General features: G+C 45.4%; 43 protein-coding genes and 1 tRNA gene (2 of these 44 cut by a window edge). 19 read left to right on the top strand and 25 right to left on the bottom strand.

Features of this window, described 5'->3' with window-relative positions; translation table 11 throughout:
- The 5 genes from G3M70_17630 to G3M70_17610 all read left to right on the top strand — a co-directional run.
- A protein-coding gene (locus tag G3M70_17630) for a ferredoxin--nitrite reductase (GenBank protein ID QPJ63599.1) crosses the window boundary here: on the top strand, positions 1-1351 show its 3' portion. It extends 224 nt beyond the left edge of the window; only the last 1351 of its 1575 coding nucleotides appear in the window; its start codon lies off the left edge, out of view; the stop codon is at positions 1349-1351.
- Positions 1352-1384: 33 nt separating this feature from the next.
- Positions 1385-2236 (top strand): formate/nitrite transporter family protein, encoded by an 852-nt coding sequence (locus G3M70_17625; GenBank protein ID QPJ63598.1) that lies wholly within the window; start codon positions 1385-1387, stop codon positions 2234-2236.
- 88 nt (positions 2237-2324) lie between these two features.
- Entirely contained in the window at positions 2325-3545 is a 1221-nt protein-coding gene (locus tag G3M70_17620; GenBank protein ID QPJ63597.1) for a class I SAM-dependent methyltransferase, read from the top strand.
- Positions 3546-3552: 7 nt separating this feature from the next.
- Positions 3553-4713, top strand: a complete 1161-nt coding sequence (locus G3M70_17615) for a glycosyltransferase family 4 protein (protein ID QPJ63596.1) — start codon at positions 3553-3555, stop codon at positions 4711-4713.
- Between the two features lie 69 nt (positions 4714-4782).
- A complete protein-coding gene (locus G3M70_17610) occupies positions 4783-5148 on the top strand; it encodes a CBS domain-containing protein (protein ID QPJ63595.1) in 366 nt (121 codons plus the stop codon).
- A gap of 284 nt (positions 5149-5432) precedes the next feature.
- Here the strand turns inward: G3M70_17610 and G3M70_17605 are convergent, their stop codons facing one another.
- Entirely contained in the window at positions 5433-6155 is a 723-nt protein-coding gene (locus G3M70_17605; protein ID QPJ63594.1) for a 3'(2'),5'-bisphosphate nucleotidase CysQ, read from the bottom strand.
- A 180-nt stretch (positions 6156-6335) separates the two neighbouring features.
- Here G3M70_17605 and G3M70_17600 point away from each other — a divergent pair, with 180 nt between their 5' ends.
- Complete coding sequence (locus tag G3M70_17600; protein QPJ63593.1) at positions 6336-6515, top strand: hypothetical protein; 180 nt, start codon at positions 6336-6338, stop codon at positions 6513-6515.
- A 117-nt stretch (positions 6516-6632) separates the two neighbouring features.
- Here the strand turns inward: G3M70_17600 and G3M70_17595 are convergent, their stop codons facing one another.
- The 10 genes from G3M70_17595 to G3M70_17550 form a co-directional block, all read right to left on the bottom strand.
- Entirely contained in the window at positions 6633-8864 is a 2232-nt protein-coding gene (locus tag G3M70_17595) for an NADP-dependent isocitrate dehydrogenase (protein QPJ63592.1), read from the bottom strand.
- 581 nt (positions 8865-9445) lie between these two features.
- The gene (locus G3M70_17590) at positions 9446-10750 is read right to left on the bottom strand and encodes a DUF1501 domain-containing protein (GenBank protein QPJ63591.1); all 1305 of its coding nucleotides are present in this window, start codon (positions 10748-10750) and stop codon (positions 9446-9448) included.
- Positions 10751-10887: 137 nt separating this feature from the next.
- A complete protein-coding gene (locus tag G3M70_17585; GenBank protein ID QPJ63590.1) occupies positions 10888-13458 on the bottom strand; it encodes a DUF1800 family protein in 2571 nt (856 codons plus the stop codon).
- Between the two features lie 1069 nt (positions 13459-14527).
- Positions 14528-14604, bottom strand: a tRNA-Arg gene (locus G3M70_17580).
- Between the two features lie 103 nt (positions 14605-14707).
- Positions 14708-15040, bottom strand: a complete 333-nt coding sequence (locus tag G3M70_17575) for a hypothetical protein (GenBank protein QPJ63589.1) — start codon at positions 15038-15040, stop codon at positions 14708-14710.
- 36 nt (positions 15041-15076) lie between these two features.
- The gene (alaS, locus tag G3M70_17570) at positions 15077-17710 is read right to left on the bottom strand and encodes an alanine--tRNA ligase (GenBank protein QPJ63588.1); all 2634 of its coding nucleotides are present in this window, start codon (positions 17708-17710) and stop codon (positions 15077-15079) included.
- Positions 17711-17805: 95 nt separating this feature from the next.
- On the bottom strand, positions 17806-18816 hold the full coding sequence (locus G3M70_17565; protein ID QPJ63587.1) for a KpsF/GutQ family sugar-phosphate isomerase: 1011 nt from the start codon (positions 18814-18816) through the stop codon (positions 17806-17808).
- A gap of 147 nt (positions 18817-18963) precedes the next feature.
- A complete protein-coding gene (locus G3M70_17560) occupies positions 18964-20019 on the bottom strand; it encodes an HDOD domain-containing protein (GenBank protein QPJ63586.1) in 1056 nt (351 codons plus the stop codon).
- Positions 20020-20512: 493 nt separating this feature from the next.
- On the bottom strand, positions 20513-21160 hold the full coding sequence (locus G3M70_17555; GenBank protein ID QPJ63585.1) for a response regulator transcription factor: 648 nt from the start codon (positions 21158-21160) through the stop codon (positions 20513-20515).
- Positions 21161-21220: 60 nt separating this feature from the next.
- Positions 21221-22111, bottom strand: a complete 891-nt coding sequence (locus tag G3M70_17550) for a sensor histidine kinase (GenBank protein QPJ63584.1) — start codon at positions 22109-22111, stop codon at positions 21221-21223.
- 646 nt (positions 22112-22757) lie between these two features.
- Between G3M70_17550 and polA the strand changes: the two genes are divergently transcribed.
- The 4 genes from polA (at position 22758) to G3M70_17530 (ending at position 28025) form a co-directional block, all read left to right on the top strand.
- Entirely contained in the window at positions 22758-25445 is a 2688-nt protein-coding gene (polA, locus tag G3M70_17545) for a DNA polymerase I (GenBank protein QPJ63583.1), read from the top strand.
- Between the two features lie 78 nt (positions 25446-25523).
- Positions 25524-25799, top strand: coding sequence for a hypothetical protein (locus G3M70_17540; GenBank protein QPJ63582.1), 276 nt, complete (start codon positions 25524-25526; stop codon positions 25797-25799).
- Between the two features lie 110 nt (positions 25800-25909).
- Entirely contained in the window at positions 25910-26671 is a 762-nt protein-coding gene (locus G3M70_17535) for a type II and III secretion system protein (protein QPJ63581.1), read from the top strand.
- A 388-nt stretch (positions 26672-27059) separates the two neighbouring features.
- Entirely contained in the window at positions 27060-28025 is a 966-nt protein-coding gene (locus tag G3M70_17530; GenBank protein QPJ63580.1) for a metallophosphoesterase, read from the top strand.
- A 22-nt stretch (positions 28026-28047) separates the two neighbouring features.
- Here G3M70_17530 and G3M70_17525 read toward each other — a convergent pair whose 3' ends face one another.
- The gene (locus G3M70_17525; GenBank protein ID QPJ63579.1) at positions 28048-28887 is read right to left on the bottom strand and encodes an HDOD domain-containing protein; all 840 of its coding nucleotides are present in this window, start codon (positions 28885-28887) and stop codon (positions 28048-28050) included.
- 262 nt (positions 28888-29149) lie between these two features.
- On the opposite strand from G3M70_17525, the gene G3M70_17520 reads away from it, so the two are divergent.
- On the top strand, positions 29150-34837 hold the full coding sequence (locus G3M70_17520) for an alpha-2-macroglobulin family protein (GenBank protein QPJ63578.1): 5688 nt from the start codon (positions 29150-29152) through the stop codon (positions 34835-34837).
- A gap of 40 nt (positions 34838-34877) precedes the next feature.
- Entirely contained in the window at positions 34878-37172 is a 2295-nt protein-coding gene (gene pbpC / locus G3M70_17515) for a penicillin-binding protein 1C (protein ID QPJ63577.1), read from the top strand.
- A gap of 52 nt (positions 37173-37224) precedes the next feature.
- Here the strand turns inward: pbpC and G3M70_17510 are convergent, their stop codons facing one another.
- The 5 genes from G3M70_17510 to G3M70_17490 all read right to left on the bottom strand — a co-directional run bounded on the left by G3M70_17510 (position 37225) and on the right by G3M70_17490 (position 43897).
- Positions 37225-38103, bottom strand: coding sequence for a proline dehydrogenase (locus tag G3M70_17510; GenBank protein QPJ63576.1), 879 nt, complete (start codon positions 38101-38103; stop codon positions 37225-37227).
- Between the two features lie 274 nt (positions 38104-38377).
- A complete protein-coding gene (locus G3M70_17505; GenBank protein ID QPJ63575.1) occupies positions 38378-39103 on the bottom strand; it encodes a tetratricopeptide repeat protein in 726 nt (241 codons plus the stop codon).
- A gap of 272 nt (positions 39104-39375) precedes the next feature.
- Complete coding sequence (locus G3M70_17500) at positions 39376-41388, bottom strand: dipeptide ABC transporter ATP-binding protein (GenBank protein QPJ63574.1); 2013 nt, start codon at positions 41386-41388, stop codon at positions 39376-39378.
- Between the two features lie 14 nt (positions 41389-41402).
- Entirely contained in the window at positions 41403-42752 is a 1350-nt protein-coding gene (locus G3M70_17495; GenBank protein QPJ63573.1) for an ABC transporter permease subunit, read from the bottom strand.
- A gap of 2 nt (positions 42753-42754) precedes the next feature.
- Positions 42755-43897 (bottom strand): ABC transporter permease subunit, encoded by a 1143-nt coding sequence (locus G3M70_17490; GenBank protein QPJ63572.1) that lies wholly within the window; start codon positions 43895-43897, stop codon positions 42755-42757.
- A 312-nt stretch (positions 43898-44209) separates the two neighbouring features.
- Between G3M70_17490 and G3M70_17485 the strand changes: the two genes are divergently transcribed.
- Together G3M70_17485 and G3M70_17480 are read left to right on the top strand one after the other, a co-directional pair.
- Positions 44210-44713, top strand: a complete 504-nt coding sequence (locus tag G3M70_17485; GenBank protein ID QPJ63571.1) for an Hsp20/alpha crystallin family protein — start codon at positions 44210-44212, stop codon at positions 44711-44713.
- 271 nt (positions 44714-44984) lie between these two features.
- Entirely contained in the window at positions 44985-45293 is a 309-nt protein-coding gene (locus G3M70_17480) for a hypothetical protein (GenBank protein QPJ63570.1), read from the top strand.
- Positions 45294-45422: 129 nt separating this feature from the next.
- Here G3M70_17480 and G3M70_17475 read toward each other — a convergent pair whose 3' ends face one another.
- The gene (locus G3M70_17475) at positions 45423-45797 is read right to left on the bottom strand and encodes a response regulator (protein QPJ63569.1); all 375 of its coding nucleotides are present in this window, start codon (positions 45795-45797) and stop codon (positions 45423-45425) included.
- Between the two features lie 296 nt (positions 45798-46093).
- Positions 46094-47959 carry an ABC transporter substrate-binding protein gene (locus tag G3M70_17470; protein ID QPJ63568.1) on the bottom strand — a complete coding sequence of 622 codons (1866 nt, stop codon included), beginning with the start codon at positions 47957-47959 and terminating at the stop codon, positions 46094-46096.
- Between the two features lie 282 nt (positions 47960-48241).
- Here G3M70_17470 and ispG point away from each other — a divergent pair, with 282 nt between their 5' ends.
- The 3 genes from ispG to G3M70_17455 are packed head-to-tail and all read left to right on the top strand — an operon-like array spanning position 48242 to position 51287.
- The gene (gene ispG / locus G3M70_17465; GenBank protein ID QPJ63567.1) at positions 48242-49408 is read left to right on the top strand and encodes a (E)-4-hydroxy-3-methylbut-2-enyl-diphosphate synthase; all 1167 of its coding nucleotides are present in this window, start codon (positions 48242-48244) and stop codon (positions 49406-49408) included.
- 23 nt (positions 49409-49431) lie between these two features.
- Positions 49432-50805, top strand: a complete 1374-nt coding sequence (tig, locus tag G3M70_17460; GenBank protein ID QPJ63566.1) for a trigger factor — start codon at positions 49432-49434, stop codon at positions 50803-50805.
- A gap of 56 nt (positions 50806-50861) precedes the next feature.
- A complete protein-coding gene (locus G3M70_17455; GenBank protein QPJ63864.1) occupies positions 50862-51287 on the top strand; it encodes a Rieske (2Fe-2S) protein in 426 nt (141 codons plus the stop codon).
- A gap of 37 nt (positions 51288-51324) precedes the next feature.
- Here the strand turns inward: G3M70_17455 and G3M70_17450 are convergent, their stop codons facing one another.
- A complete protein-coding gene (locus G3M70_17450; protein ID QPJ63565.1) occupies positions 51325-51762 on the bottom strand; it encodes a hypothetical protein in 438 nt (145 codons plus the stop codon).
- Positions 51763-51850: 88 nt separating this feature from the next.
- Between G3M70_17450 and G3M70_17445 the strand changes: the two genes are divergently transcribed.
- Positions 51851-52597: a class I SAM-dependent methyltransferase gene (locus G3M70_17445; GenBank protein QPJ63564.1), complete on the top strand. Its 747-nt coding sequence runs from the start codon at positions 51851-51853 to the stop codon at positions 52595-52597.
- Between the two features lie 190 nt (positions 52598-52787).
- Complete coding sequence (locus G3M70_17440) at positions 52788-53189, top strand: response regulator (GenBank protein QPJ63563.1); 402 nt, start codon at positions 52788-52790, stop codon at positions 53187-53189.
- Positions 53190-53191: 2 nt separating this feature from the next.
- Here G3M70_17440 and G3M70_17435 read toward each other — a convergent pair whose 3' ends face one another.
- The 5 genes from G3M70_17435 to rpoN form a co-directional block, all read right to left on the bottom strand.
- The gene (locus tag G3M70_17435; protein ID QPJ63562.1) at positions 53192-54352 is read right to left on the bottom strand and encodes a methionine adenosyltransferase; all 1161 of its coding nucleotides are present in this window, start codon (positions 54350-54352) and stop codon (positions 53192-53194) included.
- Positions 54353-54529: 177 nt separating this feature from the next.
- Complete coding sequence (gene ptsP, locus G3M70_17430; protein QPJ63561.1) at positions 54530-56305, bottom strand: phosphoenolpyruvate--protein phosphotransferase; 1776 nt, start codon at positions 56303-56305, stop codon at positions 54530-54532.
- A gap of 26 nt (positions 56306-56331) precedes the next feature.
- Positions 56332-56796 carry a PTS sugar transporter subunit IIA gene (locus G3M70_17425; protein QPJ63560.1) on the bottom strand — a complete coding sequence of 155 codons (465 nt, stop codon included), beginning with the start codon at positions 56794-56796 and terminating at the stop codon, positions 56332-56334.
- 37 nt (positions 56797-56833) lie between these two features.
- The gene (raiA, locus tag G3M70_17420) at positions 56834-57163 is read right to left on the bottom strand and encodes a ribosome-associated translation inhibitor RaiA (GenBank protein ID QPJ63559.1); all 330 of its coding nucleotides are present in this window, start codon (positions 57161-57163) and stop codon (positions 56834-56836) included.
- Between the two features lie 159 nt (positions 57164-57322).
- On the bottom strand, positions 57323-57671 hold the 3' end of the coding sequence (rpoN, locus tag G3M70_17415; GenBank protein ID QPJ63558.1) for an RNA polymerase factor sigma-54. Its footprint extends 1154 nt past the window's final position; only the last 349 of its 1503 coding nucleotides appear in the window; the start codon falls outside the window, past its right edge; the stop codon is at positions 57323-57325.

Here is a 57671-nt window from a genome sequence, read left to right as displayed (position 1 = left end):
CATTGCGGAAAACTACGGAAATGGTGTGATCGATATCACCACACGTCAACAAATCCAGCTTAGAAGTTTGAAGATTGAAGATGTGCTGGCCGTATTTGAAATTATGGAGTCTGTCGGATTGAGTTCGCTTCAGACGGGTATGGATAATGTACGCAACATTATGGGTTGTTCCGTTGCTGGCCTTCAATCAACTGAGATTTTGGACGGAATGCCTCAGGTAATGGCGATGACCCAGCATATTCTGGAGAACAAAGAATTCACCAACTTGCCCAGGAAATTCAATATGTCAATCTCGGGATGTCCGCACAATTGTGTAGAGGCTGAAACCCAGGATCTGGCTTTAATTCCGGCCAGGAAAATTATCGAGGGTGAAACACTCACGGGTTTTAACGTTCTGGGTGGAGGAAAACTGGGGTCCGGTGGGTATCGCATTGCCACACCACTGGATATTTTTGTTAAGCCAGATGAAGTTGTTGAGGTGTGTGATGCCATTATTCGCATTTATCGCGATTTCGGTGATCGAGAGACACGAACCGCAAATCGATTTGCTTTTCTTCTGGAGGAATGGGGCGAAGGCCGGTTCCGAAAGGAACTAGTGCAAGTGCTGGAGCGAGATTTGATGACAGCGGGCACAGATGCACGTGAACAAAAAAAAAATGACCATATTGGAATTTTCAGACAGAAGCAGCCGGGAATGAATTTTGTGGGTTTGAAGGTTGTGACCGGGAGGATATCTGCCTCCAGTTTCAGACAGGCTGCGGTTTTAGCGGAGCGCTATGGGACTGGGGACATAAGGCTTTCTCCAAGCCAGAATCTCATCCTGCCACATGTTCCTGATAAAAAGCTGGGAGACTTGCTTGAAGAACCTCTTTTAAAAGAGCTTTTGTATGCTCCCTTCGGGATGACCCGCCATTTGGTGAGTTGCGTTGGATCCGATTATTGTTCCATGGCCACTATAGAAACGAAATCAAGAGCGGTTAAGGTTTCGCGTGAACTCGAAAAGCGAATGGAGGAAATCACCCCGTTATCCATTCACTGGTCCGGTTGTCCTGCAGGTTGCGGTAATCATCTTGTTGCGGACATTGGTCTTCTTGGAAAACGCACGCGGGTAAAAGGAGAAATAGTCGATGCAGTGGATGTGTTCGTCGGGGGGCGTACAGGTCCAAACGCTCAACTGGCCACTCGTATCATGGAGAATATTCCATGCGAAGATTTGCCCGATGTCTTACAGCACCTGGTTCCTTTTCATACCCGGGAAAAAATGCATCCAGTTCGAAAAAGAAGGAAAGCTCGTGGAATACGAATGCCGGAATCAGAAGGTCAAAATAGAGAACCGGTTTCCACTACTTGAAAAATAAACAGGGAAACTGTTGGAGGAAATCAAATGTTTCAGGCGGAAATTAATAATTTGAATGAGATTGCCCAAAATAAAATCAAGTATCTGGACAGATCTCCTTTGGGCTACTTTGTTTTGTCCTGTCTTGCAGGGATTTATGTCGGGTTTGGCATTCTCTTGATATTTTCCGTTGGAGGGCCGATCCATGTTGCTGGTGGTGGCGCTTATTTGAAGCTGATCATGGGGGCCAGTTTTGGCATCGCATTGAGTCTTGTCATATTTGCAGGGTCTGAACTGTTTACAGGAAATAATATGACGATGGTCATTGGTGGGCTCAATAGAGTGGTTCGATGGAGCGCGGTACTCAAGTTGTTTCTCATCTGCTACCTGGGGAATCTGGCGGGCTCCATATTCATTGCCGGCTTGATGGTGCAATCTGGAAGCCTTACTCATGGAGCCGTCGACCTCCTATTGAAAGTTGGAGAAAGTAAAATGACCGTTGGAGGTTGGGAGTTGTTTGTTCGGGGAGTTTTATGTAATTGGCTGGTCTGCCTTGCTGTCTGGACTTCTTCCCGAATGCAGGGAGACGCGGCCAAACTTATCATGATCTTCTGGTGCCTGTTTGCTTTCATCGCTTCCGGATTCGAACATTGTGTAGCCAATATGACAGTTCTTGGACTTACCCTTATGTTGCCACATGGGGAAATGATTACATTTTCGGGTTTTGGTCACAACCTGATCTGGGTAAGCTTTGGAAACATGGTGGGAGGAGCTGTATTTGTCGGCATGGTATATTGGTTTGCCAGTCGCCCTGTCGACAAGGAAAAAGCGACCCCTCTAACTCCCTTGGAAATAGTTGAAGCTCCATCATCCCAGGGAAATCAATTGATAAAGGTTTGATTGGGCTGCCCGGGAAGCTGGTTCTTGAGTTTTTGTGTTTTAAAGTCGTTAAGAAAAATAATATTTATTGGGCTGTATAATTCAATCTATGACTGTCTCAACCGGCTTTGGTTGGAGTCCTTACAAAAGACTCCTGAATAAAATTCCTCCCTTAGCGTTGCAATCCAAAACCCTCTGCCCGTTTTGCAGGGCTGGCGGTGGTTTGGAGCTTGTTTGCACGCACGATCTTCAATGCTTTGAAGATCGGGATGGGCAGAATCGTTTTACCCATCGAGTCGCATTTTGTGATAGCTGCGGAATGGTATACACCGACCCTTGGTTTACTCGGGAAGGTGCGCGTTGGCTGATGGAACGGGCCGGTGCAAGCTATGGATATTGTGATCCGGAAGAACGGGTCGACTGGGTTCTAAGTATGGCCCCTGAAGTCAGGTCAGTTTTAGACCTGGGTTGTGGTGATGGCTCCTTCCTGGGAGGTTTTCCTGAAGGCTTCACCCTTTCAGGTTTTGAGACGGACGAGAAAATGGTGCTTTCTGGCCGGTTGAAATTTCCCCATATCCGATTTGTCCAGCAAGACCTCGAAAACCCTTCCATCTTTCCTCAAGCTGATCTGATCACTATATTCCATTTTCTTGAACACCTGTCATCTCCACTGGAGTTTTTACGGTTGTTGAGGAAAGAAACAAGATCAACTTCACGTTTACTTGTTGAAGTTCCCGTTCTGGACAGGGCGGTTGAGACACATGGGCCTGATATATGTGGATTTTTTTCAGTTCCCCATAGATCACATTTCAGCCGAAATACACTTGTGCGAATGCTCTCGGAAGCTGGGTGGAAAGTTGACCAAAAACTGGATTTACAGGGGAACGGTTTTCGAGTTCTGGCTTCACCAACTGAACAGAGGGAATGTGTATCCGATAGGATGGATCTCAAAAATGAAGAAGAAATGGCTTTGGAATATGTTGAATGCAGGGAAAATTCTATAAGAAAAGTCCAGGCGGTTGTTGACCTCTTACCGGAAAATGGAAACTTTCTTATCTGGGGAGGAGGGCATCACACAGAATTCCTGGGGCGTTTGACTTCATTGTTTTCCGGAAAGCGGCTGTTTCTGATTGTGGATAATGATCCTGTGAAATCTGGAAGCTTCATTCACGGTATCCCTATTGTGGAGCCTTCTGCACTGAACCCGGAGCAATGGCAGTCCGGTGACTTAAAAGTTATCATTTCATCATATTCGTGGCAGGAATCCATTTTCAAGGATCTGGTTAAGTTGGGCGTCAATCCATCTCAAATCATCCAGTTGTATTCTTAGAAAATTCATGCGTATCCTTTTAACTGCAAATGGTTCTCCCTGGACTCGAAACAAAGGGGGGGGGACATTGGCGGTTCATCATCTCGCGACAGCTTTTTCAAGGCGTGGGCATGAGGTCACCGTGTTATATGGTCGTAGGCCTAAGGACCCACATCCACCCGGGCTTTCTTATTCTGTAGAGTGGGCAAAGTTCTATCAAGTCGCTACCATAAATCTGAATATTTTTTCTTTCGGAAAAAAAATTAAACGTTTAATTGAAACCGGTAGTTTTGATCTGGTTCATGGAAACGCTGAAGAAGCTCTGTTTGCACCCACCCATTGTAGAAAAGCTAAGATCCCATTCTTTTATACATCTCATGCTAATTTTCTGCCCTCGGAGGGATTGCTCCAAAGTATTGGCCGTCCCTTACGGTTACTGAAATCAGTCAATACCCACCTTGAAAGAGCAACGGCCCAGAGCGCTGATCTGGTTTTTACCTTTAGTGAATTTTCAAAAAATCTGGTGGTAGAAGCTCTTGATGCACTGAGTCCTGGAAAAGTAAAAGTTGTTTCTCCAGGTGTGTCCTCTGAATGGTATGAGGTGAAGAGAGAGAAGGGTCAGAAAAAACAATTAATACTGTGGGGGCGCATGGCAGATCAAAAAGGGATTCCGGAGCTCCTCCAAGCTTTCAAAATAGTCCGTGAATATTTTAGCGATATTAAATTACTTTTGGTGGGCGAAGGTGCACTTCGAGAGGAATACATGAGCAAGGCTTTACGCCTGGGAATAAGTGAGGCCGTCTCATTTGAGGGTTGGAAAGATGAGGCGACCATCAGAAAAATGGCCTCCGAAAGTCTTGCGGGAGTATTCCCCTCAAGGATTGAAAGTTTTGGACTGGCTATTGCGGAAGCGATGGCAACCGGTTTGCCTGTAATCGCCACAAGAGTGGGGGCACTCCCTGAATTCATCATCAATGGAAAAACGGGAAATCTGGTTGCGCCAGGTAATATTGAGGAGCTTGCAGCAAAGTTGATTGAATGTATTTCTGACCCTGACAGGATGGAGATGTTTGGAGCGGCGGCAAAAATAGACATTCGAAAGAAATTTTGTTGGGACAATACCGCGGAGATCATCGAAAATGAATACGATCGGATAATTAAAAAACGCCTGGAACCTGGGCGGCGGTAAGTTACTGATTGCATTTTCCATCTTTACCTTTATATTTATTATAAGATTTCATTTTCTATTTGGAGGCCCATGCAAATTTTACGTGATTATATGAGCAGCCCGGTGATAAGCGTTTCCCCGGAAGCAACTATTTTTGATGCGGCCGCGATTATGGCGGAAAAAAAGGTTGGTTGCCTGCTGGTCGAGGATGGGGATGATTATTCCGGGATGATCACCCGCTCTGACATAATCAATAGAGTGCTGGCTAAATCAAAAGACCCTGGAATGGTAAAGGTTGACGAAGTTTGTACTCGTCCTATGTTGACAATGGATTACCTGTTAACAGTTCAGGAAACGAAAGACAAACTTCTTCGAAAAAAAATAAAACGACTGGCCGTAACTGAAAGAGGCAAGATTGTTGGAGTATTTTCTATTAAAGACCTTATAAAAACCTGAGAACAGCAATATACAAAAAAGGCCACCCATTTAAGGATGGCCTTTTTTTATTAGACTCATTCCATATTTTTTCCCATAAACAGAAACATCCCTATTACGGCGATTCCTGCTGCAATACCCATAAAAATCATTCCCGATTCCGAGATGTCTAACCATTCCATGGAAACACCTCCTGGTTGAAATGTTAGGTCATTAAAACCTTCGTAAGACCTCTTAATACTAAACTGGGGCTCTGTCACGGTCTTGTCAATAGCGTACGCTTTAAGTGGCGTAAATACAAAGAATTAGAGCTTCAATTGCGATAAGGAAACACCTGATGCCGTTGCAAGTGAAAAGGCATTCTGCATGTCAGGCTTGTTGTATGCGGGTTCCTTGCCCGATTCCATTTCCACAATGCTGCCCCCGGTTTCTTTCAGGATTACCTGCCCCGCTGCAATATCCCATTCTTTCGATTTATTGGATACAACGCATAGATTCACCTTTCCCTGGGAAAGGCGTGCCAGTCGAATGGCGGAACTCATTTTAATGCTTTGGCTAATATTGTTGTTTTTAGCAAAAGCCTCAATCATGGAATTGTCATGGTGCCAGCTTCTTGCCAATACCCAGCCTTCTTGTTTTTCCAGAGGGAGTGGTAAGTCTTCTGAATTGTTGGTACGCATCCAGGCACCTTTGCCTTTGCGGGCAAAAAACAATTCTCCTTTTGCAGGAACAAGGACTACTCCCAGAACGGGTTCCCCTCCGGAAACCAGAGCAATATTCACGGTAAATTCGTCATTCTTTGCAATGAAATCCCGGGTACCGTCTACCGGGTCGACCAGAAAGAATTGACTCCAGGTTTGGCGCTCTTCGTATGGAGGAACAGGTGCTTCTTCGGAAATTACAGGATAACCAAACTCGTGCTTCAGGGCCTTTGTGATATAGTCGTGCGCGATCAGATCGGCGCGGGTGACCGGAGTTCCGTCCTCCTTGATTTGGATCTGATAGTCGTTTGAATCATAAACTTGCATGATTCTTTCGCCAGTTTCTTTGGAAATGTTAATTACGGTATCAAGCATTCAATAGAAGGGAGGGTGGCAGGTGGATTCAAAAATAATTTATATGAGCTATTCTACCTTAACATGGTGTTTTGATAAATTATCGTCGCGTATATTTGTTGAAAAAATTAAAAGAACGGTTTTGGATTGTCGATGAAATACGTCAAAATGTATCTTCTTATTGTGGCTGGGTTTATTGCATTGATTGGGGTAAGGTCAGTGATTCGCCAGGAAAACCTGTACCTTTATGCTTTGGACAATATTACCTCTTATGTCTTATGGTCTCTGGCGGCATTTGCTTTTCTCGTTACACGGGAGCAAAGGAACCAATAGAACTCTGTTAGATACAAGGTTGTAATAAAAAAGACCTGAAGGGAAACCCCTTCAGGCCTTTACTATTTTATCAAAGGGGAAATTTAAAAAATTCCCCAGGAAAACTGATGACTAGCTTCAGATACTGTCCATAATGGCATTGAAAGTCGCACTAGGGCGCATCGCCGCTTTTACCTTTTCAGGGTCGGGACGGTAGTAACCTCCAATATCAACCTCTTTACCCTTGTTGGCATTCAGTTCCTTCAGAATGGTATCCAGTTTGGATTCCAATTCCTTGACGATTGGAGTGAACTTGTCTTTAAGTTCCTGGTCGTCATTTTGATTTGCCAGTTCCTGTGCCCAATACAGCGTCAAGTACACGTGCGTTCCAGCATTATCCAGTTCGCCTACCTTACGGCCGGGAGACTTTTTGTTGTTCATCAAAGTGCCGGCGGCGCGGTCGAGAGTTTCAGCAAGGATCTGCGCCTTGGCGTTCCCTTTTACCCGGCCTAGATGCGCCAGGGATTCTGAGAGTGCCAGAAATTCACCCAGGGATTCCCAACGCAGGTGACCTTCTTTTACAAACTGTTGCACGTGTTTTGGGGCTGAACCACCAGCTCCCGTTTCGAACAGTCCGCCGCCCTTGATAAGGGGTACGATCGACAGCATTTTGGCACTGGTGCCCAGTTCGAGAATGGGAAACAAGTCCGTGAGGTAATCACGAAGAACGTTACCTGTTGCTGAGATCGTGTCCTTACCTTCTTTGGCGCGTTGCAGTGAATGCTTCATCGCATCTACAGGAGACATGATGGAAATATCCAGGCCGTTTGTGTCGTGGTCTTTCAGGTAAGTGTTCAGTTTTTCGATGAGCTGTGCATCATGTGCACGGTTTTTATCTAACCAGAAGACCACCGGTGTGTTGGATAAACGGGCTCTGGAAACAGCCAGTTTTACCCAGTCCTGAATTGGAATATCTTTTACACTGGCACTTCTGTAGATGTCGCCTTCTTCCACTTTGTGTTCAAGAAGGGTGTTGCCCGCGTTGTCAACCAGGCGGATGGTGCCGTCTCCAGGTGCTTCGAAGGTTTTGTCATGTGAGCCGTATTCCTCAGCTTTTTGAGCCATCAGCCCAACGTTGGGAACAGTTCCCATGGTTGTCGGATCAAACTCACCATTTTCACGGCAGAAATCGATAGCGGCCTGGTAAATTCCTGCATAACTGTTGTCCGGGATAATAGCCAGTGTGTCATGCTCTTTACCATCCGGACCCCACATTTTTCCGGAAGTCCTGATGGCCGCTGCCATGGAAGCATCAATGATAATGTCACTGGGGACATGGAAGTTCGTAATGCCCTTGTCCGAATCAACCATTGCCAGGTCTGGGCCTTTGTCAATGCAGGCATCAATGTCTGCTTTGATTTCATCCTGCTTTGCGGCAGGAAGGCTTCCGATCTTGGCATAAACGTCTCCAAGGCCATTGTTAGGGTTCACACCGATTTCCTTGAAAGTATCAGCATGTTTTGTGAAGACATCCTCAAAAAATACGGTGACACCATGTCCAAAAATGATGGGGTCGGAAACCTTCATCATGGTGGCTTTCATGTGCATGGACAGGAGAACGCCCTGGTCTTTAGCTTTTTGTACCGACTCTTTAATAAAAGCACGCAGGGCATTTTTACTCAGATAGCTTGCATCGACGATCGCGCCTTCTTTCAGTTCAACATTATCCTTTAGAACCGTCGTACTCCCATCAGCACCTACAAACTCGATTTTCCCCTTTCCAGCACTTGCCGCTGAAACGGTGGTGGATTTTTCATTGGAAAAGAAATCGCCACCGTTCATGTGGGCGACATTGGTTTTTGAATCTTTTGACCACTTGCCCATTTTATGGGGATTGCTCTTGGCATAATTTTTAACTGACGTCGCCGCCCGGCGGTCGGAGTTGCCCTGCCTCAATACGGGATTAACCGCACTCCCTTTAACTTTGTCAAATTTGGCTTTGATTTCTTTTTCTTCGTCAGTCTTTGGATCTTCGGGGTAATCAGGAATGTCGTATCCCTGTGATTGCAATTCAGCGACAGCGGCTTGGATTTGAGGAATAGATGCGCTGATATTGGGAAGCTTGATAACATTCGCATTAGGGTCTAATACAATTTCACCGAGCAGGGCCAAATCGTCGGGCTGCTTCTGTTCGGGTTTTAATCGTTCAGGAAACTGTGAAATGATCCGGCCTGCGAGAGAGATATCCTTGGTTCCTACGTTAATCCCTGCAACCTGGGTAACGGATTGGATGATTGGAAGGAATGAACCACTTGCAAGTTCAGGTGCTTCGTCAACTTTCGTGTAAATAATGTCTGGCTGATCTGACATCGCTTCTACCCCATTTAAAAAAATTTCGGATTTGAGTTTGTTTTTCAGGGAAGAATTTCCCTAAAAAAATTTTGATGTTGTCAATAGAATTTGGGTTCAAAAAACTTCCTTAACATAGGTCGAGTAAAATTTTCCCGTCATTTAAAGCATCCCTGGAACAATCTCTTATATGAAAAAAGATCGTACGGCTCCAGAGCCGAGAAAATCACGCGACCCCCAAAAAAAGCTGAATTTCTTTTGGCAGGAAAAGTTTTTGATCCAAATGACGGCTAAATATAGCTTAACTCGGGACAAAACGCATCAAATAGTTGCCGTTCCGTCGCAAAATGTAAGGTTTTAGTGACCACCGGACGCTCTTCAGTTAACTCATTAAAAAATAATAAATTAACTGAGTTTATAGGTGGATTCGTTTCCATGATTCAGGATTCAATGTACAAAGTTCAGTTTTTTGAATGGAAAATATAGAGAAAAATGGCCCTGAAATACGGAAATAACCCAGGAAAAAGCCAGACCTACACAGGAAAGCTTGCAAGAATCCTGGCAGGTCTGGGGTGGTTTAATAAAGTAGTTTAGGCTATTTTCTATACAAAACCCAGGTTGTTACTCGAAAAGTTGGAAAGATTTGGAAACACAGTATCGAGCTCCGCCGGGTCCAGACCGTACCAGGTAGCCAGCGTGGCACCACACTGATCAAGGCTCGTAGTTGGAATCCAGCGACCTCGACTGTCCGTTGTGTCCGGGCCGTCCAACTGCAAAGTTGGGAAGTTTCCATAGATGCCAGAATTCACAGCCCCACCTAGAATAAACTGGGTTCCGCCCCAGGCATGGTCCGACCCGCCTCTCTGGTTTGGTTGAAAAGTACGACCAAAATCAGTGAGGGTAAAAGAAGTGACCTTTTGCGGAATCCCAAGCTCTTCGGTTGCGGTATAGAAGGCCGTCATGGCTTCGCTTAACCCGGTCAGTAATGAGGAATGCCGGCCGGGTTGATTGGAATGGGTGTCGTAACCCCCTGTCGAGACAAAAAAGATTTGTCTTTTCATCCCCAGAGCTGAGCGTGACTTGATTAACTGTGCGACTTGCCTTAACCGTGTTCCGAGTGAACCGGAAGGGAAGGGCGTGTTGATTGTTGTGTTGCGCAAGGCATCGTTGATGACTTCACCAATGGCGAGCCCGTCAGAGAAAATGGAGCTGGCGTGTTGGACCAGGCTGAAACCTGTATCAAAATCGAGCATCTCCTGAACTGCCGTTGTACGTGCTTCCCCAAAGCTGCCTCCGAGACCACTCAATTGGAATCCACCACTTCCCGAAATAGTTGCCGCCTGGGAGGGTGAGCCGGCAAGAAACTTGTTCGAACCGGAAAGAGAGACACCGGTTGGGAATGTTGAGGGATTGTTGACCCCAGGCATATTGTCTATTATCCGGCCACCCCAGCCGGTGGAAGAACTTTCACCAGGACTTGCTGTCTGCATCTGGTCCTGCTGATTGGAATGCGAGAAGAGGGAAAGAGGGCGCTCCTTGGTGCGGTTTCTATATTCTTCTTTGGTCATCGGTTCGACCAGGTTCCCCATATTAGCCACAATCGCCAGATTATCTGAAAGACCCTGGATTCCAGACATACTGGGATGTAATCCATAATCAGTAGAACCATAAGTGCTGTGATTCACTGTCCCGATTGGTAACAGGCTACTCGCCGAAATTGAAAGACTGGACCTGACGGAGTCGTAGTCACTGCGGGCCTGCCCGGAAATGGGAAGCACGGTATTGTCTGCATCATTTCCACCTAATAAAAATACACACACCAGTGCTTTGTAGTCCTCAGAGGTTTGTGCCAATGCGTTCAGGGATTGAAAGGGAAACATTTTTGATGCAACGGCGAAAGCCGTCATTTGAAGCGCTCGTTTCAAGAATTTTCTTCGTGTGTAAGACGCCATAATTGTGCCTCTCTATAAAAGATTTGCCCTGGTTACCGGCAAACTGGGATCAAAGGTTTAGGGATGCCTGTTGCTAAAGAATGCTCTCCCAATTAATGTTGCACCTGGTAACGTGAAGAGGTGGCTACCAGATACACCGCAACCTCGACCCGCGTTCCGCTTGAAATTTTGGGTACGTTAATTGCGGCAATAATACTGTTTCGCTCTGTTGTGCTGAGCGGTTCATGAAGAAGAGCGGCTTCGATTGCCTGTATCAGGGCAAGATCCTCAGTGATACTTTCAAAAGAGGACAAATCTACGGAAACACCCTCACCCAGCTTTGAATTGACTGCCTTGTCTACAAAGTTTGCGCGGGCAAAGGTGGCCGACTGGGTATGGATCTGAAATTCGGGACCAAAGAGATCGAGTCCAGAGGGTTTGTGAAGAGGAGAAAAATAGTTGAATACGCTTGGAGAGGTGAACAAATCCTGTCCCATCTCGCGAGTCCGGTTGTAAAGAGTGTTTTCCACTTCTACATCTGCACCAAGGGCGCGAAGGAGAGCGTTGCAAAACAGGATAGGTTCACGAAGATGGCCGCCGTTCGGATCGGAATCACCTGCTTCCGGATCGAGAAGGATGGCGGTTAAAACGGATTTCATGTCACCCCGAACACCCGTTTCGTTAGAATTGAATGCCATTGCTACTCTTTGGATATATTCCTTGCTTGGATTGCTTTTAACAAGGTGCCTGATGAGACGTGTCGCAATAAAAGGACCAACATTGGGATGATCAAAAATATGCCTGAGAGCCTGTTCGAGGTCCTCCCGGGTTGTCTGACCACCTGGCATGGTGAAGCCATTCATTAATGTTTTTGGGTCAGTGTCATGGTGTTCTTCATTGGCTTCCATGGGGCCATCATAATTTTTCGGGTTAGGCCACTTTGGGGTTTTTCCGGGAAGCGTGGGGTAGGTCCATCCAGTAAATACCCGTGACAGGTTCAGAATGACATCTTCCGAATAAGTTGGAATGGGATCACCGTTAGAATCTGTCTGCTCGGTCCCATCCTGATTGAGCAGGTTCAGTCCGACAGTGAAAAGCTGCAGTAACTCCCTTGCATAATTCTCGTTTGGGTTGAGGCCTTTTTCGGGTTTGGGTTTATCGTTGTTGATCATGTCCAGATAGACGCCCATTGTTGAGCTCAGAGTCACGTCTTCCATCAAGTCGTAAAAATTTCCAAAAGCATTGTCGTGTAACATCCGCATATAGGGCACGAGTTGTTCATCCTTGCGTACGGTATTGGCCGAAACCACAAATAACTGGCTTAGCGCAAAGGCGACTCGCTGGCGTAGCTGATCGTCTCCATGAAAAGCGTTGTAGAAAAATGTCTCACGCAAGGGGCGCAGAGAATCGGTGCCGTCTCTCGGGTCTGGGTAGGTTGAAGGAATGGCCGCAAACTGTTCTTCCAGAAAAGCCGCTTTTCCTATACTGGATACATGTTCCAGCAACGCGGGGGTAGGCCCCCAGGTGCTTTGTTCTAGAAACCGTTTGAAATCTGCTTCGGAGAGAGTGGGTGGGGCAATCGTGATGGCATGGTTGAGGGCTTTGCCACTATGATATTGCCAGCCTGAAGTTATTCCCAGTCCAATCACAAAATTGACGGATGTAATCGTTGTTCCATCCTGAATGACGGAGTGTACAAAGCTGGTCACGGTATCCTGAATAAGAAGATCGGCTTTTTCATCAGAATCATAATTTCCAGCATTGATGATCCGCCATCCTGGTTGGAGAAGGCCGGGGGTATACTGTCCTGACGGAGTCGTCCCATCCATAGTGATAATATTGACCACACCATTTGAATGAAGGAGCAGAATATCCTCTTTGCCGTCACCATCGAAATCCCCTGTTTCCTGAATAACCCATTCTTCAGTTGGATCCAGGTTGAAAGCTGTGGCCTGGGAAATGATGTTAGTGCCATCAAGCAGGGTTACGGTTACATCACCAGTGTTCTCATTGAAAGACAATAAATCAGTTTTACCGTCGCCATTAAAATCACCGGTGTCATAGAGTTCAAAGCCGCCAGCAATGTCAATCAAGGCAGCGGGTTCAATCGAGGTGAAAACACCAGTGTTGTCAAAAAGCATCAATCCAGTGAATCCACTTGTTGAGTCATGGAGAAGGATTTCTGCCCGGCCATCACCATCAAAATCTGATGCGCCCACTGGGGTCAGATTGTGTGTTGGATCCAGGATCATGACGAGGTCATCGGAGATGATGGAGTTTCCATTGATCAGAGTGATGCGGATTTCTCCGGTGGTTGAGTTGTAGAGGAATAGATCGGATTGATTGTCCCCGTTCATATCGGCGGTGGAATTTACAGACCAACCAGCCGCAGGGTCGAGGACTGAGACCGGGTCAAAACTCTGAAAGGTCGAACCATTCAGAAGGCCAATACCAATTACGCCGTCACCACGGACGCCAAGCAACTCCGAACCCGGATCACCATCAAAATTATTTCTTACAGTTCCGGGCGCACTGGTGGGGCCAGCGATTGTTTTTCCTGTTAAAGCGAGGCCTTCGCCTGATAAGGGTTCGGCGGCTAAGGCAATTGCGAATACATTCGCCAATAAAGCCATAGCCAGGAAAAAAGCCGTTGGAATAAAAAAACTCCGAGTTTTGTGTTTCATAAAGATCCTTTCTTCTGTTTGCCTGATTGGGCAAAATAAAAAACGGTGTTTTTGAAAAACACAAAACCCGTTTGCCCCTGTCGCCATGTATTCAAGTGTGTGTTGCCTAAATTAAGTTAAGAAAAAATATGGCAAAAAGAAAGGAAAAGACCTTTAAAATCAGTATGATTTTTTCGTCCACGTTTCCACTACCCGAGATAGGAGGGCTGTTTCAAAAACTTGTATTTCGCATTTTTAAAGTAGTTGGCAAAGGTAAAAGAGGGGAGAACAAAATTAAAATTTTATTCAGTTACCTTGTTCTGTTAGCGGTATGAGGAGTTAAGATTTAGAGTAATACAGCCTGGAACTTTCCAAAACCGTTAGAGATAATATCGGTTTTAGGCGGTTTTCCGGCTGGCAGATCTTTGATGCTGGAAGCTTGGGGAGCTGTTTCTTACTGAAGCTTTTTATCCTGTTGCCAGGTTTTGAGGAATATTGACGGGAGGTTGTGGGGGTGAGGAAAAGTAATCCATTGTAAGTGTGATAAAAATTAATAGAGCGCATATGCAAAATATTCCCAGGCAAATAACTTTAAAATAATTTAGTGCTGGATAAAGTTTTTCATTGATTGAGGCCTTGACCTTTTTATCTGCCCATAGATAAAGGCCTGTAAGCAACATTGCAGCCCAAAATATACCGATGGTCAATCCTATACCGAGAGGAATGCTGTGAAAAATATAATTAAAAAGTTTCCAGAAAATGCTGGCCAATAACGCGGGAAGGAAAAGAAAGAGTGTGATTTTATAGAGTTCTTTCATGTCATTGAGCCAGAATTGACGCTTTGATTGAAAGTTTGAGGGAGTGCCAGGAGTTTCAGGATTTGGAAAGCGTTGCGGTTTAAAAAATTTGTTAATGCGTTAACTGGCTGGAGAGGTAGGGCAATACAATTAATTAATGAGGACTATTCTTGTCCCTCTGCTGGATAAATTTAGCAATCCTTGAAGTAGCAAAAGCGTTTTTTGGAGGGGATTGCTTTGAGGATGTTTTGAGGGTAATTTTCGGCTGGCAAGGGTAAGCCCTTTTGCGAAAATGGCGCGCCCGGCAGGAGTCGAACCTGCGACCTTCGGAACCGGAATCCGACACTCTATCCAGCTGAGCTACGGGCGCTCAATCGAGCTAAACACAGATGTTATCATAATTTAGCTAAAAATATAAAAACTCTGTTTTTGATAACGCCTGCGAATTGCGGGTTAAAAACGGAAAAAAATTCTTAAACATCCTCGTCTTCGTCTCCAGCAGGTCCGGCCACCGCTGCATTGCCACCACGTTCATCCTGACCGAACTCCTGGATGACATCAAGGCGTACCCGCCACCATTTAATTTCAGATTTCAGATTCTCCGTGGCATCCTTGGGTTCTACCAGAGTTATCGTGTTGGCGTGGCCGGTGAGCACTTCAATTTCCTCCGGCAGCGTCAAGTCAAACTCAGCCATTTTTCCGATTGGGTCCTTGACCAGTTTTTCCTTGAAAAGGTCGTCAGTGACTGCTTTTGTTGCAACTTTTTTCCATTTTTCCAGTAATTCCTGCTTGCGTACGTTTTTCATGTATCCTCTGTATAGATAAGTTCAACTATTAAACGGTCAGAGTAAGCCCTTGACCGCGTTTAGTGCTTCATCAAGTTTCTCCGGCAGCGTGCCGCCCGCTTGTGCCATATCCGGCCGACCCCCACCGCTTCCCCCAACAATGGCTGAGATATTCTTTAAAATATTTCCCGCATGATGGGAGCCCGTGAGATCTTTGGTTACGCCTGCGGCCAATATGACCTTGCCCTTGTCAACGCCTCCGGCTACAACGACACCTGATTTTATCTGTTCTTTAGCATTGTCTATGAATCCCCGCAGGGTTTTGGTGTCAACGCTTTCAAGTTTTTTTACAAGAAGGGAAACGTCTCCAATTTTCTGGACTCCATCCAGAATACTGCCACCTGAGCTTTTACCGCTCACCAGCTTTTCTTTCAGGGAGGCGATTTCCTTTTCCATTTCCTTTTGCTTAATTAAAAGTTTCTCCAGTCGTGCGACTTCTTCATCAGGGGGGGCTTTAAGCATGGACCGAATAGAGGTTATATCCTGAAATTCTTTCTGGATACGTTGAAAGGAAATCGGTCCTGTTACTGCCTCGATTCTGCGGACACCGGAAGCGACCCCTGTTTCCTGTACGATGCGAAAAAAACCGATTTCGCCGGTAGCGTTGACATGTGTGCCGCCACACAATTCTTTGCTGAAACCGGGAACATCCACCACACGAACACGATCACCATACTTTTCTCCGAATAGGGCGACGGCACCTTCTTCTATGGCTTGTTCAATATCCATTTCATCTTTTTGAACAGGTATATTATTTCGAATTTTTTCATTGACCAGGTCTTCAAGACGAAACCTTTCCTGAGGACTTAAGGGAGTAAAATGAGTGAAATCGAAACGGAGTTTGTCTGGAGCGACCAATGATCCGGCCTGCTTGATATGGTTGCCAAGCGTTTCCTTCAGGGCTGCATGCAATAGGTGGGTGGCTGTATGATTGAACATGGTGTTCGAACGCCTTTCCTTATCGACTTCAAGGTGCAAAATATCACCCAACCTCACATTGCCCTGTTTAACTTTGACTTCATGGGCAATTAACTTCGAAACAGGTTTTTTAGAATCAAGTATTTCTACTATCAGGCCTTCATTAGTCGCGCGTCCACTGTCTCCCACTTGTCCACCTGATTCTCCATAAAAAGGAGTTTGGTCAAACAAAAGTTGTCCCTCTTCACCGGCGGAGAGTTGACCGGTTTCTTTGCCATCAGAAAGAATCGCGATCACTCGTCCTTCATCCTGAATGTTTTCATAGCCAAGAAATCGTGTTGGCCCGTTCTCCTCAAGAATCTGATTGTATACAGGAGAGATTGTTTTTTCACCGGAGCCTTTCCAGGAAGCCATGGCCTTGGTTTTCTGTTCCTTCATGGCTTTGTTAAACCCTACCATGTCGAGCCGAGTCCCGGTATCTTTTGCTGTTTCTTCGACCAGATCCACTGGGAAACCATACGTGTCATAAAGTTTGAAAACTTCTTCTCCCGGAATGGTAGTCTGGTTGTTCTTTTTCATTTTGTCCAGGATATCGTCGAGCATCCGTGTGCCGTAGGTGAGGGTGTTGATAAAGCCCTCTTCTTCATGGCGTACCACTTTCTGGATGAAACTCCTGTTGTTGTCCAGGTCGGGATAAGCGGGTTTGAAATCCGTGACAACCTGGTCCGTAATTTTATAAAAGAAAGGCTTTTCCATTCCCAGCAGCCGACCATGCCTCAAGGCTCTCCTCATGATTCTTCTAAGAACATAACCGCGCCCTTCATTGGACGGTAGAACACCGTCCGAAATCAGGAAAGCTGCAGATCGCGCATGATCCGCAATCACCCGCTGTGAGACGCCGCTTTCCAGTTTAGGGTCATAAGGTGTGCCGGTGACTTTTGCAATGGATGTGATAATTCCCATCATCAAGTCACAGTCGTAATTACTTGGCTGATTTTGGACGACAGCAGTTAACCGTTCGAGCCCCATACCGGTGTCGATACAGGGTTTGGGAAGGGGCGAAAGCTTCCCTGCCGCGTCTCGGTCGTATTGCATAAACACGAGGTTCCAGATTTCAAGGTAACGATCGCATTCACAACCGACAGAACATTCCGGTTTGCCACAGCCCAAAGCTTCTCCCTGGTCGATATAAATTTCAGAGCAGGGACCGCAAGGGCCGGTTGGCCCCATAGACCAGAAGTTATCCTCTTCTCCCATACGGTAGATTCGTTCCTGAGGAAGACCCATTGATGTTTCCCATATCTTGTACGCATCGTCGTCCTCTTCATAAACAGAAGCGTAGAGGCGGTTTTCAGGAAGGCCAATTTCTTTGGTTAAGAATTCCCAGGCGAAGGCAATCGCTTCTTCTTTGAAATAGTCCCCGAAGGAAAAGTTGCCCAGCATTTCAAAGAAGGTGTGGTGGCGGGCGGTCCGGCCTACCATTTCGAGGTCGTTGTGCTTGCCTCCTGCGCGAACGCACTTTTGTACTGTTACCGCTCGAGGGTGAGGCGGTTTTTCCTGGCCAAGAAAAATATTTTTGAATTGAACCATTCCTGCGTTGGTGAACATCAGGGTGGGATCATTTTGGGGTACAAGAGGGGCACTCGGAATGATGGAATGCTCTCGATCTCCAAAATATTTAATGAATTTTTTTCTTATTTCTTCGCCAGTCATGTTTGCAAAGTCTTGGTCAAAAGCGGATCGGAATAGCTAAAGCCGCTGAAGTTGTAAATTAAAGGGTGATTGCCCACGCAATCTCCCAGGGATTTTTATAAACCTGCTTTTAAAAGGTCATGAAGGTGTAGAAATCCATCCAGGTTGATTCCATCTGGTGAAACAACCAGGCTTGTGATTTGATGCTCTTCCATTTTTTGCAAGGCTTTTGCTGCGAGTTCGTTTTTATCAATGTGTCGGGGAGAAGGTTTCATGAATCCTGACGCCTTGAGTTGGGTCGTGTCTGTTTTCTTCTCAATCAAACGACGAATATCTCCATCGGTGATTATTCCAAGAATCTGCCTGTTGGTATCGGTGACGAGAGTGGCACCCAGCCGTTTGGAGCTCATCTCATCAAGCACGCAAAAAAACCCTGCATCTGCGGGGACTGTTGGTATTTCGTTACCACTGTGCATCAGATCTTCAACGGTTGTTAATAGTTTGCGCCCCAGGCTCCCACCGGGATGGAATTGCGCAAAATCCTCCGGACGAAACCCTCTTTTCGCCAATAGGGCCATGGCGAGGGCATCTCCCATGGCCATGGTGGCGGTTGTGCTAGCGGTGGGAACTAGATTGAGAGAACAGGCTTCTTCCTGAACACTCACATCAAGGACCAATTGCGCACGCCGCCCAAGAGTTGATTCCGGAGCTCCAGTCATAGCGATTAATGTGCATTTCCTCCGGTTGATCGCGGGTAACAACTTTAACAGCTCTTCCGTTTCCCCACTGTTCGAAATCATCAGCAACGTGTCATTTTGTTTTAAAACCCCCAGATCGCCATGGCTTGCTTCTGCTGCATGAAGAAAAATAGTGGGCAAGCCAATACTGGAAAATGTGGCGGCAATCTTGGTGCCAACCAATCCAGATTTCCCGATTCCTGTTATGACCAGATTCCTGGATTGGCTGACGAGTTGATCCAAATGATTGACAAGACTGATAAATGAAGAATCCAACCTCTTCCTCATATCGTCCAGAGCCTGGCTTTCTATTTCGAGCGCTTTACGTCCAGCTTCCAGAAGCTTGAAGTCGGGCGAATCCTGTTGGATCTTTTTAGCAGTTTGGGTCATAAACGTGTTGTTTTTTAAGGAGAAAATTTACTGCCATATAGTATCACAATTACCTTATTTCAATAACCAACATTCTCCTCAGACATTCAGGAGGAAAGAGGCTGTAACTTATTGGATTAAAAAAGAAATTTTATATGAAAAAATGGATCAGGCGATTATCAGGCGTTTTGCTTCATCTGTCAGTGAAGTGACATTGCCTTTAATATTTTCAAGGAGGGATCGGGTCAGGCCCAGTGACTGAACAGCCAGAGAATCGGGTCTGGGGAAATGTTTTTCTCCAGAACTACCCAGTTTTAAATCATGAGCAATAGCCTCACTCAAATGGAGGATATATACCGACTGCGAGGGGTTTTTCAGATCATTTGGACGATGGTGGTAAATCACTCCCTCTGTGATCGCATTTTCGAATCCCCACTTCCGAAGCAGATTGCCTCCAATTTGCGCGTGAGTGAAGTCAAACACCTTTTCCTCCGCCTCAAAAAGTGAAGAACCCGAATTCTTGCATAGAGTGACTGCCTTGAAGGTGGCATCCGGGAAATGATTGGCTAGGATTAATCTCCCAATATTAAGCACCAGCCCCGCCAAAAAATACTTTTGATTATTTTCCTCTCCTAGAAAATTGGCTATAGATTTCGCGGCAAGGCCGGAAACAATTCCATGGGTCCAAAAGGCGTTCTTGGAAACCAGGAATGACTCTGGAGTTTGAATAAGGTCGACAATTTCAAGAGCAAGAACCATTTGAGCCACAGCCTCCAGAGGCCAATTCTCAAGGAGATCTCGAAAGTTTTGAAAGGTGTCCTGGTCGAAAAAACAGGGGCCATTGATCAGTTCCAGCAGTCTTTCTCCCAGGAAAGGAAATTTTCCAAGGAGATCTGCAATCTCCTCGCTGCTTGGATTATTTTTATTCTTTAGATTGTTTAGTGCGTTGAAAAGGGGTGGGGGTTGGAAGGGATTTCCGTTTAGAAGGTTTTCGATTTTCTCCTGTCGTTCATCTTCTTTTTTATGCTTTTGGCGGATTTTTTCAATCAGTTCCTCTTTTGAAGGAAGAGAGCGCGTTGACTCTTCCTGCTGACTGTCAGGGTTTTCGGCAAATTGCATTCCACAATCGCCGCATTCAAAAAAATCGAAGGTGATCGATTTCGAATACAGGGAACGATTGCCTTCGCTTTTAATATTTTCCGAAGAACATTTTGGGCATTTCATGGAAAAAAATTCCGGAAACGATCTGAAAAGTAGAAAAAAGATGGGGACAATAAATATAGGCGGATGGTATCACGAAGTATCGAATAGTAAAAGGGGACCGTCTTATTTCCAAAAAAGAAGACCTTTGCATAACCCCGGTATCAAAGCAGTGTCGGTCTGGTAGGAACAGAGACAAAAATTCCGTCATCGCGAACGGGAAGAGGGGACTCGGCCAAGTTGTTTTTCCGGAGCTTTAGTGTCCAGAGGGGTGGACCCAGAGGTTTTTTTTCAGTTTCTTCCGGGCGTTGCCCGGCTGGATTGTTTCTTCGCAACGGTTCCTCGTAGTGGTGAACACTTTGTTCCAAAATATTCCACTTATGCAAAGCTGTCCAAAAAAAAGAGGCAACCGGGGACCGGATGCCTCACTGCAAAAAACTATTTAATAAGCCTTCTAGAAACTAACTGGATAATTTCGGGGAAATATAATCAGGGAAAAACTAAATTCCCTGACCCATCAGTCCTCAACTAACCCGGCCTGAATTGCATAATGGGTTAGTTGCGCGTTATTTTTCATTTTCATTTTGTTCAGGATGCGACTTCTGTGGGTACTGATGGTATTGACACTTAGGGTCAACTCCTGCGCGATTCCTGTCACTGTTTTTCCAGATGCGATCATACATAAAACCTGGAACTCCCGATCGGATAATGTTTCATGTGGAGCTTTTTCATGATCCAGGAATTCATAAGCGATTTTTTCTGTCAACCTAGGGCTCATAAATTTCCCGCCCTGGGACACTTTGCGTAATGCATCCACAATCTGGCTGGGAGGACTTTCTTTAGTGAGATAGCCCGAGGCTCCCGCTTTCATGAAACGAATCGCATAGCGATCTTCCGGATACATACTTAAAATCAAAACAGGAAGATCAGGTTGATCCTTTTTAAGTTGCTTTAGAAGTTCAAGCCCGTTTGGCCCAGGCATTGAAATATCCAGAAGCAAAACGTTGTACTGTTTGTTTTTGATTTTGTCCAGAAGTTGAAATCCATCTTCAGCTTCATCGATGACCTCAAATTCTGGAAACCGAGAGAAGGCGGTTTTTAAACCTTGACGGAAAATCGGATGGTCGTCTGCGATCAGCAGTTGAATCGTGTCAGTAGTAATCATGTTTTTATTATATAACAGAGATCGTGTCTGTCTATGCCTGATAACATTTTTTTTATTTTATCAGGCTAATTCCAAAGGAAAAGAAAAACTAACTTCAGTGCCGTTTGGTGCGGCGCGTTCAATATTAAGATCACCCCCGAGGTTTTGGGCTCTTTCTCTCATTCCAATTAATCCTAGAGATGTGATTCTTGATAGTTGTTCGTTCGTAATGCCCTTGCCGTTATCACGAACAATAAGCTCGAGCTTTCCTTGTTCATGCTTCAGGGAAACTGTGACATGCTTGGCATTTGCGTGCCTGGCAACGTTTGTTAAGGCTTCCTGGCAAATTCTGAAACAGGTTGTCGACAGTTCCTTTCCGAGGTTTTCAGGTAAGCGCTGAATTTCACTGTGTATTTTAATCTGGGTTTGTTCTTGAAATTCCTGTGCCTGCCATTCAAGAGCTTCTGATAGCCCCAGTACATCAAGGATGCCGGGTCGTAATTCTGTTGAGATTCTGCGGACTGTTTCAAGTGTTGTCTCTACCAGTCCCATCATCACTTGTATGTCTTCCTGAATAGGAAATCCTTCCTCGAGAGTTCTTTCTTCGAGTATTGCCAGTTTCATTTTTAATGTGGTCAACATCTGCCCAAGTTCATCGTGGATTTCTCTTGATATCCGGGTGCGTTCTTCTTCTCGCACATTTTCGAGGTGGTTGCTTAGGTTTTGGAGTTTCTCGTTTGAGGTTTTCAGGCTTCGTTCCATTATTTTTCGCTGAACGATTTCATCCTGCAATTGCCGGATAGCTTCCCTTATTTTTTGTGTGCGATCCTCAACTTCATTTGATGCTTTAGCTTTTAGTTTTCTTATTTCAATTTTCCTCTTTTGATCTTCAATCGCTAGGCTTGCTATTTTCGCTATGTTCTGAATAAAGGAAAATTGCGATTGTGTAGGTTTTCTTTTTGAATGGGTCAACAGGCTAATGGTTCCGAGCCAAGCACCCTTTGAGTTTGATATCAAGGCGGTGTGACAATACCGGTAGGCTGGGTATAGCGACCCAACGCTTATGGCCTTCCAGCCGGGAGCGTTTTTAAGGTCTGCGGAGATTATTTTTTTTTCCTCATGGTTTGCCCCAGAAAAGACACTTTTAAAAGTGGAATGCTTCAGATCTTTTATTTCTTTTAAAAACCTGGGGGGAAGGCCAGGACCTGTCACTTGCCTGATGGATTGGGAATCAAAATAACAAAGGAGAGCTGCGGTTTCGTGTATGGAGGTTTCAATTTGTTTTGCAAGGAAGTTGAATATGTTTTTAATGGGAGTGCCTTGATGAAGAAGGTCCAGAGCACTTTGCTGGAGATATGCGGAGTCTGGGTTCCGGGATTTTGAACCTGCTTTGTTCGACTTATTCTTTAAAGTGGTTTTGGAGCTTTTTTTTTGAACTGTTTTCCGTGGTTTTTTTGTTGTTGGCATTTTCACTATAAGAGTATTAGAAAGATAAGTTGGTGTGTCTATTATTTGATATGATGGCGTGCCTCAATGCCTTCTATTTAATATATCTCGAAATATGTGTTTTGAATACCAAGGCACCAATCTTTATTCGGGAATAAACAGGAATCTATAAATGAAAAAGAAACCCAGCCTTTATTTAATAGACGGTTCAGCGTACATCTTCCGTGCTTTTTATGGTGTGCGTCATCACCTGACCAATTCCAAAGGAATGCCAACAAACGCTCTATATGGTTTTACCACAATGTTAATGAAGGTTGTACGTGAAGAGGGGCCGGATTATCTGGCGGTAATATTTGATACCAAGGAAAAAACCTTCCGTCATGATCTTTTTCCAGAATATAAGGCAAATCGGGGAGAACCCCCTGAGGACTTAAAAGCCCAATTTCCGTATTTTAAAGAACTGGTGGATTGCTTCAATATTACTACACTGAGTCGGGAAGGCTATGAAGCGGACGACATTATTGGAACTTTGGCTCGGCAGGGTGAGCGGAACGGGATGCATGTAGTCATTGTGAGTGGCGACAAGGACATGATGCAACTTGTAGGGCCAGATATTGTGATGTTGGATACGATGAAAAATAAAACCCTGGGCGAAGCTGAGGTTGAAGAAAAGTTTGGTGTCAAACCCGAGCGGGTCATTGAGGTTCTCGGGTTAATGGGGGATAGCAGCGATAATGTTCCTGGCGTAGCAGGTGTTGGTCCCAAAACAGCCGCGGACCTGATTCAAAAATATGGTTCAATGGCAGGTTTGTATGAAAAGCTCGATTCTATTGATAAAAAGAAACTCAAGGAAAAGCTTGAAATCCACAAAGACAACGCGTTTTTAAGCCGTAAGCTCGTTACCATTGACACTGAAATGACATTGGATTGCGAAATTAAAGATATGGTCCGGAGAGACCCGGATATTGAAAAAATGCGTATTCTTTTTGAGGAGCTTGAATTCAACACACTCCTAAATGAATTGCCTGATTCGGAATCAACTCAGGTCCCAGAAGTGATGGATACAAAATACGAGGCAGTGTTGACTGAAAAGCAGTTGGATGCCTTGATCAAGGAACTGAAAAAGGCTGGGAAATTTGCGGTCGATCTTGAAACAACCGGGATACGTCCCGTTTGGGCCAGGATCGTGGGGCTTTCTTTTTCTATAAAGGAAGGAAGTGGTTGGTACATTCCTGTAGGCCATCAGTATCTGGGTGCTCCAGTTCAACTCAATAAGCAGATGGTAATGGAGAAACTTAAACCTTTGCTTGAGGATCCCAAGCTTTTTAAGTTTGGACACAACATCAAATATGATCTGATCGTTTTAAAAAATGAAGGGGTTGGTTTGCAGGGAATTGATTTTGATTCGATGCTTGCTGCCTATGTACTGGACCCCACCCGTCGGAATTACAGTATGGATGCTCTTTCTCTCGAGCTTTTGAACAGAAAAACGATTCACTATGAAGATGTCGCAGGAAAGGGAGCAAAACAAATCGGTTTTGATGAGGTCTCTATTGAGTCAGCGACTGATTATGCCGCTGAAGATGCCGATGTGACTCTTCAACTTACCCAAAAGCTTAAGCCTCAATTAAAGGACGCAGAAAAAAAACTATTCGAAGAAATTGAAATGCCTTTGATCGATGTACTTGCGTCTATGGAATTGACGGGAATCAAGTTGAATCAAGAGCATCTTGGTGAATTATCCAAAGTTCTTAAAAAAGATATGGCAGGACTGGAAAAAGAAATTCATCTGCTTGCGGAGGAAGAGTTTAATGTTAATTCTCCCAAACAACTTGCGGTTATCCTGTTTGAGAAGCTAAATCTGCCTGTGGTTAAAAAAACCAAAACAGGATTCTCCACCGATGTAAAAGTCCTGGAGGAATTAGCCTCCAAACACCCCCTCCCAGATAAAATTCTGACCTACAGGCAAATGGCAAAATTAAAATCTACTTACGTTGATTCTCTTCCTGGTGAGATATTTGAAAAGACAGGAAGGGTGCATACGTCTTATAACCAAACGGTTGCCGCAACAGGTCGGCTGAGCAGCAGTGATCCTAATTTACAGAACATTCCTATTCGAACAAAGTTGGGTAAGGAGATCCGGAAAGCTTTTGTTGCCGATGAAGGATGTGAGCTTCTTGCTGCCGACTATTCCCAGATTGAACTCCGGGTGTTGGCTCACTTGTCCAATGACCCTGCTCTGGTCCAGGCTTTTGAAAAAGGAGAAGACATTCATACGAGAACAGCGGCAGAAATCTTTGGAACCTCACTGGACGAGGTTGGAGAGGATTCGAGAAGAATTGCTAAAGCAGTCAACTTTGGAATTGTTTATGGTTTGAGCGCCTTTGGCCTTTCCCGTCAATTGAAAATCTCGCCAAAGGAGGCGAAAACATTTATAGAGAAATATTTCGAACTGTACAAGAACGTGAAACAGTTCATGGAGTCCACGATAGAACAGGTGAGGGGCCGAGGGTATTCCACTACACTGCTTGATCGACGACGTTACCTTCCGGATATCCACAGTAAAAACAGGCAGCTTCGTGAAGCTACTGAACGCATCGCAATCAATTCTCCCGTACAAGGAAGTGCGGCGGACTTGATAAAAATTGCGATGATTCGTTTACATCAACACCTCAACAAGAATAATTTCAAATCGAGAATGATATTACAGGTTCACGATGAACTTGTTTTTGAATGTCCGAGTAATGAAAAGAATAAGCTGGAGAAGTTGGTTCGTAAGGAAATGGAAGGAGTTTTCAAGTTAAAAGTGCCTTTGGTGGTCGATATGGCCTGGGGGCAAAATTGGCGTGATGCCAAGTAAATACTTTATTTGACAGGTTTCCTTTTAACCTTTAACTTGGAATAGACGATAAAATCTTTATTTTCAGGGGTGTATTAGATGGAAAGCGACACGCAGGCATATTTGCTTGTGTTAAAATCAAAAGATGGGAAATTGACAGTTCTGGAGTTTGAAAACGAAAATTTCCTGAATGGTAAACTGGAAGCAGCCGTGAAACTCGGTATTTGGTGCCAGCGTCTTAATAATGTTGAAGAGCTGGACCGGGAAGAGTTCCAGGGCGCAAAGTTTTTTGATATGCGCGACCCGGTTGTTTGCAAAATATTCTATTTGGAACAATGGATCCACTTCTTTCAAATGAACGAAACTGTGGCATAGCAAACCGGCTGCTTGTGCCAGCAGGTTTGGCTCTTATCCTTTTGATTTTTTTTATAGCAAGTCCTGTCTATTCTCAATCGCAACTTAAAATTTTCAAACTTCAAAACCGGATGGCTAGTGAGATCATTCCTGTTATCGAACCTTTGTTGCAGGGGAATGGAACCGTCACGGGTATGAATGATCAGTTGATCGTTCGATCATCTCCCCAAAACCTCCAAATGATTCAGGGACTATTGACGCAGTTGGATACCCGCTTGCGCAATCTTCGCATTACGGTCCGACAGGGTCTTTCAGGTAAACGGGAGAGATCCTCTGTTGATGTCGGAGCAAATATTCCCTTTGGCGGAGGAAGGGGGAGGGTGGTCATCCCGCCTGCAAATCGCGGTGGGGGCGGTGTCACCGGTACCATTGGCGGAAACAGGGGCGTGGTAAGCGGAACAATTGGTGAAAACAGCAGGACTCTTGATGAACGTCATACGCAACAGGTGACAACTTTGGAAGGTCGTCCTGCTACCATTTATATCAGTCAGCGTATTCCTGTTCAAACCACGGTTACACAGGGGGTAGGCCCCTTTTCAACCCGTTCGCAAAGCACCTCTTTTGAGGATGTTCCAACTGGTTTCAGTGTTCTTCCAAAAGTAAACGGAGATATAGTGACACTGGAAATTAATCCTACAGTTTCAAAGTTAAATGCACGTGGGATTCAGGTTCAGGAAGTGCAAACTACGGCAAGTGGGAAAATAGGGGAATGGATCGAAATTGGCGGGTTGCTCACACATACCAATAGAAGCAATAACAGGATTTCTGGTTCCAGCCAAAGCAGAAGCCATGAAAACCGATCTGTTTTTTTTAAAGTAGAGGTTGCGGATTAGGGCAGGAATTACGAATAGATTTCTCTCATTTCCAGGTTTTGGAGATTTATTGGTTAGAAAAGGAAATAGAAAATCACTCCCGGGATTGCCGCTCCGCAAATAGCTGCACCTACCGATTTCCAGACAAATGAAGATACTGAGCCCGGGTTTGTGGTTAGGCTGGTTTCCGCTGAAATACCCAAACTCGCCTTTGGACTGGCCATGAATTTTTCTCCTTCCTATTGTTATCCCATTCTCTACTATAGTTTCGGAAGGAATCAGCCTAAACTTAATGCCAGCACCAAAAATAAGCGGCAAAAATGTCCGTATGGTTGCGGTTTTTGTTTAGCAAACGCCCATGAACAATTTTCCAAAAACTTCAACCTTTCGGAGTTCAGGGTAAAGGTCTATGGATTCAAAAGAAAAAGATGATCCTCAATCAAATGAGCCTTGTGAAGAATCTGGAGCAAAGGAATTACTATTCAATCCTCTAATTGATAGGCGGGCATTTATCAAGGGAATGGCCGGAGTTTTAGGGGTGTCTGCCCTGGGTATTGGAAAAGGATATGCAAATACAGATAAAAATGAAATTGTTGTGGAGAAGGTTCCTGTCAAAATATCCAACCTCCCGAAGGCTTTCAAGGGATTTAAAATTGCTCAGTTAAGTGACCTTCATTCATCTCCTCTGGTGAGTGTAAATCACCTGAAAGCTGCAGCTATTCTTGCAAAAAAGGAAAACCCGGACCTGGTTGTTTTAACCGGTGACTTTATTGGTCATAAAATACGGACTCACCGGCGCGAAATTCATGAGTTCGACAAACAGTATGTTGATAATATTGTGGAGGCACTTTCTGTTTTAAAACCCGCTCATGGAATTTTTTCGGTTTTGGGTAATCATGATTTCTGGAGTGGTCCTGAAGCAACTCAATACCTCATTGATAGGTTTTCCAAGGGGTTGGGAGCCCAATGGCTTCGAAATGACCGGGTAGAATTGCAACGGGGAAGAGATAGTATTCAATTAATTGGGGTGGACGACTTGTGGCAGGATTCATTTTCCCTCAGAAAGGCTTATCGAAAAGTGGATCACGGGCGAACGCGAATTTTATTGAGCCATAATCCGGAAGTTAATGAAGAGTTTCAATGGAACCCTGGGTTGTCTGCTGAATTGATTCTTTCTGGGCATACTCATGGTGGACAGGTAGTGCTCCCGTTTATTGGTCCACCCTTTTTACCAGGAATACGCAATAAAAAATATATCGCAGGATTGGTGGAAGAAAAAGGAAGACAGACCTACGTGACTCGGGGAATCGGTCATCTGGTGGTGCCTCTTCGGTTTAATTGTCCGCCAGAAGTTTCCTTGATTGAATTGGTATGAATAATTTGTTGAAAAGATGGTTTTAAAGAAACATCTCGAGTGCCTTTTCTGTTTCTTCAATTATCACCGGCTTTGCTTCGTTAATAAAGTCAATGGTCAGGTTGAGTTCCTTCAACCACGTTTTGTGCAGTGGGGGTAGTATAGGTTCACCGCTGCTGCCAAGTTTCATTTCGTATACCAGAAAATCAGCTACATGAATAACCGCCGCTTCCTGTTGGTTGTCTTTTGCCTTCGACGGGTCATGGTGACCTTTGACCGAATTTACTATACTGGAGGGGAGTTTCCATTCATTTAACAGGATGCTGCCGACCTGTGAATGATTAAAACCCATCAGTTTTTCTTCGAAAGCCAACATACTTCCATCGTTATTGGCATCAAATTGAGCGAGCACAGTTTCAATTTGTCCCGGTGCTTCTCGATATAAAATTAATTTCCCTATATCATGCAACATGCCGGCAAGATAGTAGCGGTCAACGTCAGGTAGATTCAGAAACTTCGCCATATTTCTTGCGGCAACTCCTACACCAACGGAATGTTTCCAGAAAGCTTCCAGGTCGATTCCTACATTTTTCATCCCGTCAAACTGGGACGCAACCGACGTAGCCAGGGCAAGGTCGGCTAATTGATCCGAGCCGATAATGTTCAGGGCATGCGGGATTGTTTCTACTTTAGCTGTGAGGCCATAAAACGGCGAATTAACAACTTTTAAAAGTCGGGCTGCCAGAGCAGGGTCGGCGCCGATGATTGAGCTGAAATCTGCAATGGAGGAGTCCGGGTTTTCTATCGCTTCTCTCAAACTAAAGTATGCGCCGGGCGGGGAAGCTATTTTACTGTCTTTTACTTGCTGAAGTGTCAGAGCCACAATAACCTCGAAAAACTGGTTGTGTTGGTGCCGCAACCGTTCTGGGATGTTTTTCAACCTGTCTAAGATTTAGAATAACGGTGAGAGATAAAAAATCAAGAAGGATTGAATATATATTTTTCTTTCGGAATGTAGAGTGCTTATATCCTTGGTTTTGAAGGAAAAAAATAAATACTCACAATACAACGTTGGGTCAAATCAAAAGATTCTGGGATTGGTGGGAATTCCGCAGTAATCTAAATAGTCTGGAAACGGGTTCCAGATGGAAGTCACCACTGGTGCCAGCGATATATTTTCAAAAACAACTTTTGGGTCGGGGAAACCTTCAATGGGATTTATAAAAAAGGGCATTTTAATTGGTGGGATATTTTTTAGTTTTATTGCTGGGGGGGGGGCTACTAGAGCAGAAGAAAACCCCATAAAAGGGCATCTGGACGAGCCTGTGTTCGTAAAAATGCCCAGAAAAACTACGGTCGAAAACAAACGGATTTTGAGCCTTTATTTCCGAATGGATAAAAAGGCCTGTGAAAAAAGATATGGCAAACGCTATTACTCTTCCTGTCGTGCCAACCTGAGGCTTGCTGGTAAGACGATCCCACGGGGTATTTCCATGGTCCCGGAAATTCCAGGAGAATGGCGCTGGGATTACGATTACACGATCAAATTTACTCCGGATTCGCCATGGGTTGCGGGTCAGGAATATAAGGTGGTTTTTGACAAGTCTGTATTTCCCGAACATTTGATAGTGGACACTTACGCGTATAAATTTCGATCGAACCCTTTTCGAGTCTCTCCTCGAAAAATGAAATTTTTCCAGGATCCGGATAATCCGGCCCGGAAAGTCATTGCCACTCACCTTGACTTTAATTACCCCGTAAATAAAAAGTCCCTGGAAGACAGATTGGCTTTTAGTTTTGTGAAACGTGGCAACAATAAAAAATTAAGCCAGGATGATAAGTTTCCCTTTGAAATAATTTACAGCGCAGATGCTACTCAGGCCGACCTGACTACAGCCTTGCCATTGCTCCCCGATAAGGAAAAATTTCTAAGTCTTGTTGTTGATACAGGGGTGGAACCCAAGGGGCAAAAGCGACCCTCAATAAAAACGTTCAGGGAGAGGGTGAGAGTTCCCAGTCTGGAAAACTACTATCAGGTTAAATCTGCAAAAGTAGCTTTGGTCAAAAACAGGAAGTATGGAACGGATCAGGTGCTGACCCTGGACACTAATGTCAAGGCAGAGCCGGAGGTGATTGCAAAGAACCTAGAGGTGTATTTGCTTCCAGAGTTTCATCCGGTGGCAAAAAGAGATCCAGAGAATAAAAAGCCATATCGATGGCAGGCGGCCAATGAAGTGACTGACTCGATTTTGAAGTATGCTGATCCCTTGGATGTATCCCTTATTCCACAATCAAGAAAATATGCTGCTACCCATAGCCTTAAACTCGACACAGCACCCGGGAGATTTCTGTATGTGAAATTGAAAGGTGGAGTGAAGACCTTTGGAGGTTTTGTCCTGGCTGAGGATTATATGGTCATCGCCCAGGTACCTTTTTTCCCAAAAGAGCTCTCAATTATGCAGTCCGGTGGACTTTTAGCATTGAGCGGAGAAAAGAAAATATCCATTGTGGCGCGCGGCCTGGACAGGATCAAGTTTGAGGTGGCAAGAGTGCTCCCACGATTTATAAGTCATCTGGTAACACAGACTCGTGGGAATTTCGATAGCCCCTATTTTACTAATTATAATTTTGATCGGCAGCATATTGCCGATATGAAAACTGAAGAGATTTCTCTCTTTAGGGACGACGACAGAAAAGCTCAGTTCACTTCATTTGACTTTTCATCTTATTTAGAGAGGGGGAAGAAAGGATTATTCTTTCTAAAAGCATTTGGTCAACGGGGGAAGAATCTACGGGTAAGACAGGATAATCGATTTATTCTAGTCACGGACCTTGGGTTTATTATCAAAAGAAATGCGGACAAAAGCCGTGAAGTTTTTGTTCAGTCAATAGCTACAGGAAAACCTGTGTCGGGTGCGCAGGTCCAGGTTTTAGGTAACAACGGCAAGCCTGTGTTTACTGTCCTAACTGGAGATGAGGGCAGGGCATCGGTCCCAAACCTGAGCGGTATTAGCCGGGATAAGTTGCCTGTGGCAGTGGTGGTATCTAAAGATGATGACCTTTCGTTCATGGCTTATAACCGGAGAGACCGCGGCCTGAATTTTTCCGGGTTCCCTGTTTCCGGTACCCACTTCTCCCAAACAGGAATGAAAGCCTATCTGTTTTCCGACCGGGGGATTTACCGCCCGGGGGACCTGGTTCATTTTGGCTTGATCGTTAAACCCCGGGATTGGGACAAGGATCTTGAGGGAATCCCATTGCAACTGGATATCATTGATTCCCGTGGAATTCGTATAAAAAAGGAAACGATAAAACTTGCGGCAAACGGTTATCAGGAATATGAATTCCAAACACGGGAAACCTCACCAACTGGCCGTTATCATGCTCATCTTTATATCTCCAATGATGGCAAGCGTGGAAGCTTGTTGAACTCCACCAGCGTTCGAGTGGAGGAATTTCTTCCGGACCGTTTGAAAATCAGGGCCGACTTTAATGTCCCGCGCAAAAAAGGCTGGGTGTCTCCGAAAGACCTTAAAGTAAAAGTGAATCTTAAGAACTTGTACGGCACACCGGCGACCAATCGCCGTATAAAGGGAACACTCACCTTATCTCCTGGAGCCTTTTCGTTTAAAGAGTTTTCTGAATATCAGTTTTTTAACGGTTTAAATTTGAAGAACAGTCAAATCCAGGAATCTTTGCCGGATGAGAAATCAGATCAAAATGGAGACGCAGAATTCGCCCTTGACCTGAAACGATATGGCAAGACAAGCGCTTACCTGAGCTTTAGAGGTGAAGGTTTCGAAGCAGGAGGAGGGCGTAGTGTTGCGGTGGACGCAGACCTGCTGGTGTCACCCCTTAAATTTGTCGTTGGGCATAAAACAGCTTCTAATCTTGCTTACCTGAAAAATGACCGGAACCACACCCTCGAATGGATCGCTGTAGATTCTGATCTGAATAAGGTCTCCGGGCAGAAACTGATACTCAGTCGGGTACGTAAGGACTATATATCAACCCTGGTTAAGCGGAACGGGAAACTGGGTTATGAGTCGGTTCCCAAAGAACGTATTCTGGATACCCGCCAGGTGGAGATCGGAGCAGACGGGTTAAAGTGGAAATTGGACGCAAGCCATCCTGGTGATTATGTTTTGATTCTGTCCGATTTGAACGGGCTTGATGTGTCTCGCGTTGAATACTCGGTTGCTGGCGAGGCCAATCTTGCAGGAAGGCTGGACACACGGGCAGAGCTCAAAGTCAAACTGAACAAGCCTTACTACCAGGCGGGTGAAGAGATTGAAATGAATATTGTGGCGCCCTATACAGGCGCTGGTTTGATCACGATTGAAAGCGATCGTGTATATGCCCATCACTGGTTCCTCACCGACAAAACCGACACTTTGCAAAAAATAAAGGTTCCAGATGATTTTGAGGGCAATGGGTTTGTGAATGTGACGTTCACCCGGGCAATGGGTTCCCCTGAAATTTATATGAGCCCCTTAACCTATGCTGTTGTTCCATTTACAGCCAATATAGAAAAGAGGCGCGTGGAAATTGACCTCCAGGTTCCTGATAAGGCCCGCCCGGGAAATCCACTTTCTTTTAAGGTGGCTACAGACAGACCAAGCCGAATTGTTGTGTTTGCGGTTGATGAGGGCATTTTGCAGGTGGCTCAATACAAAACCCCTCGTCCACTGGATTATTTCTTGAAAGGACGCGCTTTGGATGTGGACACGACCCAGATTCTTGATCTAATTATGCCTGAGTATTCCGCCGTTCGTGAGTCTCTCAACTTTGGAGGTGGAATGTCGGCTGTGGGCGGAAAGCATCTCAATCCCTTCCGCAGGAAAACCGATGCTCCTGTAGTCTTCTGGTCCGGAATCCTTGGAGCAGACAGGAATCCTCAAACAGTTACTTATGAGGTTCCGTCCTATTTTAATGGAACATTGCGTGTGATGGCGGTTGCGGTTGCCGCTGGTGGAGTGGGGGCTTCTGCCAGGAAATCAACAGTAAAAGGTGATTATGTCATCAGTCCTAACGTCCCCTTGTTCGTCGCTCCTGGAGACACTTTTGAAGTGACGGCAACACTTGCCAATAATCTGGAAGGTTCAGGCGAGCAGGCCCAGGTTCCTTTCTCGGTTTCCCTGTCAAAGCATCTTTCGTTGGTGGAGCCTGCGGAAAAAGTTGTTTCGATTCCGGAAGGTCGTGAGGGGCTTGTACGATTTAGAGTGAAAGCAAATGAGGTCCTGGGTTCCGCGTCAATTGATTTTGTAGCTGGTGGTGAGGCCCATGCCGTTCGATACCAGTCAACCTTGAGTGTTCGCCCTCCGGTTCCAAAAGCCACTCTGTTGACTTCCGGTTATTTTTCGGATGGTGTCAAAACAGTCGCTTTAAAACGGGAACGTTATCAGGAATTCGCTAAAACCGAAGTCAGCCTCTCGGCTCTTCCTTCTGGGCTTATTCAGGGGCTTATCGATTTTCTGGAAAATAATGTGCACAGTTGCACCGAGCAGACCATCAGTCGAGCTTTTCCACCCATAGCTCTGCTTCAAAATCCCGATTACCGCTTTGATGATGAGAAAATAAAAAATAATTTGAAGCGTACGGTGGATCGTCTCCGGGAAAGGCAAACTTCCGAAGGTGGTTTTGGAAACTGGACCGGGAACGAGGCTCCATCTTTGTTTGCAAGTGTATATGCTATGGATTTTCTGACTCTAAGTCGTGAGAAAGGATTCCCTGTTCCGACTGATTTGACTCAAAGAGGGCTTGTCTATCTTAAAGATGTTGTCAATCAATCCATCCGGTCCAAGGATGACGCGAGAGCCAAGGCCTATGGGATTTATATCCTGACACGAAATGGTGAGGTGACGACTAATTATATTACCCACTTGATGAGTTATATTTCTAGCCATTCAAAATGGGAATGGGACAATGATCTCACCATGGTTTATCTGGCCGGTGCTTTTAAATTAATGAAACAGGATGACCTTGCAGAAGACATCCTGGAAAAGTTTGTATTTAAGAAGGAGGACTTCTGGCCGCGGTACAGTTATTACAATAGCCTGGTTAAGTACAGTCAGTATGTCGTGTTGCTGGCAAGGCATTTCCCTGATCGATTAAAAAATATGGACCGGGAAATAATTTTTAAAATCGCAAATTATATTGGAGAAACCCTGTACAACTCGTTGTCATCTTCCTACGCGATTCAAGCCTTAAATGAATACACCCTTGCGGTAGGCAACCAGGAGTCTGTAAACCTTCTTATCGAACAGGAGGAGAGCGCAGGAAGTTTCACGCCCCTCGACACGACTGGAGTATCAGTAAAGCGGGGCAGAGTCGACGGTGAGGTGTCCTCATTCAGGTTCAAGGGCAGTGGGAAACACGGGTTATTTTATCAGGTAGCGAATACGGGTTTTGATAAAGCTCTTCCTGAAAAACCAATTGTAAAGGGAATGGAGATCACCCGTGAATTTCAGAATTTAAAGGGAGAGGTTGTAACCAAAGCAAAACTTGGAGAAGAGCTGGATGTGGTGATCACCCTTCACTCGCATGAGAACAAATGGATAGACAATATTGCCCTGGTGGATCTGCTTCCAGGAGGATTTGATCTCGTGCTTGACAAGGCCGGTGAAGGCTCAACTTTGGAAACTGAATTTATCGATAAAAGGGAAGATCGTGTTGTTGCCTATGTGTCTGTTCAACCAAAGGAAAAATCCTTTCGCTATAGGATTCGACCAACCAACAAAGGGGAATACACCATTCCGCCACCGTATGCTGAATCCATGTACGACTTGAGAATACAGGCAAGAGGGTTGGCCAAAAAGATTCATGTTGAATAGAGTGATCCAAATATTTTATAAACCCGGCCTATGGGGGAAAGTGTGTCTGCTGCTTTTTCTTGCTCTCGGGACTGTTTATTTTTTTCTTCCCAAGCCGAATTTAATGGATGGCGTTGGCTATTCGAGTACTTACTATGATCGTCATGGAAAACTGTTGCGCCTGACCCTGGCACCGGATGAAATCTACCGGGTTCGCTTGTCACTTGGAGATATCGCTCCTGGACTGATTGAGGCCACACTTCTGCAGGAAGATCGTTATTTTTTTGAACACCCTGGAGTTAACCCATTTTCGCTGATGCGGGCCTTTTATGAAACGTATATAAAGCGAAACAGGCGGGTGGGTGGTTCCACTCTCACCATGCAACTGGCGCGAATGCGTTTTAAAATTGATTCGTACACCATACCGGGGAAACTGGTTCAAATTTTCCGCGCTCTACAACTGGAAAGGCATTATGAGAAAGAAGAAATTTTAGAAGCCTACCTGAATCTTGCGCCTTATGGAGGAAATATTGAAGGGGTGGGGGCTGCCAGTCTGATTTATTATCACCGACCTGCATATGAACTGAGTCTTGCTGAAACTCTGGCCCTATCGATCGTTCCTCAAAACCCTTCAAAACGAAATCCTCTGAAAGGGAGTGGAAATACTGAGTTGGTCAAGGCCCGATCCCGCCTTTTTGATGCCTGGATAAAGAAGCATCCGGAAGATAAAGGCCAGCACGCTTTGTTAGAGCTTCCATTGCAGGTGTATTCACCTTCAAGACTTCCTTTTTATTCGCCGCATTTCCTGGAAAATATTCTAAGCCCATCCCTGGGAAGAGTGGAAACCCAGCTTGATAGTAAATTGCAGGTTCGATTGGAGGCGGTCCTTAAAGGTTATGTAGAACGACGTCGTCCCCTGGGAGTTCGAAATGCCTCGGCGATCATGGTGGACTTCCGGGATATGTCAGTAAGGGCTCTGGTCGGTTCCGCGAACTATTTTGATGCCTCGATTGATGGTGCTGTTGATGGAACACGAGGAAAAAGGTCTCCTGGTTCTACCCTGAAACCCTTTATTTATGGGCTTGCTCTGGAGCAGGGGATTATTCATCCGAAAACTTTACTCAAAGATGCCCCCAGTCGGTTTGCAGATTACCGTCCTGAAAATTTTGATGGCAGGTTTCGTGGACCTCTGCATGCGCGGGATGCTCTGGTGATGAGCCGAAATATTCCTGCCCTGTATCTTGCCTCACGGCTGCAACGTCCCGACCTGTATTCCTTTCTTAAAACTGCTGGTGTTCGAAAAATGGAAACCCGGGAACACTATGGGTTGGCCCTTGTTTTGGGTGGAGGGGAGGTCACCATGCAGGAGTTGGTCCGGTTATACGCTATGCTGGCTAATCAGGGTGAGCTCAAGCCCCTTCGATTTTTAAAGAACGCTCCCACTGCCTCCGGTAAATCTTTGCTGAGTCCTGAAGCGGCTTATCTGACTCTTGCAATGCTCAGGGACAACCCCATAGCCACGCGACACAGTTTTATCGGGCAGAATGTGAAACGACTTCCTGTGTACTGGAAAACAGGCACTTCCAATGGGTTCAAGGATGCCTGGGCGGTCGGATTGTTTGGCCACTATGCGCTCGCGGTCTGGCTGGGTAATTTTGATGGGACCCCCAACCCGGAATTTATTGGTGGATCGTTGGCGGCTCCACTTTTTTTCGATATTGTTGATGCCGTTCAGGAAACAGAGCACCTGGTCGACGAGATTCAAAGCAGAAAAAAATTCCTCAACATTTCAAAAGTTGAGCTGTGTTCGGAAACAGGTGATCTTGCCGATGAGTTGTGTCCGCGCACGGAATGGGGAGATTTTATCCCGGGGAAATCGCCTATCAGGAATTCCGGGATATTCAGAAAAGTGGCTATTGACCCGGATAGCGGATACCGGGCTTGTACTTCCGACCCAACTAAAGTCGAATATGAGGTTTATGAATTCTGGCCGAGCGATTTGCTGAGCGTATTTAAAAAAGCTGGAATCTCCCGAAGGACGCCTCCTCCATTTCTGGTATCGTGTGAGCGGGATAGACAATCAGCCCAGCATTTAAAACCTCGCATCACTTCACCTCGTGCAGGAGTGGAATATGCGATCACACTGGGCCGACCGGATTTATCCTTACCACTCATGGTGACCACCGACTCTGAAGTGAGATCTGTGTACTGGTTTGCTAATGAGGAATTTCTTGGCAGGAATGATGGAACCGAGCCTCTGGAATGGAACCCGCAGCCGGGTGAATTTACCCTGCGCGCAGTTGACGATAGCGGTGCATCGGATAGCCGGACCATCAAAATAGGTGTCGTCCAATAATAAAATTGCCGCATGATGTTGGAAACGACTACACGGATGAGTTTGAGAAAATTTAAGGGTTTGCTTCCCGTAATCCTCCCAGGCCAAAGGTTTCACGAAATACACTCTTGATCACGAACAGGAGGTTTTCCTTTCGTTCAGCCAGCCTTCGTAAAGTATAGGGAAGCCAGGATTTTCCGAACGGGACGTAAACCCGGACCCGGAAGCCTTTGTCCAGTAAATCCTTTTGCAGATCACGCCTGACCCCATACAGCATTTCAAAATAAAATGTTTTGGAAGAAATATGCTCTGCTTTCACGAATTTCAATATTTCCTTAAGCAGCATTTCATCGTGTGTGGCGATCGCTGGTTGGAAGCCGGAAGTTAGTAATCGCCGAGCTTGCATTAAAAAGTTTTCCCGAATATCGTCCATTGATTGCAGGGCGATATGCTCCGGTTCGCTATAGGCACCTTTGCAAAGTCGAGTTGATATTCCTTCGCGAATCACACGGCCAATATCATCTGCGGTTCTGTGTAAATAAGCCTGTAGTACCAGACCAAGGTTTGGATATTGTCTGTGCATTTCGATTCCTTCATACAAAATCTGTTGGGTGGTGTCTGAACCCTCCATATCGAGCCTGACTGTGTGGTGTCTGGCGGCTTTTAATATGGTTTCCAGATTGTTTCGACAAAATTCGCGATCCAGGTTGAGACCCATTTGAGTCAGTTTGACTGAAAGGTCGAGTGGAAAAGGTTGATCCTTCATCTTTTCGAGAAGATCGAGATACTCCTGTCTGGCAGCCAGTGCCTGTTCCCGGGTACGCGTGTCTTCTCCGAGAACATCAATGGTCGACAGATAGCCATGCCGGTTTAGCGATAGAACATTGTGAAGTGCGGTTTTTAAATCTTCACCAGCGATGAATCGTTTGGCAAATGGATAAAGGAGATGCATATTGACCTCCGGGAAATATGAACAAAATAGAGCCGTTGAGGCGTAAACAGCTTCTCCCAGTAATATGGTCCCTTTTTCAGAAAATGGGGACTGAATATTGAAAAATTCTGGAATTAGATTATAGTAGGCAGCGCAATTTCAACCTTTTCGGGAAATAATATGGATCCGCAATCATTGTTGCTGGCCGGGCTGGTAGGGGTCGCCTTTATCGGCTTCCTGTACTATTTTATGGCCTGTCGTCGAGATAACGGGTAGGTAATTGTTGCTCAAAAATTCAGGGGATGCGGGCGACTTGCCCCTTTTCCTCGAATAAAACTGGAGTTGGGCTTTGTTCTGCAGGTGTTTTATTTTCTTTTCCTGCTGGAGGGTTCAAGGCCAAAGCCTTCTTGAAGGGCTCCAGCGCATCCCGGTAACGACCCAGCTCAAGATACGCCAGTGCTAGCCCGTGCCACACTTTGCCATTGTCCGGTGCCAGTTGGGTCGCATTTTCAAATGCCCCAACCGCTTCCTTGTGCCGTTTGGACAAATAGTAAGACATTCCGAGATAGTAATGAGTTTCCGCATTTGCTGGTGAGAGTTTCAAGGCTTTTTGGTAATGCTGGATCGCTTCCTGATGCAGGTCTTCGACAGCGAGTGCCTGTCCCAGCTTGAAGTGGGCCGGGGCGAATTCCGGCTGTAGTTTTACAACTTCGCGATACTTTTGCATCTTTTCCTTGTGCCGACCCAACGCACCATAGGCAAGACCCAATTCAAAATTAGCTTTTGCCGAATCCGGATGCAATTCTGCAGCCTTTTCCAGAGGCACCAGAGACTCCTCAATTCGCCCCGCCGTTAGATAAGCGAAACCAAGATCGGTAAGATCCTGAACCGATTCCGGATTTTCACCAACGATATTTTTAGCGACTGTGACTTCGTCAACTTCAGTACTGACAGTTGACTGAGAACAGCCTGCTATCAGGCCAAATGTCGTCAAGAATGGAATAATGAAAAATCGTTTCATAACCCATAGCACCACATTGAAGATCGATACCTTATCCGTGGATAAGGCGACTAAGTGTAGCTATATGCCTGACAGATTTCAACGATAACCTGACCCGGCCTAAAGACATCAACAGAAGATGTAATTTGCAAAGGAAAGAAAAATCGCATATTTTTCAAAGCAGTAAATCATGAACAGTAATCACATGTTTTGAAAAAATAATTTGGGAATTCTACCTCTCGGGGATTTTATTTCTGATATTTAATATTGAGGCCACTACATTTGAGAACAGGTTATGGCTTATCCACTGCGTGGCATCTGGCGTAACCGGATTCTAAAGGTGTTTCTTCTGGGTAGACATTTTTACAGTTTTGCTGCAAAGGTGAACCTTCTTGTTCTGCCAGGTAAATAGGGCAGCGTGGATGGAAGTGGCACCCGGGTGGCGGGTTTAGAGGGGAGGGGACATCGCCGACGATGGTCTTGAAGGGGACGCGTTCCCCAAGGGAAGGTACGGCTTCCAGTAACGATCGGGTATAGGGGTGTCTCGGGTTTGCAAACAGGTTTTTCACATTACTATATTCGACAACCCGTCCAAGGTACATGATGGCCACTTGATCCGCAATATACTCAACAACATTCAAATTGTGAGTGATGAACAGGTAGGTGAGTCCACGCCGTGATTGCAAGTCGCGTAATAAATTAAGAACCTGTGCCTGAACCGAAACGTCCAAAGCACTCGTGGGTTCATCCAATACGAGGAATTCCGGCTCCAGGATCAGGGCCCGGGCAATACTGATGCGTTGACGCTGTCCTCCGGAAAATTCATGCGGGTAACGGTCGGCTACGGAAGCATGAAGCCCGACCTCTTCCAGCACGTCATCAATTTTTTTTCGTAATTCAGCACCTTTTATTTCTGGGTAATGGATTTTCAGGCCTTCACCCACAATTTCGAAAATACGCATACGCGGGGATAGTGAACCATAAGGGTCCTGAAACACGATCTGCATATGCTGCCGCATATCTTTTAGATCTCCCGAATCCAGGTCCATTACCTGCTTTCCGTCGAACGTGATCTGGCCACGGACCTCACGGTTGAGGCGCAGGATGGATTCTCCTAAAGTGGTTTTGCCGCACCCGGACTCACCGACCAGCGCAACGGTAGAGCCACGCTTGATATCAAGATCTATATTGTCTACAGCCTTGACGTAATTTGCCACCCGTCGGAAAACCCCCTTATGAACAGGGAACCAGGTTTTTACGTTTCGGATAGAGATCAGGTTGTCATTTTCAATTTTTTTAGACGGGGCAGGTTGGCGTTCCTCGCTCTCCAGTTTTGGAAATTCTTTTTCCGATTCATGTAACAGACAAGACACTCGATGCCCAGGTTCGAGAGGAATCTCCTCAGGGTCTATCGTGTGGCAATCATCGAACGTGTATTCGCAACGATCAGCAAAACGACACCCCGTTCCGTACTCCGTTGCCGGTGGAACAAGACCCGGTATAGTATTGAGTAAGTAAGGCGAGTCTCCAGATTTAGGAATGGAGTCCAGCAGACGCCGGGTGTAGGGGTGTCCCATTTGAGAAAAGACCTGTTCGCGAGTCCCCTGCTCGACAATTTTTCCGGCATACATGATGCTGACGTTATCGGCCATCTGGTTGACAATACCCATGTCATGGGTGATGAGAAGAATAGCCATGCCCTTCTGCTGTTGAAGGTCAGACATCAACCGAAGGACCTGGGCTTGAATAGTGACATCAAGGGCGGTCGTTGGCTCATCGGCGATCAGGACTTTTGGTTCGCAGGCCAGTGCCATTGCAATCATCACGCGTTGTTTCATTCCGCCGGAAAGTTCATGGGGGTAGGTGTCGATGCGACGTTCCGGGTCGGGGATGCCCACCTGATCCAGAAGCTCAATGGCGGTTTGCCGTGCTGGTCCCTTTTGCATTTGCCGGTGCAATCGAAGAGGTTCCTCAAGTTGATTGCCTACCTTGTAAAGGGGATTGAGTGAAGTCATCGGTTCCTGGAAAATCATGGCGATGTCATTGCCACGAATGGACCGCATTTCATCTTCATCGAGACTGAAAAGGTCGCGTCCCTCCATCAGAATTCTGCCTTCAGGGTGAAATCCGTTTTCTGCGACCAGCCTCATGATGGAGAGAGCTGTCTGGGATTTGCCGCATCCTGACTCCCCAACCATGGCCAGCGTTTTTCCGGATTCCAGTTCAAAGGAGATACCGTCAACAGCCCGTGCGGTTTTGTCGAACCCGACCTTGAAATGTGTTTTTAAATTTTCAACTTTGAGCATGGACGTGTTCTCGCTTATACCGATTTTTTGGGATCGAACGCATTTCGGATACCATCGCCGACAAACGTTAGCAAAGTCAGGGTCGTGGTCAAAACAAAAAATGTTGGCAGCAGAATCCACAATGCCTGGAGATTGGTTTTTCCCTGGGCCAGTAATTCACCAATGCTTGGAGCGGGACTTGGGACTCCAAGGTTAAGAAAATCCAGACTCACAAGCGCCAGGATTCCGGCTGTCACTTCAAAGGGGAAAAAGGTGATGACTGGTGTGAGTGAGTTTGGGAGGATGTGGTTTTTCATGATTGAAAAGTTGGAAACCCCCAGAGCTCTGGCTGCTTTGACGTATTCAAGGTTGCGGCTCTTCAAAAATTCTGCACGAATATACGCGGCGATACCCATCCAGGCTGTCAGGTTGAGGATCATAAATAGAAGGAGTCCGGAGGGTGTCAGTAGCGCGCTCAAAATAATCAGGATGTAAAGGCGTGGCATGGATCCCCATATTTCGGTCAGGCGTTGACCTATGAGATCCACCCAGCCGCCGAAATATCCCTGAATACCCCCCAGCAGGCAGCCAATAAGGGTCCCGGTAATCGCAAGCGAAAGACCGAATACCATGGAGATCCGGAATCCATAAATCAGTCTGGCTAACACATCACGTCCCCGGTCATCTGTTCCGAGGTAATGACCGTCTACCCATGAGGAAGGTAAAGTCTGTTCAAGATGCGGAGAAAACGTTTCGACTGGAGATGCGAGTGCGACTTGTCCCGCTTTACTCTCGGATGGAATATATTTGTAATCATAGCGGATGGGTGGCCACAGCATCCAGACATCCCGCTCCTGCTTTTTGGATGCTGTGGTTGTTGAAGAAAAGGCAGCATCGGTAATTTCACTGTTGGTATCTTCATCGAAGTCTGACATCTCAATGATGAAAAGTGTGGGTTCTTCAGTTTCGTCAAAATCCCCGAAATTTAACCCCATTCCCCCAGATTCATCTGCGGATTCTTCCGTCGAAAACTCTTCTTCAAAATCATCCAGGGACATCGCAGATTCTTCAGGTGTGCTTTGAATAGGAGAGGGTAATGAGTCCTGCTCTTGCTCGTCAAAAGTAGTGCCAAATAATTGGATGAATTCTCTGGATTTATAATCCGGTTCTGCGGGGCTCTCTCCACCAAAATCTTTCCAGGAGTAGGTAAAGGCAATGGGGAAATACCACTTCCCGTCTACCGTCATCACCAGGGGGCGGATATTGCAGAGAAGTTCGGCCGGGAGGGAGATTAGAAATAAAAAGGTGAGTATTGTGAAACTGTACCAGGCTCGGCGGTCTGCCTTAAAGCGATCCAGTTTGAGTGAAAGGTCTTTGCTGATCATGGTCAGACTTGTGACTCATCAAAGGTGATCCTGCGGTCAATCAACACATAGGAGATATCGGTCAATAATTGACCCACCAGCGTCAACAAGGAGAAAATAAAAAGCGAACCGAGAACAATAGGGTAATCCCGTTGAATGACGGCTTCATAAGAAAGTAGCCCGAGACCGTTTAATGAAAAGATCTGTTCTATTAAAAGTGACCCTGTAAAAAACATAGCCAGGAACCCTATGGGAAATCCTGTGATTAAAGGGATCAGGGCATTTTTTAAAACGTGTTTGTAGAGAACTCTTTTTTCGGTCAGGCCTTTTGCACGAGCGGTCAGGACGTACTGCTTGTGCATTTCTTCAATGATAGAGTTTTTTGTGAGAATGGTCAGCGTGGCGAAACTCCCGATCATGAAGCATAAGAGAGGCGCTGCCAGGTGGTGCAGATAGTCGACGAACTTTTCCCAAAGGGTCCAGCTTTCATACCCTGGAGTTCCGGCAGAGGTCAGGCCGGACAGAGGTATCCAATGTGCAATGGCACCGTCACCCGGGCCAAGCAAAACGATGAACAGGATCCCAAGTACAAAGCCAGGGGTACTGTAACCTATCAGGACTAGAAAGCTGGAGGTAGTATCAAAAGGGGTTCCGCTTTTGACCGCTTTGGCGATCCCAAGAATAATACAGGCGATGTAAGTGGTGAAAAAACTGATAACCCCGAGAGAAACAGAAACCGGCAGTTTTTCTTTAATAAGCTGGAGGACAGATTTGTTCCTGTAAAAAGAATCCCCGAATTTAAAGATGAGAAATCCTTCCCAGTTGTCACGATTGAAGAACCGTTCCGTGAATGTACCACTTTGTTCCTTGGGTGAATACCAGAGAAAGGTACGAAGATAGCGTTCCCAGAGGGGACGATCGAGATGATAGATTCGCTTGAGTGCTTCAAAATGGCGGGGATCCATTTCCTGCGCTTTGTTGGTTGACTGAGTCAGGGAAGATCCGCCTCCGGCTTCACCGATAACGCCGGAATGCCCTCGTAACAGGGATTTCATCTGATCGATAGGACCGCCTGGGACAAATTGAATAACGATGAAAGTGATCGTCAGGATTCCGATCAGTGTCGGAATCATTAACAAAAGTCGGCGGATGATGTAACTGAGCATATGAAAATCAAACCGGGAAGAGGTGTTCGACCTGGTATTTTTTAACCAGATTCAGTCAATCCTGAAATTTTATCATAAGGAAGGTCTGGGCTGTTGAGATTAACAGTAATTCAGGGCAGGTTGAAATGAAATGGAAATTCTGACACCAGGTTAAAAAATTAAAAAGTTTTAATTTTCCCGGGCTTGACTGATTAAATTTCAGTTTTATTTTTTTCAAGAGGAATGAGAGAAACTGCCAATAAATTTAGCAAGTAATTATTTGGTGGTTTTTCTCGAAAATTCACAACATTTATTTGAAGAAAGGAGGCTGTTATGAACAGCTCTACCCTGGTCCCCATTTCTTTGAATAGAAGTGGTGAGACTATCTCCAATGAAGTGGAACGATGGTTGTCTTCCCTGTTTAGAGGGACGGGACTCTTTTTTGATTCACACAGTGAAAAAACATATGGTCATGAGGGTTCCAAAACCGGCACCAGCCATTTGACGTTTGCGCCCAGGGTTGACCTGGCGGAAACGGATGAAATGGTTCATGTAATTGCCGAACTTCCAGGTGTGGCTGAAAAGGATATCGACGTTACTTTTTCGGAAGGTATCCTTGTTCTGAAAGGTGAAAAGAAACCCACTCTGGAATGTGAAAATATGCATTATCACCACAAGGAATCCATTTGTGGAAAGTTCTATCGGCGAATTATTTTAGCTAAGGAAGTGGAAGAAGATAAAATTAATGCCTCTTACGCCAATGGGGTATTAAGCATCAAGCTTCCAAAAACACAAAAAGCAAAAGAAAGCGTGAGAAAGATTCCTGTCCAGGTTTAAAGGGCAGTATTTTGCTCAGAGAGTATTTTGGGCATGGAAGTTCTGTGCCCTGAAGAAACTCCTCTCTCTAAAGCAGAAATCTTCTCAACTTTAAATATAATCAGGAGGGAAAATATGGTTACTGATGCCATGTTAATGGCTGTTATGGCCGGGCTGGCAGCCATGGGGTTTTTTGCGATTTTCGGCTCCGGAATTTTTCAAAAATAGCAGCCATTTCAATCATTGAAATTATGAAACAATAATCCGTTTATAAAATTAAAGGAGGATTGTCATGAAAAAACTGAGTGTACTGTCAATTGCCCTTTTCTTTTGTGTTCTGAGCCTCGGAACCGCATTTGCGGATGAAGTTAAAGTAAACATGTTGGATCGTCATGCAGTGTGGACTGCTCCGTCTGTAGAAGAACAATGGCGGGGGCCTGCTGACAATCTGACGAGTATGGGGTCTGGCGAAGGCCGTACCCGAAATATTTCAACCGAGGAAGCGGCACCTGATGAGATGGAGGGTTTTACTCGACATTTCGATTTTATCCAGGAGACAAAGTCCTACGACTATGACCATGATCGTGGCAAAGCTTCCTAGGTAAATCACTCGACCCGTTTCAGGAATTTGTTTGTTGCCCATCCTCTGGAAATTCTTTTAAATTTCCAGCCTGATGCGGGTCGTGTTTTATTTTTGGCTTTAATTGATGGGAAGAACGTTGGAAAGAACTTAGGCCGTAGTGCCGTAGTGGCGCTCAAGGTTCAGGTTAATGCGTTCTTCAAAATCTTCACCGAAGGGTTTAACTATGAAGTCAGCGCCTCCCTCTCCCATGAACTCCTTAACCAGGCCGGAGTGGGCGTAAGCGGTGACCATGATGTATGGCAGGTCGTTGCGGATTTCTTTCATTTGCTCGAACGTGTGTATGCCGTTCATACCCTTCATCATAAAATCGAGAAGAACCAGATCGTAATCATCTTCGCGAAGCTTTTCGACGCCATCATAACCAGTGGCAACAGTAGTGACTTCATGCCCACTTTTACTTAGTCGACGTGTCAGGGTGACCCGGGTCCCATTGTGATCTTCCACAATCAGAATTTTTGCCATGACTTACTCCTTGGAAAGGGTCTTAAGCCTTTGAATTATTTGAGGTTAGCGTTTTCAAGACCCGGTGTTTTAAGGGCGGTCTGATCCAAGGCCACATGGGACACCCTTAGGTATATTTTCATTAAGTATACATCTAAATTATATTATTTCAAAAACTTATAAGCCCTATGGCTTCAATAGGATTAGGCCACGAAACCCTACAAAAGCTTGTTTTATAGGGAGAAACAGTAAGAGAGAAAATGTAAAATAATGTAAATTTAATGGCCCTCCGCGTTTTCCTGGAAATGCGGGAATTATTATAAAGCTTCCCCGCTTTTCATCGCTTTGGCGAGTCTTGTGGCTTTGTCTTCATCCCACCACCACCACTCCAGCAGGGTTCGCAAAAAACCGCTTCGGGAGGCATAATTTTCTGGACCGGAAAACTTGTTCCAATGGATGACCCGATCGTAAGAAATGTACCAGTGAGGAACAATAAAAAAATGATGGGTCAGTAGCCTATCGAGAGCCTGAATAGCCGCGACAAGGTCTTCGCGTGTTGTGGCAGCGATGAGTTTTTCGACCAGTTCATCAACAGCGGGGTTTTTGATTCCCGCATAATTACGCGAACCCAACTGGTCCGCTGCATCACTTTTCCACATATCACGCTGCTCATTTCCGGGTGACCGGCTTTGACCATAGCTCGCTACGATCATATCGAATTTAAACTCGCGCAAACGCTCTTCGTACTGAGCAACCTGCACGACCTTGATTTTCATTTCGACACCGATCTTTTTTAGATTGTTTTTGTACGGCTCTACGATTCGTTCAAATTGCGGACTCGCCAGGATAATTGTAAAGCTCATTCGATCTTTGCCTTTAGTGCGAATGCCATCTTTTCCAACCTTCCACCCGGCAGAGTCGAGAAGTTTTTTTGCGAGTGCAATATTTTTGGATGTTGGTTGGCCTTGGCCAGGTGCGCCTACAGGCTTGGTAAAAACTGTTTTGGGAACATGCTTCGGGTATTTTTCCTTTAGGTCGGCTAGCAATTTTTTAACCTTCCCTTTGGGAAGCCCGGTCGCTTTCATTTCCGGATCGTTATCGAAGTAACAATCCTGCCGTGTGTATTGCCCGTAAAAAAGATTCGTGTTGCTCCATTCAAAATCGAACGCCAAAGCCAGTGCTGCCCGTACCTTGCGGCTTTTAAAAATTGGTTTGCGCGTGTTGAAGGCAAAGCCCTGCATACCGGAAACACGAGTGTGGGTTAGTTCCTTTTTGAGGTAGTAGCCTTTTTTTATGAATGGTCCTTTGAAATCCAGTGCCCAGTCGCGGGAACTTGCAATCTGGTCTGCATCGTAATCCCCGCCTTTTAGTGCTTCCCGCATGGCAACCTGGTCCAGGTAAACCCGCCAGGTGACTTCATTCCAGTTATAGCGGCCCTTGTTTTTTGCAAGGTTCTTGGCCCACCAGTTGGGGTTCCGTTTGTAAGTGATGAATTTCCCGAATTCAAACTTGTCGATCACATAGGGGCCGCTTCCCACTGCCATCTCGTCGAAATCCGAGCCAAACTTTTTGCCTGTTTGCCCATAAACATGTTTGGGCAGGATACTCATTTGTCCCGTGATGAGTGGCAATTCCTGATTGAGAATAGCAAACGTATATTTAACGCTGTGCTCATCCAAGGCTTCAACGTGTTTGATGTCTTTAAAATATTGCTTGTACATGGGGTGATATTCCGGGTCTTTTATCAACTCCCATGAGAATACAAAGTCCTCTGCGGTTACAGGGTGTCCATCTGAAAATTTTGCTTCAGGGTGGATGTGGTAAACCATGCTCATTCTGTCTTCTGCCAGTTCGACGGACTCTACCAGGTGCCCATATTGAGAAAAGGGTTCCTCGTCCGAAAAGGAGCCGTCCATTGGAGTTTCAAAGACGAGCTGTCCCAACCCTGCCGCTGGCACACCTTTCAAGGAAAGAGGATTGAGCTTTGTGAAAGCTCCGAATTGAGCCAAAACCAGCCGGCCTCCTTTGGGAGCTTCAGGGTTGGCATAGGGGTAAGGCTCGTTTGGGCCATATTTGAGGCCTTTAGGTCCATATAGCGATAAGCCGTGTGTTCCCGGTGCGGCTTGGACATAGGCTGCCATAAGAGTTACAGTCAGAAGGATAAGGGTAGAAATCCTTTTCATTTGGTAAAAGTCCTTTCAAATCTTCTGCTTTAATTGAGAAAACCTTGAATCGCAATAATCTATCTTACCTCAAAACCGGGATTCACGTAATTTGGAACCCACAGAGCAAGTCATTTGATCCCTGTAGGTTTTGTAGGGTTTTGAGTCATTTTTTGATATGATTGCCCTTTGAAGGGGACCTGAAAAGTCCAGTATTTCCTGATCGGTTATTTCGCCCCCAGAACATTTAATAAACTCCTGATAAAATTCCTGTTCGTAAAGCCAGGATATCAATGGATCCCTATGACTGAATCCAATAAAAAGAAACGCAGTACCCGTCAAGTAAAAATTGGAAGCCTGACCATTGGAGGTGATTCACCGATCGCCGTCCAATCGATGACCGCTACCCGAACACAGGACCTGGAAGCCACAGGCCGGCAGATCGAAATTCTGGAAAAAGCCGGTGCCGATGTGATTCGAATTGCCGTAGACAGCAAGGAAGATGTGGAGGCTCTCAAAAAATTAAGAGAAAGCACGGATGCTGTCCTGTCGGTAGATCTTCAGGAAAACTATCTCCTCGCTCCCGAAGTGGCTCCTCTTGTTGATAAAATCCGTTATAACCCCGGGCACCTTTGGCATCTTCAAAAGGAAAAACCGATACGCGAAAAAGTGCAGTTTATTGTTGATGCTGCCAAAAAGAATAATTGCGCCATCCGGATTGGCGTCAACTGCGGTTCAGTTGATCCGGACTACAAAAGCCGTTTCCCCGATGATTCGGTGCAGTCCATGGTGGAAAGTGCAGTAGACCATTGTGCCATGCTGGATGAAATGGGTTTTGTGAATTACTGCGTTAGCCTCAAGGACTCTGATTCTGAAAAAGTGATTGAAGCCAATAAGCGTTTTTCTGAAAGGCGTCCCGATGTACCGCTTCACCTCGGGGTTACAGAGGCCGGGTTGCCTCCAGAGGGAATCATCAAAACGCGGATTGCCTTCGAGCAATTGGTTTCTTCTGGAATCGGTGACACCATACGAGTTTCTCTGACGTTGCCTGATGATGACAAGGGCGAAGAAATCGAAGTCGGTCGGCAGATTTTAAAGGATATTGAAGAGGGGCGTTTTCGCTCGGTTCCAAAAAACTTCCTTGAAGGGCTTAACATCATAGCCTGTCCCAGTTGTTCTCGTGTAGAAAACGGAAAATTTGTGGAGCTGGCACAGGATGTAAGGAAAATTACGGAATATGCAGAGCAATATAAAATCACCATAGCCGTCATGGGTTGCAGGGTAAATGGCCCGGGCGAAACGGATGACGCCGACCTGGGGCTCTGGTGTGGCCCATCCTACGTTAACTTGAAGAAGGGGGAGGAGTCGCTGGGCGCTTTTCCCTACGATGAAATCCTGAATAAACTGAGGAATGAACTGGACAAGATCATTGAAGACCGGTTTGGAAATGTTCCAAGCCGAGTTTCTTGAGAAGGGATTGTTGAGAGGTTTTTATGGAACTCAAAGTCGAAGAAATTGATCAGGTACGGAGAAAGCTTTTAATCAAAGTGCCGGAAGATGTGGTCTCTGATAAGGTCAAAAAATCCTACCAGAAAATGAACCAGCAGGTGAAGATGCCTGGGTTCCGTCCCGGAAAGATTCCGATGAAAATCCTGGAGAAGCAGGTTCCGCTGGAGGCGATGACTCAGTTGTGGCAGGACCTGATGCAGGAATACTATGAAAAAGCGCTTGCAGACTCCGGTATTGTGCCCGCTGGACCTCCTGAAATCGATCACGATGATATCAAGGGAGTGAAAAAGGACGAACCTTTTTCATTTTCAGTTCTGGTCGATATCAAACCGGATACCAAGTTCAAGGATTACAAGGGAATCAAGATAAAAAAGTACGAGCATTCTGTGACCGAGGCAGAGCTGCAAGCCTCGATTGATAAGCACCTGGAGCAGTTTGGTACTTTTGAAATCATGGATGAAAGTCATAAAGCAGAAGCAGGCGACTTCGTGGTCATGGATTTTGAAGGTTTCTTTGAAGGGGATCCTCTCGACAATGGAAGTGCACGCGATTATCCGGTCAAGATTGGTGACAAGAAAATGATTCCGGGGTTTGAGGATCAATTGATTGGGCATACTTGTAATGAAGAGTTTGATGTAAGAGTGAAGTTACCAGAAAACTGGAATAACAAGGTGCGTCGCGTGAGCATGCCCATTCCAGGTAAGGATCAGGACCAGAATCAGGATATGGCAGACTTTAAGGTGAAAATAAAGGAAATCAAGAAGCAGGTGCTGCCGGAATTGACCGACGAATTGGTTCAGGGGCAGGGTGAAGATTCTGTTAAGTCCTTCAAAGCTAAACTGAGGGCACAAATACAGGGAATGAAGGATCAGACAGAAGAAATGAAGTTAAAACAGGATATTTTTGATCAACTTGTTGAGAATAACGATATCACCGTGCCGGAATCGATGGTCAAGCAGGAAATCAAGTTTATGATTGAGGGTGCCAAATACCAGATAATGCAATCCGGTATGTCGCTTGAGGACTCCGGGTTTGATGAAAGTCAGGCAGAGAAAGAATGGAATCCCCGCGCTACCCATAATGCAAAGGGTTATTTGATTCTGGATGGTATTGCAAACCAGGAAAATATCCATGTTTCCCAAGAAGATATGGATGAGGAGTATAATCGACTTGCACAGGAGACCGGAAAAAAAGTAGAAGATGTGAAGGAGCGACTATTTGCCAACGCTGAAAATATGAACCAGACAACGCAAAGGGTCCGCGGGCAAAAAACATTGAATTTTATTTATTCCCATTGTGAGTTTGAATACGTTAAATCAGATAAAGAAAAAGCGGATGCAGAAATAGCGCAGTCGTAAGAAACACCAGACTGGAGTGAAAAAATATCGTGTCTTCTGAATCAAAAAAAATACCGTTGAAGTATGTGAAGATATTTGAAGAAGGTGAGCTTCAGCCGGGTAAATCTGCGATTATCCAGCGTGAAGGTGAAGAGATCGCAGTCTTCAATTACAAAGGCAAATACTTTGCGATGTGCAATAAATGTCCTCACAAAGGTGCGCCTCTTGGGGAAGGCAGGATTGAAGAGGGTGTACTCATCTGCCCGAATCACGAATGGCGTTTTGATGTGAATACCGGGGACTGTCCTCAAAACCCTGAGCTGAGGGTTGAGGTTCATCCGGTAAGGGTCCACAAGGGTATTGTGAGGCTTGGTGTTCCGGATGTGGATAGTAAAGCGGTTAAGGGTGCGGCTGTTGGCAAAGAAGAGAAAAAAGTGCCTTCAGGACTTAAAGTAACGATCCCGACCATTCAGAAACCGATTAACCACGACGAAACCCTTTAGACAATCACAGCCCTTCTGGTGATCCTCACTGGAAGGCTCAACCGGTTAACTCATCATCCGGAATTTCGACCCACTTAGGGTCGCCATGGGTTTTATAGTTTTCCGTCCCTGCGAAAGTCCCTTCGTGATAAATATTGACCTTGAATTTCCCGCCGCCGTATTGCTCGCCAATAAAGGGGACAGGGTCTTCAAGGTCAATCAGCTCTGGAGTTTTGAATTTACCGATCAGTTTGAACTCCATGCCCATCCCTGAAGGAAGAAGGACAAAGAACTTCAGGTTTGTGTCGTGCAGGAAAGTCAGCATGTCTTCGTGCATCTGCTGCTTTGTGTAATCGCTGCCATGAGTCTGGCGCGCACGCCGCTTCAAATAATCTTCCAATAGATTGAAAAACCACCAGTTTTTTCCTTTTCTGTCATCGTGCAGAAAAGGGTATTCAACAAACCCGTATTTGTTGATGAATGGCTTTTTGGCCATGAGAAAAGCTCCTTCAGTTCAAAAGATTTTTTTAACCCGTGTATTATATTGAGTTTTTTTTATTCAAACAATAGGAGTTGCCAAATCCATGTCGGGTTCCCTATACAAAGATTATTGGAGATTTGGATTCAAAACCCGTCTGTATGATTTAATGTCTCCCTGGGGATATATCCAATCGATTAGATCCAGTGTGGAGCATCTGAAAATTGTTCCGGGTGATCGAATATTGGATGTGGGCTGTGGGACAGGGGGGGCTTTGCCATTTATAATTCCGTTTTTGTTTAGTGGGGAGTGTGAGTACTACGGGGTTGATATTCTTTCTGAAGGGCTAAAGGTGGCCAAAGGAAAAGCTGGGAAATTTGCCAGAAATAAAAAGGCAAAGTTCATAAAAACCAATATTACCGAGCCGCTTCCTTTTGATGCCGGTTCGGTTTCAAAAGCTCTGGCACATTTTAGTGTTTATACTCTAAGCAATAGAAAAGAACGGCTTGCCGCCTGGCGCGGTATATACGCTGTTTTGGAACCCGGCGGAATGCTGGTGGCTGCCAATCCGGCGTTGTCATACGATCCCAAAACAATAATTCAGGATAGTATGTTAAACGTTAAAAAGGAGGAAGGTATTGGCGCCTTTTTATTCGCCAGGATTTTTTATCCATTTACCAGGCGAATGGGATTGGAACATATCAAACGCCAGCTTGATAGAAATATATGGCATGCATATTCGCTTGAGGATTTTAAAGAGGAATTAGAGGAAACCGGGTTTATCTTCTTGAAGAGCGAGAGGGTGTATTGTGATTCCGGATTGTTGATCGCTGTTGAAAAAAACAGTCTTTAGGGTTCAAAAAGTAAATCAAAGTCTTTATCCAATCTGTGGCTGTATTGGGGAGGCACTCAAACCATTCTTTGGGTACCTTATTTTTCTAAAATATCGCAGGTTTTTTATTTGGCTGATTTTGAAATAGATAATCCTATATAATGCCGTTCAGGTTGAGTTGACTCGTTCAGGGAAAAAATCTGGAATCTTTATGACAAATGAAGTGAAAATTCTAGTAGTGGAAGACAATGTCACTACCCGGCTCTATATTAAAAGAATTTTGAAAAAGCTGGGCTATGAAAAGGTGATGGCTGTAGACGATGGAGAGACGGCCTTGTTGGAGCTAAAGTTGACACAATTCGATATGATTATTTCTGATTGGGATATGCCGAACCTGAACGGGCTGGATTTTTTAAAAGCGCTTCGAAAAAGGCCGAAATTCAGAAAAATTCCTTTCCTGATGGTTACTGCTGAAAAGGAAGTTTCAAAAATTCAAAAGGCGCTTCGTCTGGGAGTGGACAACTATGTTGTAAAGCCATTCCAGCCAGGCCACCTGAAGAGTAAGATCACGGAATTGCTGAACGACTCTTCAGGAGCTCCGGCCGAAGAATAAAATTAACCCCCAAAATATTTTTTTAATGCTGCGGCTTTGTTGGTCTGCTCCCATGTGAAAGCTTTTCCGGAGCGTCCAAAATGACCATAAGCTGCTGTTTCCCGAAAGCGCGGTTTTCTAAGCTCAAGGGTTTTAATGATTCCAGCAGGTTTCAAATCAAAGTTAGAGCGAATGGCACCTTCGATTTTTGTCGGGTCCACATGGTGTGTGCCAAAGGTTTCGACAAAAACGGATACCGGATCTGCAACCCCAATAGCATAAGCCAACTGAACTTCGCAACGATCCGCAAGTTTGGCTGCCACCACATTTTTTGCAATATAACGACTCATATAAGCTGCTGAACGATCAACTTTGGATGAGTCTTTTCCTGAGAATGCTCCTCCACCGTGTCGTGAAAACCCACCGTATGTGTCGACAATTATTTTCCGGCCAGTCAGCCCGCAGTCACCCAGGGGGCCACCAATGACAAAACGACCGGTTGGGTTGACGTGGACTTTCATTTTTTTGGCTTGAAATCCTTTTGGAATCACTTTGTTGATCACCTGTTCGGTGATCTCCTTTTTGATTTTCTTTTGGGACACATCCGGATCGTGCTGGGTTGAGATAACCACCGTTTCAATGCAGACCGGTTTGCCGTTTTCGTAACGGACCGAAACCTGTGATTTACTATCCGGCCGCAGGTATTTCAGTTTCTTTTTCTTTCTAAGTTCTGCCATTTTCTGCACAAGTTTGTGTGCATAGAGAATTGGCATGGGCATCAGTTCCTTGGTCTCGTTACTGGCATAGCCGAACATCATTCCCTGATCGCCTGCGCCCTGCTCTTTTTTGTCATCATCAACGCCTTGGGCAATGTCAGGGGACTGTTCGTCCAGAGTGACCAGGACGGCGCAGGTTTCACTGTCAAAACCCATGTCTGAGCTGGTGTAGCCAATGTCGCTAATGACCTTTCGTATCAACTTGGGAACTTCAAAGCTCCCTTTGGAGGTGATTTCACCCGACACCATGACCATCCCGGTGGTGATCAAGGTCTCGCAAGCTACTCGGGATAACGGATCCTGGGCCAGAAATCCATCGAGAATGGCATCGGATACCTGGTCTGAAATTTTGTCGGGGTGTCCCTCTGAAACGGACTCTGATGTGAAAAGAAAATTGCCTGAGCTCATGCTGATGTCCTTTTGTTTTGTGGATGATTGTACATGATAGATTTTTGAGGATCGCTAATAAACCGATAATTCCCTTTCCGGAAGGTCACAGGCTTTGAAAACCCAGTGCCTGCTCCCGGAAAAATGCGATTATTAGAGGTCCCATTGTTTATTGGGTTTCCCGTAGCCTTCGCGCAGTCAATCTTCTTTTTCCCCAAAAGCTGAATCACGGTCAAAATCAGATGGAAAACGCTTGCGCATTTCAGTCAATATGAACTGATTAATTTCTTCTGAAGATCCCATAGCTAATGCAGTGTCCGCAATCTGGGTAGCCTCATCCAAACGGACTTTCCGAAGGATCTTTTTTACTTTAGGAATGGAATGAGGCTCCATACTAAGTTCATGGACCTTCCCTAGTCCAAGTAATAAAAATGTGGCGAGAGGGTCGCCCCCCAATTCGCCACAAATGGCAACGGGTTTGTTCATGGATTCAGCTACAGTAAAAACCTGCTTCAGTGTAGCCAGAACCGCAGGGTGAAAGGGTTGATACAGATGCGCAACATTTTCATTGACACGGTCCACAGCCAATAAATATTGGATCAGGTCATTGGTTCCAATGCTGATGAAATCCACCTCTTTCAGGATATGTTCGGCGCTGATTGCGGCAGCGGGTGTTTCGATCATTGCACCCACCTGGATTTCATCATCAAACGGAATCTGTTGCTCCCTCAACTCTTTTTTTATTTTCCTTAGGAGCTGATTGGCTTCAATCACTTCTTTCGCTGAGGAGACCATAGGATAAAGGATTTTAATTTTACCGTAAAGGCTTGCGCGAAGTATTGCTCTTAACTGGTTTGCCAGATGGTCGGGATTGGTAAGGGAAAGGCGGATTCCTCTAAGCCCCAGTGCGGGGTTGGCTTCTGATTTTTGGTCCATCCCTGGCAGGGGTTTATCTGCCCCGATATCAAGCGTTCGGACAACAACGGGTGAAGGGTGAACTGCCAGAACCACTTCCTTAAAATTTTGGTAAAGATCGTTTTCCGTGGGAAGTTTCTCAATATTGCTCAAGTACAGGTATTCTGTGCGAAATAAACCGATACCCTGGCCCCCAAAGCGCTTTACCGATTTTACTTCGTGAGCCGACTCAATATTCCCCATGAGTTGCACGGGGTGACCGTCCTGGGTTTGAGAAGGCTCATTGACGTCCTTCAGCAGTGCCTTCTCGTATCTCAGATAGTTTTCCTGCTTGCGGCGGTATAGCTTAAGCTGTTCTTCCTCCGGGTTAATGATGATTTCCCCGTTGATACCATCGATAATTATTTTGTCACCGGAATTGACGTGCTGGCACAGATCTGACACTCCCACCACAGCAGGAATTCCAAGGGCAGATGCAAATATTCCAACATGGGAGGTTTTGCCTCCTACTTCAGTTCCCATACCCAGGATAAATTGTCGGGACATCAAAACTGTATCGGAAGGGCTCACAGTATGAGTGATAAGAATCACGGGCCTGTCGATATCTGACAGGTTTTCCTGTTCATGCCCGACCAGATTTTTAATAACGCCATGAACAACGAGGTCGAGATCATCCTGTTTACCCTTCAGGTATTCATCATTAATGTTATTAAAAAGTTTGGTGAATTTATCGAGGGTTCTGGTCAGTGCCCATTCGGCATTGAGGTGCTCTTTTTCAATATTTTCAATTGTTTCATTGACGAGGATGTCATCTTCAAGCAGCAGGGTATAGGTATCCAGAATGATCGCGTATTTATCTGATACTGACCCGGCTCTTTTTTTTATTTCCTGCATTTGCGTTTTGGATTTTTCAATCGCTTTACGAAGACGGTCTACCTCTGTTTTGACCTTACTTTTGGGTATCTTGTTTTTGATCACACAGATCTTGGAGCGATCCAGTAAATAAGCTTCTCCTATCGCAACTCCGCTGGAAACCTGGATGCCTGGTATTTTTTTCATGGTTGGCGATCTGGGGGGCGGGAGGGTTAAATAAACTTGGAATCTTCGTTCAGAATGAGTGAGTAAATTCCTGCTGCGTCCTTGGCTTTTAAAATATCCTCTCTCAAATTTTGGCTTTTAAGAAGACGGGCTATGCGCGCGAGGGCTTTCAGGTGTTGGCCAGTTGAGTTACTGGGTGCCAACAACAGGCATACAAAGTTTACCGGTTTTTGATCCAGCGATTCGTATTCAATCCCATTATCTGATTTACCAAAAACACAAAAAATACGGTCGATATCATCGGACTTTGCGTGGGGGATAGCGACATTTTCTCCAATCCCGGTACTGCCCAGTTTTTCCCTTTCCAGCAATGCCTCTTGCAGGGTAATGTCATCCTTGATGATGCCCTTTTCTTTTAAAAATCGGCACAGTGTTTCAAGGACACCCGACTTGGTCTTGGGTTCCAGATTGGCAATGATAAAGTCTTCAGAAAGGATTTCGCTGATTTTCATATATCGTCTGGCTGGTTAGTAGGAAGACCAAGGTGGGTCAAAGGGTTTTTTCGTTCAATTTATTGTTTTGTTTTGACTTTAGACTCACAGCCCGTTCTTTATGTTTCTTGAGTTGTTTTTCTGCTTTCAGGATGGCGCCATCAATTGCGGCATACAAGTCCCCCGTTTCATTTTCTGCATGCACGCTGTAGCCTTTGTTCTTAACCGTTACCTCAGCAAAATGCCTCTGTTTTTCAACGGCCAATGCAAAATGAATATCTCCCGGACCTTCCAGCCAGGGTTTCATGTGGCGCTCTACCTGAGCTTCCAGATGCTCTTGAATTCCATCAGTAATTTTAAGGTGGCGACCTGTGACGGTTAATTTCATGGAAAAATACTCCAGGGAAACGAGTTTACTTTGAACAAGCGGTTAAGAATATCTCGCTCGCCGTGTTTTTGCAACCCGCAAACCCTTTATTTCGGGTGGGTTTCCGGATATTTTTAGCCTGTTTCGGGTTCATGGAAATTTAATCATAAATTGCTCAGCTTAAAACAGCTTCTTACGTTTGCTGGCCGGAAGAATATTCAATTCTTTTCGATATTTTGTCACTGTCCTGCGTGCAATTTTAGCGTTTTTCTTCATCAGCATTTCAACCATCTCATCATCCGTGTAAGGTTTTTTCGGGTTTTCCTCTGCGATGATCTCCTGGATCATATTTTTGACCCGGATTGAGGACAGATTATTGTTTCCCATGTAGGACTTGATTCCACTGTGGAAAAAGAATTTCAGTTCGAAAATTCCCTGTGGCGTATCAATGTATTTATTGGTTGTTATACGGCTTACCGTAGATTCATGCATTTCTATATCCCGGGCAACATCGCGGAGGACCATGGGC

Origin of the sequence: Candidatus Nitronauta litoralis (genome assembly GCA_015698285.1) — a bacterium.
GTDB lineage: Bacteria > Nitrospinota > Nitrospinia > Nitrospinales > Nitrospinaceae > Nitronauta > Nitronauta litoralis.
The sequence above is the reverse complement of the archived record's forward strand: the minus strand, read 5'-3'. Positions and strand labels throughout refer to the sequence as shown.

Coding starts and splice junctions, on each gene's coding strand:
- G3M70_17625 (QPJ63598.1), top strand. CDS start 1,385: ATGTTTCAGGCGGAAATTAATAATTTGAATGAGATTGCCCAAAATAAA.
- G3M70_17620 (QPJ63597.1), top strand. CDS start 2,325: ATGACTGTCTCAACCGGCTTTGGTTGGAGTCCTTACAAAAGACTCCTG.
- G3M70_17615 (QPJ63596.1), top strand. CDS start 3,553: ATGCGTATCCTTTTAACTGCAAATGGTTCTCCCTGGACTCGAAACAAA.
- G3M70_17610 (QPJ63595.1), top strand. CDS start 4,783: ATGCAAATTTTACGTGATTATATGAGCAGCCCGGTGATAAGCGTTTCC.
- G3M70_17605 (QPJ63594.1), bottom strand. CDS start 6,155: ATGCAAGTTTATGATTCAAACGACTATCAGATCCAAATCAAGGAGGAC.
- G3M70_17600 (QPJ63593.1), top strand. CDS start 6,336: ATGAAATACGTCAAAATGTATCTTCTTATTGTGGCTGGGTTTATTGCA.
- G3M70_17595 (QPJ63592.1), bottom strand. CDS start 8,864: ATGTCAGATCAGCCAGACATTATTTACACGAAAGTTGACGAAGCACCT.
- G3M70_17590 (QPJ63591.1), bottom strand. CDS start 10,750: ATGACGGCTTTCGCCGTTGCATCAAAAATGTTTCCCTTTCAATCCCTG.
- G3M70_17585 (QPJ63590.1), bottom strand. CDS start 13,458: ATGAAACACAAAACTCGGAGTTTTTTTATTCCAACGGCTTTTTTCCTG.
- G3M70_17575 (QPJ63589.1), bottom strand. CDS start 15,040: ATGAAAAACGTACGCAAGCAGGAATTACTGGAAAAATGGAAAAAAGTT.
- alaS (QPJ63588.1), bottom strand. CDS start 17,710: ATGACTGGCGAAGAAATAAGAAAAAAATTCATTAAATATTTTGGAGAT.
- G3M70_17565 (QPJ63587.1), bottom strand. CDS start 18,816: ATGACCCAAACTGCTAAAAAGATCCAACAGGATTCGCCCGACTTCAAG.
- G3M70_17560 (QPJ63586.1), bottom strand. CDS start 20,019: ATGAAATGCCCAAAATGTTCTTCGGAAAATATTAAAAGCGAAGGCAAT.
- G3M70_17555 (QPJ63585.1), bottom strand. CDS start 21,160: ATGATTACTACTGACACGATTCAACTGCTGATCGCAGACGACCATCCG.
- polA (QPJ63583.1), top strand. CDS start 22,758: ATGAAAAAGAAACCCAGCCTTTATTTAATAGACGGTTCAGCGTACATC.
- G3M70_17540 (QPJ63582.1), top strand. CDS start 25,524: ATGGAAAGCGACACGCAGGCATATTTGCTTGTGTTAAAATCAAAAGAT.
- G3M70_17535 (QPJ63581.1), top strand. CDS start 25,910: ATGGCTAGTGAGATCATTCCTGTTATCGAACCTTTGTTGCAGGGGAAT.
- G3M70_17530 (QPJ63580.1), top strand. CDS start 27,060: ATGGATTCAAAAGAAAAAGATGATCCTCAATCAAATGAGCCTTGTGAA.
- G3M70_17520 (QPJ63578.1), top strand. CDS start 29,150: ATGGAAGTCACCACTGGTGCCAGCGATATATTTTCAAAAACAACTTTT.
- G3M70_17510 (QPJ63576.1), bottom strand. CDS start 38,103: ATGCATCTCCTTTATCCATTTGCCAAACGATTCATCGCTGGTGAAGAT.
- G3M70_17505 (QPJ63575.1), bottom strand. CDS start 39,103: ATGAAACGATTTTTCATTATTCCATTCTTGACGACATTTGGCCTGATA.
- G3M70_17500 (QPJ63574.1), bottom strand. CDS start 41,388: ATGCTCAAAGTTGAAAATTTAAAAACACATTTCAAGGTCGGGTTCGAC.
- G3M70_17495 (QPJ63573.1), bottom strand. CDS start 42,752: ATGATCAGCAAAGACCTTTCACTCAAACTGGATCGCTTTAAGGCAGAC.
- G3M70_17490 (QPJ63572.1), bottom strand. CDS start 43,897: ATGCTCAGTTACATCATCCGCCGACTTTTGTTAATGATTCCGACACTG.
- G3M70_17485 (QPJ63571.1), top strand. CDS start 44,210: ATGAACAGCTCTACCCTGGTCCCCATTTCTTTGAATAGAAGTGGTGAG.
- G3M70_17480 (QPJ63570.1), top strand. CDS start 44,985: ATGAAAAAACTGAGTGTACTGTCAATTGCCCTTTTCTTTTGTGTTCTG.
- G3M70_17475 (QPJ63569.1), bottom strand. CDS start 45,797: ATGGCAAAAATTCTGATTGTGGAAGATCACAATGGGACCCGGGTCACC.
- G3M70_17470 (QPJ63568.1), bottom strand. CDS start 47,959: ATGAAAAGGATTTCTACCCTTATCCTTCTGACTGTAACTCTTATGGCA.
- ispG (QPJ63567.1), top strand. CDS start 48,242: ATGACTGAATCCAATAAAAAGAAACGCAGTACCCGTCAAGTAAAAATT.
- tig (QPJ63566.1), top strand. CDS start 49,432: ATGGAACTCAAAGTCGAAGAAATTGATCAGGTACGGAGAAAGCTTTTA.
- G3M70_17450 (QPJ63565.1), bottom strand. CDS start 51,762: ATGGCCAAAAAGCCATTCATCAACAAATACGGGTTTGTTGAATACCCT.
- G3M70_17445 (QPJ63564.1), top strand. CDS start 51,851: ATGTCGGGTTCCCTATACAAAGATTATTGGAGATTTGGATTCAAAACC.
- G3M70_17440 (QPJ63563.1), top strand. CDS start 52,788: ATGACAAATGAAGTGAAAATTCTAGTAGTGGAAGACAATGTCACTACC.
- G3M70_17435 (QPJ63562.1), bottom strand. CDS start 54,352: ATGAGCTCAGGCAATTTTCTTTTCACATCAGAGTCCGTTTCAGAGGGA.
- ptsP (QPJ63561.1), bottom strand. CDS start 56,305: ATGAAAAAAATACCAGGCATCCAGGTTTCCAGCGGAGTTGCGATAGGA.
- G3M70_17425 (QPJ63560.1), bottom strand. CDS start 56,796: ATGAAAATCAGCGAAATCCTTTCTGAAGACTTTATCATTGCCAATCTG.
- raiA (QPJ63559.1), bottom strand. CDS start 57,163: ATGAAATTAACCGTCACAGGTCGCCACCTTAAAATTACTGATGGAATT.